Genomic DNA, 57671 nt, shown 5'->3' on the forward strand with positions numbered 1-57671 from the left:
ATATTTGTACTATTCAAACTTAATAATTTTCCTTTCGTAAATAGTACCTTTTTAAAAAAGGTTTCTAGAATTAACATACTCTATAAATGCTAAATTAAAAATGTACAAAAGTGATCGTTTAAGTATGCACATTTTGGAAACTAAACTGCATAATATTCTGGGGTGAATATTATGCATACACCAATCTGAATTTACTAAACTGTTTTTCAAATATCGGACTAAGTACTTGACGAATGGCTTGTTGAACTACTCTATCCACTACTGTTGGTATTCCCAATTTGCGCATCTTTCCATTTTCCTTTGAGATCTCCGAGTAGGCTTCGTTCACATTTTGATTACTTAAAATCTATCCTAAAAGCTCTACACTCGTTTCTCCTTCCCTCTCATGCAGTAGGTGATAACTCACTTTTGGTTAGCATTTGAGATACACTCATACTCTCACCATTAACACATTCGGAGTATATCTCTTACGCATTCGTGGTGTTGAAACACTATAAATTGTTATGCCCTTTATGAAATTATAATATTACTATGGCTTACGCTGACTTCTTGCTACTAACCTTATTCGATTGTACTTCTGTACAAACTCAAGAACTCTTAGGGTAAGACAACTATGTTTCCTCTTCTACTCGCCTGATTTAAAAGTTACGCGCATCTTTTTGTACTTTGACTTGTATAGAAAAAAGAGTGCTGAAAATTCAGCAACTCCTTAGGGCAGTCCATGAGGTAAAAAGTAGTTTTTATTACTTCTATCCACTTACAGAAAATTATTACTTTCTGTATATGACGCTAAATGATTATAGACACTTTTTATATTTGATATCTATTGCAATTAATAGTATATCCTTTATGTTAAAATTTTGCGTTCCCAATATAAGTCTCTTGCTACTCAAATTCAATGGCACATGCACTTGAAGCAAAACTATCTCCAACAGAAAAATGATGCTCTTCGGAATAACTAATCTGAGTTTCATTATCTAAATAACGCTTGGTAAAATGGTCGATGTGAAGGGTTATTTCTCCATACTCAACCACAATATCGTTTCGTCGTGGCTCATCAAAAATTAGTGAGAATTTGACAGATAACCCACATCCACCAGCTACATCGGCGTCAATTCTAGGTGCGTGTTCTTTCTTCCATTCCATTTTTTGTAGCTTTTCTAATGCAGCTTCTGTTATGTTAATAACCATCAAACCCTCTCCTTTTCATTATTCATCGTTATCCATTTGCTCTCGCTGCTTTTACCTGTTCATCGGCATGATAGGAGGAGCGAACAAGTGGTCCGGCTTCACAATGACTAAAGCCTTTGGATAGTGCAATCTCTTTTAGCTCCTTAAACTCCTGTGGACTCCAATATTTTTGTACCTTTAAATGGTGTTTCGTTGGCTGCAAATATTGGCCAATCGTCATAATATCGACATCGTTAGCACGAAGATCATTCATCGTTTCAATAATGTCTCCTTTTGTCTCTCCTAGCCCCAGCATAATGCTTGATTTCGTTGGAATAGTTGAATTGATTTGTTTAGCACGCTTTAAAAATTCAAGAGAACGTTCATAGGTAGCTCGTGCCCGAACTCTCGGTGTTAAGTACCTTACCGTTTCAATATTGTGGTTTAAAATATCCGGCTTTGCATCCATTAATAATTTCAAGTTGTTATATTCTCCATTCATATCGGATGGAAGGACTTCAATGCTACAAAACGGATTGCGCCTTCTCACAGCACGGACTGTTTCTGCAAAAACACTAGCTCCCCCGTCCTTTAAATCATCACGCGCTACAGCAGTAATAACAACATGCTTTAATCCCATTTGCTCCACTGATTCAGCCACACGTTCTGGTTCTTTCAAGTCCAGCTCTGTTGGTAATCCTGTTTTTACAGCACAAAAACGGCAAGCCCTAGTACAGATGCTTCCTAAAATCATAAACGTAGCTGTTTTGCGTATAGCCCAACATTCATGAATGTTGGGGCACTTCGCCTCTTCACAAACCGTATGAAGATTCTTTTCACGCATCATTTTTTTTAAGCCAGTGTATTGTTCATTCGTATTTAATTTGATTTTTAGCCAATCCGGCTTCCGTATATGATCCACAGTCATATTACCACTCCTATAATAACTACCAGCCATGCTTACAATATTTGAACGATAAAACTGTAATCCTTACAACTTTCTTTTTTTGATCGTGTTGTTTCAATAGCAGATTACATTAATTATCCACTATTTCTATTCAGTATTTCACAAGGATTTAACCCACGAAAATAAGATTTTATTTATACAGTGACAGATTCTTTTTCACGTTCTGCTACTTCTTCTTTTGTATAACGTAAAATTGGTTGCCTTGCTGCTTGAACTTCATCCAATCGACCTATAACCGTTGTATGTGGTGCTTCTAGAACAATATTAGGGTTTCCTTCAACTTCTTTCGCAATTTGAATCATCACATCTGCAAAGGCATCCATTGTTTCTTTTGACTCCGTTTCTGTCGGTTCAATCATTAGACACTCTTCCACATTAAGTGGGAAGTAAATTGTTGGCGGGTGGTAACCGAAATCAAGGAGACGTTTAGCAATGTCTAACGTTCTCACGCCAAGTTTTTTCTGTCTCGAGCCGGAAAGGACAAATTCATGTTTACACACTTGTAAATATGGTGCCTCAAAATAAGGCTCTAGCTTTTTACGAAGGTAATTGGCATGGAGTACAGCTCCTTCAGAAACTTGACGAAGCCCTTCGGGACCCATTGTACGAATATACGTGTAGGCACGTACCAAAATGCCAAAATTTCCGTAGTAACCTTTTACACGTCCTATTGATAGTGGTTGATTGGAGTTAAAAACATACTGATCACCATCTTTTTCAATACGCGGTACTGGTAAGTAAGGAATGAGTTTCTTTTTAACACCAACAGGGCCAGCACCAGGTCCTCCACCACCATGAGGGGTAGTAAATGTCTTATGAAGATTTAAATGAACGATATCAAAGCCCATTATACCTGGTGTTGTTTTACCTAAGATCGCATTGGCATTTGCACCATCATAGTAAAGTAATCCTCCTGCTTCATGAACAACTTTAGCAATTTCAACAATCTCTTTTTCGAATAACCCAAGCGTATTTGGATTTGTTAACATCAATGCAGCTGTATCATTGTCAACATGTTTCTTTAATTCATCTAAATCAACTAAACCGTCTTTATTTGAGGGAATTGTAACTGTCTTAAAACCAGCAACGTTAGCACTAGCAGGGTTCGTACCATGTGCTGAATCAGGGACGAGCACCTTCGTTCTCTTTTCCCCTTTATTTTCCAGATAGGCTTTCACCATCATTAATCCGGTCCATTCTCCTTGAGCACCTGCAGAAGGCTGTAATGTTACAGCATCCATTCCTGTGATCACTGCTAATTCTTCTTGTAAATTGTAAAGCAACTGTAACGCACCTTGTACTGTTTCCACAGGCTGATAAGGATGGATTCGACTGAACCCTTCTAACCTTGCAACATCTTCGTTTATTTTCGGATTATATTTCATCGTACAAGAACCAAGTGGGTAAAACCCATTATCAATCCCATGGTTTTTATTTGATAGTGCTGTATAATGACGGACAAGTTGAAGCTCTGATACCTCAGGGAGTTCGGCTGGTGTATCACGGATTAGATGCTTTGGTAGTCTATCTTCTAAATTAATTCGAGCAACATCACTTTCTGGAAGGCTTGCACCGACACGACCAGGTCGACTGATTTCAAAAATCAATTCATTATATTCAACCATAAATAACCGCCTCCAAAACCTTTACAAATTGATCAATCTCTTCTTTTGTTCGCTGCTCTGTAACCGCTATGAGCATCTGGTGTTTAAAGCCATAATCATTTTCTAAATTAAATCCACCAATAATCCCCTGGTCTAGTAGCTTTTGATTCAATTCTTTTAATGAACATGGAAGTTCAACAATAAATTCATTAAAGAATGGTGATTGATTTTTAATCACCAAACCTTTTTCTTGCAAGGATTTTGCCATATAATTGGCCTTTTCAAAATTTAGCTGCGCCATTTGACGAATTCCTTGTTTTCCAAGTGCAGTCATACAGATGGAAGATGCTAGGGCATTTAACGCTTGATTCGAACATATATTTGAGGATGCTTTATCCCGACGAATATGTTGCTCACGTGCCTGAAGTGTTAACACAAACCCACGCTTACCTTGCTCATCTGTTGTTTGTCCTACAATCCGTCCTGGGATTTTCCGCATTAATTTTTTATTGACGGCAAAATAACCACAGTGTGGCCCTCCAAATGACATAGGAATACCCAATGGCTGCATGTCACCGATGACGATGTCTGCTCCAAGCTTTCCAGGTGCTTGTAAAAGAGCTAGTGCGAGCGGATTAGCACTAACGATAAAAAGCGTCCCATTTGATTTAGCAATATCCCTTATTATTGCTAAATCTTCAATTGATCCAAAAAAGTTTGGATATTGAACAATCACAGCTGCTGTATTCTTATCTATTTGTGCTTGTAAATCTTGTAAATCTGTAGTTTCATTGCTAAGATTCACTTCTTGAACAGTGAATTCTGGACCAGCTGCTACAGTTTTTAAAATCGCTCTTGACTCTGGATGGACTGATTTAGATATAAGTACTTTTGACCGTTTTGTAGAAGCAACAGCAAGTGATGCTGCTTCTGTAAGAGAGGTAAACCCGTCATACATAGATGAATTTGCTACATCCATGCCTGTCAATTCACAAACCATTGTTTGGAATTCAAAAATAGCCTGTAATTCACCCTGACTAATTTCTGGCTGATAAGGTGTATAAGCGGTATAAAATTCTGAACGTGAAATCATATGATTAACAACACTTGGAATGTAGTGATCATATGTACCAGCACCTAAAAATGTTGAATAAGCATTTGCATGTTTATTCTTTGAGGCGAGTTGATGCATTTTTTTTATCAGAAGAGGTTCTGGATCTGCCTCTGGAATATTCAAGTCTTCATCTAGCTGAATGTTAGCTGGAATGTCTTGAAACAATTCATCGATAGAATTGACGTTTAAAAATGATAGCATTTCCTCTTGATCTTGTTTCGTATCTGGAAGATATCGATAAGTAGCCGTCACTTTATTCCTCTCCTTCATTAATAAATGATTGGTACTCTTCTTCGTTTAGAAGGGCTTTTAGTTCTTCTGTATTTGATAATTCTACTTCCACTAACCATCCTGCTTCATAAGGATCATTATTTATTGTTTCAGGTTCATCCTCAAGCTCTTCGTTCACCCGAACAACCTTCCCAGATACTGGGGCAAATAATTCAGAAACTGCTTTTACCGACTCGATCGTTCCCATTGTTTCATCTACTGTTACTTCATCACCAAGTTGAGGGCCTTCAATAAATACAATATCTCCAAGCTGTTTTTGTGCATAATCAGAAATGCCAATTCGTACACGGTTTTCACCTAAATCTAATACCCATTCATGTTCCTTGCTATATAGTAAGTTTGCTAGTTTAATTGTCATATTTATCCCTCTTTCTACTTTAATATTTTTCGCTTGATATAAGGGAAGGGAGAATGTCTCTTCCTCATCCCATCTTTGAAATTACATTCCCTTTTTATAGAAGGGCGTTGAGACAACTACAGCATCGACTGCATTATTGCGGATTTGAACTTTTAGTTTTGTTCCTACTTCGGCACAGTTTGCAGATACTAATGCTAAACCTAAACTTTTCTTTAATGTTGGTGAGTAGGTTCCTGACGTAATGAACCCAACATTCTCTTCCCATGGTGTAAATACTTTGTAACCATGTCTTGGAATTCCTTTTCCTGTTATTTCAATTCCGACAATTTTGCTATTAAGCCCGATAGCTTTTTCTTTGGTAAGTGCTGATTTACCAATAAAATCACTTTCCTTGTTTGTTTTGACAGCAAAACCAATTCCTGCTTCAAGTGGGTTGATGTCTTTTGTAAGCTCTTGGCCATATAGAGCAAGACACGCTTCAAAGCGAAGCGTATCACGTGCACCAAGCCCACATGGCTTTAGTAATCCATCTTCTTCTCCTATTTTCAACAATTTCTCCCACAGATCTTTTGCTTTGTCCGATGCTAAATAAAGTTCAAAGCCATCTTCTCCTGTGTACCCTGTACGGGATACGAGAACTTCTGTTATACCATCTAGATTAACGCCCTGTTCAAATCGGAAGAAACCAATGGTTGATAAATCTATTTCTGTTAACTTTTGCAAAATGCTTTCTGACTTTGGACCTTGAATGGCAAGCTGAGCTACATCACCTGAAATATTTGTAATGTTTACCTCTCCAGTAGCATGCTTTTCCATCCAATTTACATCTTTCTCAATGTTTGATGCGTTAATAACAAGTAGAAACTTTTCATTTTTTAACTTATAAACAAGTAAGTCATCGACGGTCCCACCGTCTGGATAACACATCGCAGTATATTGCGCCTGATTGATATGAAGCTTTGTAATATCATTTGTGACTAGAGTGTTTATAAAACTTTCTGCATCCTTCCCTTCAATAAGCACCTCTCCCATGTGAGAAACATCAAAAAGTCCTGCTTTTGTTCGAACAGCCTGATGCTCTTCCAAAATACCTGAAAACTGGACCGGTAATGCCCATCCTCCAAAATCAATCACCTTTGCACCATAATTTTTATATATGTCAAATAGCGGTGTTCTTTTCAATAATGTTGTTTTCATGATTACACCTCCACTTACATTTTCTTACGAAATAATCTGTCTTTTACTTGTTTTCCTGTTTCTGTTGTTGCCAACCCGCCAAGTGCAGTTTCTCTTAAGGTTCGTGGCATTTCTTTTCCTATCCTATACATGGCCTCAATAACCTCATCACAGGGGATCCGGCTTTCTATGCCAGCAAGAGATAAGTCTGCCGCTGAAAAGGCGATCGATGTTCCAATGACATTTCGTTTAATACAAGGTACTTCAACAAGTCCTGCAACAGGATCACATACTAAGCCTAGTAGTGATTTCAAGGCAAGGGCTGTCGCATTTACGGCTTGTTCTGGAGTACCACCTTTCATCTCGACGATTGTTCCGGCAGCCATGGCTGTTGCAGATCCTACTTCTGCTTGACAGCCCCCAGCTGCTCCTGAAATAAAGGAGCGATTTGCAATGACGTAACCTAGCATGCTTGACGTAAACAAACCCATAACTAGCTCTTTATTAGAATAGTGATCATTTTTCTTCAGTGAAAACAATACACCAGGTAAGATTCCAGCTGCTCCAGCAGTCGGAGTAGCAACAATTACTCCCATTCGCGCATTGCTTTCAGATGTTGCTAATGAATAAGTCATTGCATCGCCAATATAGTTTCCTGAAAGTGATTTACCCTGTGTCGTATACTCAAACATTTTCACGGCATCACCGCCGGAAATACCACTTGGTGCAGCTGAGCGATCTTTTATACCGTTGTCAACGGCTTCCTTCATTTTTATTAATCGCTCTTCCATCATTCCAATAATGGTTTCTTCCTTTTTTCCGGAATTTTTCGCTTCCAACATCAACATCAATTCACCAATGTTTTTTTGTTCACTATCACAAGCTACAATCAACTCTTTCATGGACTGAATGTTCATTAAGTTATCCCCACGTATACTTTCCTTCTTAGTTGAAACTCATTGACAAGAGCTGATAAGTCATCATCTGTGCTTAGTCGAATATCGACCATCTCTTCGTCGATCATAAAGATTTTAGATAAACCGCCCCCAAGGGATACACCGCCAACCTTTACAAGGCTATCACCACGCTTCGCTATCACGACCGTTGTATTTGGATGGGAAAAATAGACGCAGTGTTCTTCAAATTCCAACTCGTACTTTACCCCATACTTTTCTGCTAATTCTAATGATTGTTTAATACGCAAATCATCTGTTCTTAGCCCAAGCAAGCCACCAATCAATGCTTTATCCGTTCCATGACCTTGATATGTTTCAGCAAAGGAATCATAAAAAATAATCTTAGCCACTTCTGGACATCCACCTACCAACTCATGAACAAACTTCCCGATTGATACCACTCCTGCAGTATGAGAGCTTGATGGGCCTACCATAATTGGACCAATAATGTCAAAACAACTTTGAAATTCCATAATTTTCTCCTCCCTTAAACATGAATTGGTTGTTGAAATAATGGATACGTACCACAAATGACTTTCGTTGTTTCACTAGCTTTTATAAGGACAGTTTTTTCCCCTTTACTTTTTAAAACTTCAGCAATCAATATACCGATATTAACCATCTCTTCCCTTTGCATTCCACGAGTTGTTAGTGCAGCAGTCCCCATACGGATGCCGCTAGTAACAAACGGGCTCTCTGGATCGTATGGAATCGTGTTTTTATTAGCTGTAACACCTGCTTCTTCCAATAATTTTTCAACTTCTTTACCGGTTAAGCCCCATGGGCGAACATCTAATAGGACAATATGGTTATCTGTACCTTCAGAAACAAGTGTTGCTCCTTCATTTTTTAATGTTTCACTTAGAATCTTTGCATTATTAATTACTTGCCTGGCATAAGTGTTAAAGCTGGGCTGAAGCGCTTCATTAAAGGCAACTGCTTTAGCTGCAATGATGTGCATTAGTGGTCCGCCCTGAATACCTGGGAAAACAGCCTTATTCACAGCTTTTATGATCTCTTCATCATTTGTTAAAATAATCCCGCCGCGCGGTCCTCTCAAGGTTTTGTGTGTCGTGCTTGTTACGACATCTGCATATGGAATTGGTGATGGATGAAGACCCGCAGCAACAAGTCCTGCAATATGAGCCATGTCGACCATGAATTTTGCCCCAACCTGATCAGCAATGCTTTTAAAACGTTTAAAGTCAATCGTTCTTGGATAAGCACTTGCCCCTGCAATAATTAATTTTGGTTTCTCTTTTTTCGCAATAGTTTCGACTTCATCATAATCAATCAAGTGAGTATCTTCTCTTACACCGTAGGACACAATGTCAAACCATTTACCCGATATCTGACAGGACTTCCATGTGTTAAGTGACCACCATGGGAAAGATCCATTCCCATCACTTTATCTCCTGGCGTTAGCAATGCATAAAAAACAGCTAGATTTGCTTGTGCACCCGAGTGCGGCTGAACATTCGCATACTTTGCCCCAAATAATTTTGTTAGACGCTCAATCGCTACTTTCTCGGCTACATCAACAAACTCGCATCCGCCATAATAGCGCTTCTCTGGATAACCTTCTGCATACTTATTTGTCATGATGCTTCTCATTGCTTCTAAGACATCTTCACTAACAAAGTTTTCTGATGCAATTAACTCTAATGTTTGATGCTGACGGCGCTTCTCGTTCTCAATCGCTTCAAAAATGGTAGAATCATTTTTTTGCAAACCCATATTTTTTTCCTCCTTGAAGATAGATCAGTTTTCTTTAAAAGTCAGCTACTAATCTTCTTTTCTAAAAAAACTGTTTAACATAGGATGCTTCACTACCTTTTTTGTACACAAAAAAGGACAGAAAAGGGTAGCGTAGCGTTATCTCCCCTTCTCTGTCCTTTTACCTGAGAGTTTGAACTCTAAAAGATTCTTAGAGTCTTCCCCTTTGGTGGCGTCATACAGTAAACGCGCTCTCCAGAGTTGCGTCCAGTTGTAGTTCCTTCTACCTGAGAGATTTGTCCCAAGGGTATTTTTGGAACTTGCTCCTTCGGTGGCGTGTTTCTTGCACTCTCCCACAACTGTCATCCGCTCTTATTTACTTATTATAAAATCAGAATAATTAGATAATAATTAAAAGTCAATATCTATTTTATATGCGTTCTTCAAAGGTATTTTCTGTTTTAAAGCACAACGATTAATTGAAAATATGGAAATGAAATATCATGTTCTGTTTTAGCAGTTGTGACTAATTGGCTAATGGTATCGCCTACTACACTTAAAAATTTAAACCCATGGCCGGAGAAACCTTCAGCAATCGCTACATTTGAGAACTCAAGAAGTAGGTCGATAACGAAATGCTCGTCAGGTGTTTTTGTATACATACAGACGGCTCCACTTTTTATGGAAAGCATTGAATGTTTCCTTGGCTTACCTTCCCCTTAATCATAATAAATAATTAAATATTAATTTATGGTTTAATATTAATATACGGTTTCTTTTCAATCATGTATAACGTTTAAAAATGATACTAGCTATCACTATTTAAAATATATAGTTACTTACTCAATTCCTATATCCCGCTAATTGCCCCTTAAACTCTCATTGATTCTCTAATATTTTCTACAGCATGCCCACCAAATTCCGAACGGAGAGCAGCTACTACTTTTCCAGTAAAGGTGTCTTCTTCAAGTGAACGATAGCGCATTAGTAAAGATAATGCGATGATAGGTGTCGCCGTTTGGAGGTCGAGAGCAGTTTCAACTGTCCATTTCCCTTCTCCTGAAGAATTCATAATACCTTTAATATTTTCTAATTTGGAATCTTTTGAAAAAGCACGTTCCGTTAGCTCCATAAGCCATGAACGAATAACTGAACCATGATTCCACACTTTTGCTACTTTCTCATAATCATAATTGAATTCACTTTTTTCTAAGACTTCAAACCCTTCTCCAATGGCTGCCATCATTCCATATTCAATCCCATTATGAACCATTTTTAAAAAGTGTCCACTACCTGCTTCCCCGGCATACAAATAACCATCTTTTACTGCTGTATCTCGGAAGATAGCTTTAACATATTCCCAAGAATCCTTATCACCACCAACCATATAACAAGCTCCATTTCGTGCTCCTTCCATCCCTCCGGAAGTCCCAACGTCCATGTAGCTAATTCCGTATTCTCTTAGTTGCTTATATCGTAGAATAGTTTTTTTATAATGGGAATTTCCTGCATCAATCACAATATCACCATTGTCTAGTAATGGGATAAGTTCATTTATGATCGAATCAACAACTGTATGAGGGACCATTAACCATAGAACCCTTGGCTGTGGTAATAAATTCACTAATTCAGTTAAATTCGGCGCACCTCTAACTCCATATTTTTCCATCCCCTTAACAACCTGTTGATCTAAATCAAAGGCTTTTACTTTATAATGATGATCTATTAAATTTTTTGATAAGTGTATTCCCATCTTACCTAATCCAATTAAGCCAATCTCCATCCAGATGCTCCTCTCTATACTATGCACTAATTCATCAATCATTTCCTTGCTATTTGGTGTTTTTAGTTATGAAACTATTAAATCCATTCAAACCCATCTGCCTCTAATAAAGAATCTGCGGCATCTGGTCCCATTGAACCTGAGTCATAATGATGAAGTGGGACAAGGTTCTCTTTAAATGCCTCTAAAACCGGCTGTACCCATTTCCATGTTGATTCTACTTCATTCCAATGAACATAAAATCTCGAATCACCCCTTAAGGCATCAAATAATAGAAGCTCATATGCTTCAGGTTGATTCTCTGATTTAGAAGAAAAATCAATATTTATTGGTTCGGTTGTATTTGTTAACGGGTTTTTCATATTTATTTTTAAGCTAACCTTTTCCTCTGGATTAATTGTAATAACCACATGAAGAGGAACAATCATTTTCTCTTTAAAGATATCTAAACTCTTTAATTCTTCTTTGAACTTAATCACAATTTTTGTTGATTTTTCTTTCATTCTTTTACCAGTTCGAATATAAAAAGGGACCCCAGTCCATGTACAATTATCAATCCATAAACGCGCTGCAATAAAAGTATCATTATGTGAATTACTGCTAACTCCTAGCTCTTCCCTGTAACCAGCGACCTTACTATTAAGAATTTCTCCTGGGCCATATTGAGCACGAATAACATTGTTTTCGATTTCGAATTTTTGAAGAGGTCTTAGCGATTGAATAATAGTTCTCTTTTCATTCATGATTACATCTTCATCAACTTTATTTGGGAGATTCATAGCTGTCATCATTAAAAGTTGCATTAAATGATTTTGAAACATATCACGTATTGCTCCCGCTTGATCATAGTATCCTGCACGTTCCTCTACTCCTACTGTTTCACTAGCAGTAATTTGAACATTTGCAACATATTTGCTATTCCAAAGTTCTCGAAATAAAGAATTTGCAAAGTCATAAGATTCCAAGTTTTGAACCATCGGCTTTCCAAGATAATGATCAATCCGATAAATCTCTTCTTCGTTGAATTCATGAGATAATTTATTATTTAACTCTTGCGCTGTTTGTAAATCATGACCAAAAGGTTTTTCAATAATAAGGCGTCTCCATCCCTTTGTAGAACCTAATCCACTTTTATTAAGGTTTCTTGCAATATCTTGAACATATTCAGGTGAAACAGATAAATAAAATAATCGATTCTCCGGAATTCCGAAATGCTCCTCACGAGTTTTTACAGTATCTAGTAGTATGGTATACCCTTCACATTCAGTTACATCTAGACCTTGATATGAGAAGTAGCTAAGAAATTTAGTTAATTTCATTTCGTCAATATTAGATGCTCTAGAATACTCATTGAGTGAATCTTTCACATGCATTTTGAATGAATCATCAGATAGTTTCTTTCTTCCTACACCAATAATGGAAATACAATGAGGTAAACGATTAACTAAAAAAAGTTGATATAATGCAGGAAAAATCTTTCTTTTAGCTAAATCCCCTGTTGCTCCAAACAATATAAAACTTACAGGCTCCAATCTTAACTTTTTATTAGAGTTACATCCTTTAATGTTATAATCCTGTGAAATCATTACCTCATTCATTTAATCTCCTCCTCTTTGGTAAACATTAACTCCTTCACTCGATAATTAGAGTATAAAATCTGGAATTCAAAATGATAAGTACGCACTTTATTATCATCTAGTATGAAAAAGTATACTTGTTATATTTTTATCGTTCCTGATATGACTAAATCTGTTCCAAAACATCAGCATAATTGCTCGACACACTTATTTAAATTTACTATCTCTTTCTCATTGTTATTTAGTAAGATGAAACTATTTTCCACTAAAATACCTGGTTACATTTTCTACCAACTCTATTGTGCAAAACATCTAATCTAAGATAAAAATGTAATTAAATATTCCATCTCAAAATACAAGGGAGTTGACACTATGCTGATCGTCGATTCATTTTTTTACTTTATTTAGCTATTATGTTGCCTCAATGAATAATCACATTCTAAATAAAGTCTTGACTTAAAGTACAAGTACTCTATTCGCCTCAATGACCCACTAATGCACCGACTTATTCCGTACCCAAAAAGGAAAGTTGTTGAAATATATAAACGAAAAGGAGAGATATGAATGAAAACCAGGCATTTATACTTAAACAGCTTATTTTTTATTTCGATCTTACTAACTTGTATATTTATTATTTGGGGAATCTTTTTCACTGAAAATATGAACAAAATTACATTAGTATTATTTGATAGAACTGTTTCAAATTTAGGATGGATTTATGTTGTTGGAGCATTTTTCTTTGTCATATTTTCCTTTTACTTAATGTTTTCAAAGTATGGTAAAATCCGACTCGGAAAGGAAACAGATAGACCTGAATTTTCAACTGGTTCCTGGCTTGCAATGTTATTTGGCGCAGGTACAGGAATAGGAATTGTTTATTATGGAGTTGCCGAGCCTGTGCTACATTACACCTCCCCACCTGTTGGAGAAGGCTTTAGTTCAGCTGCAGCTGAAGCCGCTATGGAATATTCATTTTTTCATTGGGGGTTACAACCTTGGGGAATATACGCTGTAATAGGGCTAGCCTTTGCGTTCTTTCAATTTAAAAAAGGACTTCCTGCTTCCGTTAGTTCTGCCTTCTATCCCCTTCTAAAAGAGAAAATTCACGGACCAATTGGGAAGATAATTGATATTCTTGCTATTATTGCAACTGTATTTGGAATTGCAACGTCGTTAGGCTTAGGAACTATGCAAATCACAGCTGGTCTAAATCACTTATTCAGTGTTCCGGATACATTATCCGTTCAGCTAACTGTTATTGGAGTCGCAACGATCCTTTATATGATATCAATAAGTACTGGAATAGGTCGTGGGATTAAGATTCTATCAAATACTGCCTTACTTTTATCTATCGCAATCATGGGTATTATTATCGTTGTAGGGCCTACTACCTCTATATTTAATACTTTGATAGATTCAACAGGTGGTTATATTAGTAATTGGCTTAATATGAGTTTAGGATTAGAGCCATTCGGAGACGCATCGTGGTTACATGGTTGGACGCTCTTTTACTGGGCATGGTGGATAGCATGGGCTCCTTTTGTCGGCTTATTTATTGCTAGAATCTCTAAGGGGAGAACGATTCGTGCATTTATTTTTGGGGTATTAATTGTTCCAACTCTCGGAACATTTTTATGGTTTTCTGTCTTTGGAGGATCAGCATTACATATTATTCACAACTTAGGAAACACAGAACTAGCCACAGCGATCACTTCCAATCTTTCATTATCTATTTTTAACTTCTTTGAGTATTTACCATTTCCTTTACTTTTAAGTATATTAGGTTTTTCAGTTATAGCAATATATTATATTACAGTAGCTGATACAGCTACCTATGTTCTGGGGATGCTCTCAGAGAGAGGGAGATTAACACCATCTATTAGCGTTAAAGTGACATGGGGATTTATTCAAGCACTGGTTGCTTCAGTCTTACTAATAGCAGGTGGATTAGAGGTCCTACAACGTTTTTCTATTGTAGTTGCATTCCCATTCGCGATTATCATGTTTCTAATGTGTTGGTCCTTGTTTATAGAATTAAAAAAAGAAGTTAATATGAATACAAATAAGTATACCTTGATAAAAGATCAAACGGAGGAATATGTAAGGCCTATATCGAATTCAGAAACTAAAACAGGAACTAATTCTTAGTAGAGTCATATATGTTTATTAAATCCCTTGATGTTAGTGGAATTGAATCATTTATACTCTCACAATATGGATATGCTTTCTAAACATGGAAGAATTCTTTTAATAACTCTTTTAATAAAACTCTTTCCCTTGGACTCGTCAAGACGTTTCCAAGTTTTTTTTGAATTCCTACTTTTTAATGATATTGCCTTCATCTACCTATTTTTCCAGATCTAAAGAATCATTTTTCTTTTCTCCTCAGGAAGTCAATGCCATTCCCCCTCATTATGTTCTGGTTAGCTAATCATTGACTTAAGGTTGCTGACTTTTTCCTTTACTGATAAGACCTAACAACAAACCAACAAGGAATAGGTGTTGTACTACTCCTTGTTGGTAAAGCTGCGTATTTTATTACATTGGTCTCATCTCTATTTTTTAAAACACAAGTGTCACTATTTTATATAAAGATAGTGGTAATAAGCCTAATGCAATAACAAATAACAATAGGTGTGTAAATTGCAAGGTTCCTTGGTGCAGCCCCTGGATAAAAAGAAAAATCCAGAGAATACTTAAGCATATTTGTAAGGCAATTTCGATAATTATTTAATCCACCACCTTAATGTTTGCTTTATTTTAGGAGATTAGTTGAGATTAATATTGATTTTTTTCAAACTGCACCCAATTCTCTAATATTGAAACAGTCTTATTTTGTTTCTTATCCATCTCAACATTTGAACAACATTATTAAGCTGTCTGGGACTATAATCAAAGAAAAAGAACAGAGAGGGGTGCTATGTTATCCCTTCTCTGTCCTTTTACCTGAGAGATTTGTTTCAAGTATATTGAAACTTGCTCACTCGGTGGCAATGTATAAATCTACAACACTCTCCTATAAAATATTTCTGATCAAAAAGGTAAAGACTACCATTTAAACTAATGCGTAACAGCAACACTCTTTTTTTCAAATTTCATTGAAGAACTATGCCCTGGTTGAATTTTTGCTTTTGGGTCAATATATGCTTTAGCATTATTTACTGCAGTAGGTGCTTCTCCGAAGCCGCTAGCAATAAGATTCACCTTTCCATCATAGGTACATATATCACCTGCTGCATAGATCCCTTCAATGTTTGTTTCCATTCTAGAATTAACAATGATCGAGGTTTTTTCTATTTCAAGGCCCCACTCTTTAATTGGTCCAAGAGAAGAAACAAAACCAAAATTTATAATTAGTTCATCAATAGAAATGGTTTCTGTGCCTATTCCCTTTACTGCTTCTAGGACAACTTCATTAATCTTATCTTCACCAATTAACCGAGTTGGGACATATGGAGTTAAAACTTCAACTTTTGACTTCTTTAGTAATTCAACACTATGTTCATGTGCACGAAATTTATCACGTCGATGAGTCAAATATACTTTCTCAGCAATTGGTTCCAGCATGAGCGCCCAGTCAACTGCTGAATCTCCGCCACCAGCTACCATAACACGTTTCCCAGCAAAATTATTAATATCCCCTACAAAATAATGTAGATTCGTGGTCTCATATTTTTTAGCTTCTTCAAGTTCAAGTTTACGAGGTTGAAATGCTCCATTTCCTGCTGTAATAATAATTGCTTTTGTATAGTGAATATCATCATTTGTCGTTATTTTAAACGTACCGTCCATGTCCTTTTCAACAGATTCTACTTTCTGTTCAAGGGCAATCGTTGGTTCAAATTTTGCCATTTGTTCCTTTAAGTTATTTACCAAATCCTGTGCAAGAATTTTTGGGAATCCTGCTACATCATATATATATTTATCAGGGTATAATGCACTAAGCTGCCCTCCCAGTTGTGGTAGGCTCTCTATTATTTTCACACTACATTGGCGCATTCCTCCATAAAAGGCAGTAAATAAACCGACCGGACCTCCTCCAATAATAGTGATATCAAATACCTCTTTATTTTGAGACATACCATTCTCTCCTTTTAAACTTTAAACATATAGTGTAATAAAAGATAAGGACGTCACCATTACATCGACGCCCTTATATTGCGAAGATTCAGAATTTAACCTGTGACATAATACCCGAAAAGTTATAGCTTTTAATTTGCAATCTGATTTGATGATAATCCAATTGATTCTAAAACATACTCATAAAAGCGAGAAACATGATGCTCAACCGGCACCAAAAACCCTCCATTTTGGTAGGCTTTTGACCCCATATTTTCTTGACACCATTGACACGCTTCGAAGTCTTGTTCATTTACCCGATGAAATAATTCAACAGCATCTGTAGCATCAAAATCTGTTTTAGCCATTTCATCTGGATCAAATAACCAATCACAAATAACAATGGATCTTTCCGCACTGATTGGTATAATGCGATGTATGATAACATGATCAGGTGTTAAATTCATAAATATATGTGGATTTATAGTCATTCCGTAATATAAACGATCATCCTCAGGTAATAACCCTTTTAACATTGGTCGATTTCCTTTTCCACTAATTGAGAATGCCTCAATATTTTCACTAAAACTTGCTCCTGAACCTGTTTCGTTCTGTGTACCAACTCCAGTACGGAATTGAGGGAAAGCTGAAGTTAGTTCTGGATGAATAGCTGAGCAATGATAGCATTCTTGAAAGTTTTCTACTATGATTTTCCAGTTTGCTTTCACATCATACTCTTTTCGATGGGCAACTCTTAAGTTTGGAATTTGGTACCTAGCTAATGTTTCAAGCTCGCCAAAACGCTCAATAATTTGTGGATTTAATTGTTGTTCAAGAGGTAGTGGATTTTCTGATAAATTTAACCAAATCAATCCATGCCATGTTTGAACATTCACTTTCTCTAAACCATAGTTTTCATTATTAACTAGCTCTTCTCGGCATTCACTTGAATTTGGAACCCCAGCTAATCTACCATCAAGTCCATAGCTCCATGAATGGTAAGGGCAACGAATAATACCAGTTTTCCCTGAAGAAGTACTACAAAGTGTAGCACCGCGATGACGACATACGTTCAAGAAACCACGAAGCACATGATCTTTACCTCTAATAATTAATATATTTTCACCTTCAACCTTTATTGTGATATATTGACCAGGTTCAGCTACGTCATATTCATAGCCCACAAAAAGCCAGTGTTTTGCAAAGATATGTTTTCTTTCTAATTCAAAAATCACAGGGGATGTATACAATTCTCCTCTTAATGTAGATTTAATTTTTCCACTGCCATTTACAATATTTTCTTCTATTATCATTTTTTCTTTACTCCCTTCAAATATCTTAAATATGATAAATGATTAAATAAACAATGCAATTAAATAACTACTGACTTTTATGGTTAACCCCTAGATAATTATTGTTGATAAGCAAAACGTTTTGGACTGAATAAATCAATCGGATGATTTGTTTTTCCATCGATCACTAAGTCAGCTAAAATTTCCCCTACGACACTAGCAAACTTAAATCCATGCCCAGAAAAACCTGCAGCAATTGCCACTTGTGGATGTTCTGGGTGTTCAGATATAACAAAATGTTCATCTGGCGTGTTTGTATACATGCAGGTTTTACCTTGTAAAAATCGACCGTTCAACTGCGGAAGAACTTGTGCTATATACTCTCTCATCATTTCCACTTCCTCGTCGTATACGTTGCGATCAATCGTTTCTGGCATACATGGCTTCCCTTTACGGAAAAAAGCAATTTTTGCTCCTTCCGCTCCTATTCCAGTGGAAGGAAAACCATATAATTGAACACCATCTTCTGCTTCCCATATATAAATAGGCTGTTTTCCAACCTTGAATGGTTCAATTCCATTCTTTGGCTCAAAAAACATTTGAATATGACGCTCTACTTGTAAGGATATTCCTAAATCGTTTAATAACTTTGGTGCCCAAGCTCCTGCTGAAATAACTATTTTTCCAGCTTCATATGTCCCACTATTTGTTACTACACGTACACCTTCACCGGAAGGATTCGCTTCCCAAGACTGAACAGACTCAAAAAACTTAAGATCTGCACCGTATTTTTCCGCTTGTAATAAATGAGTATATACACTCTTTTCCGGTCTAACAAATCCAGCCAGTTCTTCATACAAACCAATCGTATTAGAGGCAGGATTAAAAACTGGGAACCGTCTTCTTATGCTCTCTGCATCAAGTATCTCATAGGCCAAATCCCACTGAATGGCGCTCTTGATACTACCGGAGACTGTTAAACTTTCTGGAGAACCAAACATTAGACCGCCTGTTATCGTTAAAATTTCTTCTCCACTTTCTCTTTCAATCTCATCCCACAATTCATATGCTCTTAGTAGTAAGGGAACATAAGCAGGATCCTCAAAATAGGATTGTCTTATGATTCTTGAACCGCCGTGGCTAGAACCTAGGTCATGTGCAGGACCAAATTGTTCAAGGCCAAGTACTTTCTGTCCTCTCTTTGCTAATTGATATGCAGTCGTACTCCCCATAGCACCTAATCCAATGACGATAACATCATAATGCTTTGACATATTCAATCCCCCTGGTTCTTGTACTTTATTATTTAGAACTAACAAGTGATTTGCTTATTACTATAGCTTCATATCGTTTATCGAAATACTCTATACTGAATTCAATATTCTGATGTAAAGCTTCAGGTTTTACTAATGCATAGACGATTCCACTTCCGGTGATGTAACCATAACCAGCACTTGTAATAAATCCAACTACCTTATCTCCATTCAAAATAGGTTCATACCCCATCACAACTACAGAAGGGTCTTTAATCGTTAACTTTACTAATGCAACTTTTGGCCCCTGTTCCTTACGATTCACTAATGCCCCTTTCCCAATGAAGGATGGTTTTGTCAAATCAACCATATGATCTAAGCCAACTTCATAAGGATCATGCTCACTCCAGAAGTCTTTACCACTTCTAACTGAAAGTGAATCAATTCGAAGACTCTCAAGTGCACGAGCACCTCCAGCAATAATATGATATGGGTTTCCTGCATCCATTAATAAATCCCATAATTGTATACCTTGATCAAAGGTTGTGAATAGCTCCCACCCTTCTATTCCATCATAAATATCGTAAACCGCTGTAACTGGGACATTACCAACATATACTTCTTTAACATTTTTCAATTGCCAGTTTGCTAGATTAAAGTTCATGTGATCAAGAGAGTTCATAATCTCATTTGCTTTAAGACCTATTAATCGAAGACCACATATACTAGCTGTATGGTCATTTATACTAATTGTGCTAGAGAATGGAATGTGCTTTTCTATCCAACTAGCTTCAACTGGACCTGAACAAAGAATAAAAAACTTGTTTTCTTTTAAACGGATAATCTTTATTTCATCCTTAATCCCAGCTTTTTCGTTTAACATAATCGTATTTGTAACTTCCCCAATAGGGATATCAACATCACTTGTCGTTAAGTTCTGAAGGAAATCAAGTGCACCAGCACCACTAATTTCTATCCTTTTTTTTGCTGCAGTGACATCAAATAGACCAGCATATTGGCTGACATGAAGTTGTTCTGCTTCAATAATCGGTGACCAGTACCTGGCTTCCCATCCTTTTCTCATTAACATTGCATCCTCATAATTTGTAACGAGCGGAGCATTTCCTTCATACCACTGAGGCTGTTCCCACCCTGATGTTTCACTAAAATAGGCACCAAGTGTTTGTTGTCGTCCATAATAAGGACTGAAACGGATATTACGCGAAGTGTCAGCAGGCTCATAAGGGTGATGAATATCATATACTTTTTCGTAATTTTCAAGAGAACGTTTTTTATAGAATGCTGGGCTTTGAGCATATGTGTCAAAACGATTAATATCACACAGCTCCAAATCAAGTGTTGGTGCACCGTTCACAATCCATTCAGCCATCTGTTTGCCAACTCCTGCTGAATGGGTTACCCATATAGATTCCGCGACCCAAAAACCTCGAATCTTTTTTGATTCTCCTAATAGTGGCATCCCATCAGGTGTAAAGGAAAAGATTCCATTGATCCCTTTTTTCCATCCTGTTTTCTCTAAGCCAGGAATGATTTCAACTGCATCCAGCCACGGTTTTTCAAAATCCTTTGGAGTAAATGGTTTAACCGATGGCATTTCTTTCGTCTCACCATATTTTGAAATTTCACTTACCTCAACTGGTAATACCCGATGCTGATATGAACCAATGCCAATTCCATTAAAAACCTGACGAAAATACATAGACTTATCTTGATCCCTAATGAGTGGAGCTGTAACCTCTTCTACTTCATTTGCTAGTTCTACTAAATCATTTGAGAATACATATTGATGAGCAATTGGCTGAAGCGGAATGGTCACTCCGACCATTTCTCCTATTCGAGGTCCCCAAAATCCTGCACAGCATATGACAAGATCCGCTGCAAAGCTGCCAATACTAGTTTCAACTGTTTTCACTTCATCATTAACAACATGAATACCTGTAACTTCTGTATGTCCAAAAAACTGTGCTCCGCAAGATTTAGCAAAGCTAGCCATCTTATCAACAGCTCGCAGTGGTTTAGCAATCCCATCAGATGGCACATATAAGCCACCATAAATAATAGCATCGTTTATCAAAGCACATTTCTCGACACATTCCTCAGGAGAAAGGATACATGCCTCTATTCCCCAAGATTTTGCTATCCCTGATTTTCTCTTTAACTCTTCAAATCTCTCAGGTGTTTGTGCAACCTCAATACTCCCAACTGAATAGAATGATGAAGCTTCGTCTATACTTAGTTCCTTAAAAGCTTCCACTGTTTGTGATGCTAATTTTGTTAACACCTTAGATGAACTGAGCTGAAATACAAGTCCTGGAGCATGTGACGTTGATCCACCTGTTTCAAATAAAGGACCTTGTTCAATAACTGTAATATTTTTTTGACCCTGTTTGCTTAAATAATAGGCAGTGCTACAGCCAACCACTCCAGCTCCAATAATGACAATCCTTTTTTGATCCATATGCTTTAATCCCTCTCTTCCTTTCCAGTAAGTTAATACAGTCCCTTATCTCTCAAATCTTTCACTAACCACAGAAACAAGAAACAGGTTAAAAGAATACTAAATGGTTTAATGAAAAATTCTCAAAATATTTCACAACCTCCTAACTTCCACTTTTGTGTTTCTGTTGATCTATTTTTACTCCAATTTTCATAACTTACACAATCCAATTGTAAGAATATGTAACATTCTTTTTTTAAAAAAATCTTTTAGGATTATTTTCTTCCTACTAAACGAAATAAACCCTCCATATTTAAAAATTGATTGACTAAGTGACAATTAAAAAAAGTAATAAAAAAAGAGAGTACGATAGTCCGTACCCTCTTTTTTGCTATTGCATTTTATCTTCTAGAAACTTTGTATGCTGTAAATATCTTTGTCGATAGCTTTTTCCCCATTCATACATCGATTCTAGTATCGGCATTAGTGTGTAACCCTGTTCAGTGAGCGAGTATTCCACCTTTGGGGGTACAACTGGATACACTTCACGATGGACAATTAGATCCTCCTCTAATTCTCTTAACTGGTTAACGAGCATTCTTTGAGTTATATCAGGAATTAAAGACCTTAGTTGATTAAATCGGAGAGTTCCCTGTTTTCCCAAATGCCACATAATCAACATCTTCCATTTACCACCGATCACATTTAACGTTAATTCTTTTTCGCAATTAAATATTTTCTCGTCAAACCGGCTCAATTTGGATCCTCCTTTTAATACGCACTTTAACAATAAGTATATTTTTAGACACTATATGATTTAAAAGTGCGTACTTTTTTTTTTTGATAATTCAAATATAATCAAAATTGCAAGAAGATTCAAACAACCAAATATTAAAGGAGGAATAGTAATGGAATTACAACTAGCATTAGATTTAGTAAATATTGAAGAGGCAAAGCAAGTAGTAGGTGAAGTTCAAGACTATATTGATATCGTGGAAATTGGTACTCCAGTAGTCATTAATGAAGGACTACGAGCTGTAAAAGAAGTAAAAGAAGCCTTCCCTTCTCTTACTGTTTTAGCAGATTTAAAAGTAATGGATGCTGGTGGCTACGAAGTTATGAAGGCCTCTGAAGCAGGTGCGGGAATTGTCACGATTCTTGGTGCTACAGATGATGCAACAATTAAAGGTGCGGTTGAAGAAGCGAAAAAACATGGAACAAAAATCTTAGTTGACATGATTAATGTAAAAGATATTGAACAACGAGCCCAAGAAATTGATGTCCTTGGTGTTGACTATATTTGTGTACATACAGGATATGACCTGCAAGCGGCAGGAGAAAATTCCTTTGAGCAATTACGCACAATCAAACGTGTTGTTTCAAATGCAAAGACTGCTGTAGCTGGAGGAATTAAATTAGAAACACTTCCTGAAGTTATTGCAGCTCAACCTGATTTAGTTATTGTTGGCGGCGGAATTACAGGTAAGGATGATAAAAAAGCAGTCGCAGCTGAAATGCAAAAATTAGTAAAAGAAGCCGCTTTAGTTTAATAAAAGGGCTTGCATATGGAAATATCTTATTATCTATCACAGGTACTACAAGAATTAAACAATTCTGTTCATTATATAACTGATGCTGATGCTGAAGATCTTGTTGAAGCAATTATATCTTCGAAAAAAGTATTTGTTACAGGTGCGGGACGTTCAGGTTTTATGGGGAAGTCATTTGCCATGAGAATGATGCATATGGGGATCGATTCATATGTTGTTGGTGAAACAGTTACTGCTAATATCACGGAAAATGATTTACTTATTATTGCTTCAGGCTCAGGTGAAACAAAGAGCTTAGTTTCAATGGCTGAGAAAGCAAAAGGTTATGGGGCCAAAGTGGCTGTTGTAACAATTAATCCTGAATCCACAATTGGAAAGCTAGCTGATATTGTTTTAAAAATTCCCGGTTCTCCTAAAGATCAGGAAACCAGTAAGTATCAAACCATTCAACCCATGGCATCACTTTTTGAACAAACATTGTTACTGTTTTTTGATTCTTTAGTCTTAAGATATATTGAATTGGAAGGGTTAAACACTAATTCTATGTTTAGTAGACATGCTAACTTGGAATAATAGTATGAATTGCAGAAAGGTATTATTAAATACCTTTCTGCTTATGAATTTTTCTTATAATATCCATGTTTCTCTTCTATAACTTTGTTTAACCCTTTCAAGTGCCCAAAACTTCTCTTTTTTTCAATTCCACTTACTGAATGTTTCTAGTACTAAGTTCAGCATCAATATATAAAAAGTTTGAGAGGTGATCTACATACTAAACTAGATAAACTTATGTCGAATTTCTCTTACTATTAATCTAAAAATATAAAGGAGTTGTTCATCTTGTCAGGGGTTATACATAAATCAATGGTATTGCTTAGTTTATTGATGCCTAGTGATAAAAGACTGATTGGAGTAGAACTTAAATAAGTAGAGAGAGAAATTAACCTCCCAGTTCAAACTGTACATCGATAACTAAATTATTTATGTTGAGGTAAGATTTGTTGTTTAAAACAAGGAAACTCGTATAAAAAACTTCTAACTCTTCCACAATATTTTTAAGCATTGTTAAAATAAGAAACAATGTGAAAAAGGTAAGCCATGTTAATATCCTTAATTCGAATTGGATCCATATTATCTTGAGGAACTGTTTTCTTTGTCCACAGAAACTCAGTATAGAGATAATTTTGGGTACTATAAAGTGTAAAAAGGAAGCCTTTATCCCAGTCAAAATCAGCTAAAGTGTTAATACTGATTTCAGTATTATTTACATCTTCTACTATAGAATATATGGAATTTCCTAGCTCAACATTATGGGGAGCTCTATTAAAAATATTATATCCTGTTAGTAATACTAGTAGAAGAAGAAAGCAAAAAATAAGTTTCCTCAAATTAAATCACCCTTCTTCTTTAAAGATACCCTCTAAGAACTTTTATTCTTTTGTAATCTCATTATACTTTAACATATATATCCAATTTTGAGTTTGAAGGTTTTTTATATTTGCCCTGCCCTAGAAAAAATCAGCGATATCATTTATTAAAGAACAAATAAAGAGCGCTCATCCCTGTTTGAGCTGAACCCAAAAAGTTAAACACTTATTTTAAGCAGGCATGTAACTTTTTTAAATATGCATTCTCCATACGTAATCGCTCATTTTCAGCCTCTAACGCCTCTTTTGATCCTTTATCGGCTTATTTTTCTTTGATTTTTTATCCATGTTCGATAGCCCCTTTTTTCTTTGATTTAAGGGCGTCAATTCCACCAGTCTCGAATTGATTTCTCCATTTTCGAACTAAACCTGGAGAAGAGATGTTAGAGATCGCAGCTGTTTTATTAGGAGACGTCCCATTGTTATTCATATAGTTTAGTACGTCTAGTTTAAACTGAGCTGAATAACTTGTATAGGACTTTTCAGATAACACTTCCATGCCATGTTCCTTATATTGCATAACCCAATTTCTTATTACACTGTCTGATGTACCAATAGATGTCGCGATCTCATTATAACTCTCATTGAATCGGCTACACTGAACTAGACAGAAAAATTAAGGTCAAGTAGACTACAGATACTATACTTGAGGAGAATCTACGATGACTAAAAGAGAACGTCGAACATTTACTGCAGAATTTAAACAACAGATCGTGCAGCTTTATAACAGTGGCAAACCAAGAAAAGAGATTATCCGTGAATATGATCTAACTCCTTCTTCTTTAGATAAATGGGTAAGTCAAAGTCAAACCTCCGGTTCTTTTAAAGAAAAAAACAATTTAACTGCCGAACAAAAGGAACTAGCTGAACTTAGAAAACGGAATAAGCAACTAGAGATGGAAAACGACATTTTAAAGCAAGCCGCGTTTATACTAGGACGAAAGTAAATGTGATAAAGAATAATCAACACAAATACTCGATATCAGCAATGTGTGAAGTCCTTCAAATCCCTAGAAGCACCTATTATTATGAAGCAAAAGAGCGTCAGGCAGAGGATGACATCACATCCGATATTAGAGAGCTTTTCCATTCAAGTTATCAAAACTATGGAACTCGTAAAATAAAAGAGGAATTGATGAAGCTCGGCAAGATCGTTTCTAGACGTTGGATCGGGCGAATTATGACCGAGCAGGGTCTGGTATCTACTTATATTCTTTCTCAATTCAAACCACATTCCAGTGGCACGAATGAATCAGAACAAAAAAATGAACTTGATCGTAAATTTATACAAGAAGAAGCATTATCAGTTGTAGTAAGTGATTTAACATATGTCAGAGTCAATAAAAAATGGCAGTACATATGTGTATTTGTTGATCTCTTTAACCGTGAAATTATCGGCTATAGTGTCGGTCGTAATAAAAATGCCCTGTTGGTATACCGTAGTATATAAAAATATATATTAAAGAGGGAGATTTTCTGTGCATTTAGTTATTATGACTACAGGGGAAAATTCAGTTTTTTTGTAGGCTTTTTCCGATAAAGTTGGGAAATGTTTTAACGTGTTTTGCAAAAATAAATGTAATTATTTATTAGCCCGATACTCTTTAATTCTGAATCGCTCAACTTTCTCTTCCTTTTAATTTGGTAAATTATTTCTGGGTTCAATCCTTTATAGTACGACAATGGTATCTTTTTGATTTCTGATACAACCATCCAAGCTGTGAAAATTCAAAAGGGCTAATCAGTCGACTGAACATCCCATATTTTTGACTATTTCTTGTAATATTGATCCCGGTCTTGCATGAAACCTGTAAATAGCTGAATGAAGTCTACAATGAAATAGATCGCCACTATAACAGGATAAATGTTACAACTATAACAAATAATAAGATCCATACTATGAAAGATAGGAGGAATTGAATTGAAGTTGCTTGGTGTAGTAGTCTTCATTTTTTTCTTAACAATTTTAACAAATGTAGCCATTGATCTTTTAGCAGGCTATACACTTTTGAAATCATTAAACACCATTTTAAAAACGTTTACTATTATTGGGGCTGGGGAATATCTCATGTTAATCTTTCTTGTTTGCATTATTATTGGTAATCAAATCTTCTTGCACTTTAAAAAAGAATCAAAGAAAATTAATTAGTTTTCTTCATACGCTTTCGAATCATTGAAACAATTAACATAAGTATTGGTAAATACAAAAACATTGGATAAACTACTCGATTTAGGCCCCTAAACCCCTCATTTAGATATGATGAAAAATTGGTCGCTATTGTCATTGCTGAAAAGATCATAATCCCCCCGAAGGGAAACAAAATTTGCTGATGATTTTTTAGCTTAAACAAATCTACAATACCTATGACAGCTCCATACATAAAAATCGATGCTTTAAAAAAAACGGTGATTAACATGGTAAACACAACAATAACATCAAGCCTTTGAATAAATTCAAGCAGATTTACTTTTCCTATTGTGGCTAAAGTAGGGAACGTGGTTCTCTCCATAACATCCACACCTAAAATCGCAATATTTAAACTTGCGGTCCAACTTAAAGCAAGACCACTTAATAATAAGGCAGACACCCACACTTTTTTTACTGTTCCAGACTTATTTAAATATGGAAGTAGCATTGTAAAAACAACCATTTCCCCAAATGGCCAATGGGTTACTTCTCTAAAAGCAGTAGATAGTATCGGCTTCCACCCATTCTCTAGAAAGGGTCTCAAATTGTGGAACTCAAAATTTCCAGAAACAAGGACAAAAAAGTTTCCAGCAGCTCCTAAAAAAATTAAAATGACAAAAAATACTTCAGCTGTTCTTGCTAAGACTTCAACTCCTTGATAAAGAACATAACATATGACAAGCACGAATGAGAGTTGGATTGCTAATAGCGGTGTTTCAGTCATGGTGGATGCAACAAGCAATTCGCTGAAGTCCCGCACCTGCCGTGTTGTAATGTGTATAAAATATAAGACATACAATAAGCCGATGATCCACCCTACATACTTACCTAATATTTCCCTCGCATATCCGGTAATAGGTAGATTGGGATAATGGCAAAATAATCGATAATAAATAAAAAATGCGACAAATCCTGCAGACATTCCGATTAGGATGGCTAACCAAGCATCTTTTTTTGCTCCTACTGCATAATTCACAACAACGGATGTCCCTAAGTTAAACATAAACATCATAGCGAATAGTTGAATTCCGTTAACTTTGGCTTTCTCCATCACTAGCACCCCCTTTCCGGCCTAAATTAGTCTCATTTTATATATGATTTTATTTTCATTCCAGTTCGTCGGATCGTTGCATTCACTACTACGTTCACTTCAGACTCAGGAAATATTTCTTCTTCCCAGTTATTCTTTATTTTTTTCCAATACGCTTTGTCCTCAATGTTGATATACTCCCCAAATCCAAAAACATCACTTTTATCCTCTTGTACGGTTTTTATTGTCGTTAGAACCTCGTCTTTAATTTCATTTTCTAGCTGCTTTTCTAACTTATTAATAGTCTCATCCTTATCAAGTTCTATAGAACATTGCGTTTCTGATACAGCACCTTCTGCATTTATTTTAATCGTAATAACTGGTTTATCTTTTTTGACCTTAACCTTTATAGTTGATTCTGCACGTCCAATATCAATTGAAAGTGCATCTTTTTTTTCACCGCAATCAAGATTCATCACGGTTTTTTCTATTTCATTATTGACCCACACCACACCCCGGGCCGGATCTCCTTCCAACCATTTTTGCAGCTTACCGTCCTTGATAATGGCAAGTCCTTTTATTTCTAACTTCGTGCTCGGGGAAATATCTTGCATATTCGCTGTTTGATTTCCCTTTTCTACTTTTCCATTAACCTCGATCCCTGTAATGGCTACACTTCCTTCCCCCAATTTTTTAATCGCTTGATCAGCTCGAGTACTTGGATACTCTCCCCACATCTCTTTAGTAGATTGCAAACTCCCTTCGATTTTTGCTGAAGGTATTGGTCTTAATGAAGTAGAGACTTTTAAAGCATCTTCTGCTGTATGACCTTTTACGATTAAAACTGGAAAGAGTACCCGGAATTTCGGATCACGTTCAATCACATCAAATATCTCTACCATTCCCTCTTTGGCCAATTCCTCACCAATTAACATGATTTGAATATGTGGAAAAAAAAGCTCTGCTGGTGCCTCATTTGAAATTTTCCTTAATGCTTCCTTTAATGTACTGCCTGTTTCTGAAAATGTTGTCACTGGTGAAGATTGTACATTACCACCTAGTTGTCCACCTGAGACGATACTAGGATTAATAATTTGCACAGTTGTACGATATCTATTTTCGGGATCGTCACCTCCCTTATCCACTCCAATGCCGGATATAATACTAAAATCCTGTAATTCATTACTATCCCAGCATCCTGATAAGAAGAGAATGAACAAAATACATAGAAGAATCCTATATAACTTCTGAATCAGTAAAATATCCATGATTATTCATTTCCTTCTCCGAATGGTCCGTCATTTTGAGACTCCATCCTATTCGTTTTCTTTTGACTAATCAGCCGTGGACGTTTTTTCATAAATGGCTTTGGAATGCGCAAAATTGCATCTTTTTGATCCGCAACAATCAAGGGAGCAAAGGGAGCTAAATAAGGGATACCAAACGAACGCAAGCTAACTGTATGACTAACCAACAATATGACACCTAATCCAATCCCGTAAAGTCCAAATGTACTGGCCAAAAGCATCATAATAAAACGGAGCAAACGGACTGCATCTGTCATTGAATAATGAGGGATGGTAAAACTTGCAATGGCTGTTGCCGCTACTACAATCACCATTGCACTAGAAACAATTCCAGCAGAAACAGCTGCTTCCCCTAATACTAATGCACCTACGATTGATACCGCCTGGCCAACAGGACGAGGCATCCTGATCCCTGCTTCCCGCAATACCTCAAATGTAAATTCCATTAATAACGCCTCAATAATGACCGGAAAAGGAATTGCCTGACGCTGCGCAGCAAGATTAATAAGTAAAGGTGTTGGAATTAGCTCTGGATGAAAAGAAATAAATGCAATAAATAATGATGGTCCTAAAAGCGTTATTAGGAAAGAAATAATTCGAATGAACCTCAAAAAAACACTAATATTCCATCGTAAATAATAATCTTCAGCCGTTTGAAAAAATTGATTCCATGTAGCTGGAACAATTAAAGGTATAGGTGTTCCATCTACAAAAATAGCGATCCGTCCCTCTAACAAATTACCAGAAACCACATCAGGTCGTTCAGTTGTCATGATGGTGGGCCATGGTGTTAAGATATCATCAGCAATCCATTCTTCAATGGTATTTGACCCTTGAATTTCATCTACGTCGATCTTGTCTAACCGTTCCCTTACTTCATTAATAAGTTTTTCATTTGCAATCCCGTTTATATACATAACACCTATATCAGTTTGTGTGATCTTTCCAAGTTTCCTTGTTTCAAGCCAAACATTTGGGCTTTTTATTCGACGGCGAATCAACGAGGTATTTGTAATTAACGACTCTGTAAAACTTTCTTTAGGTCCTCGCACTGAATTTTCTGTCGTTGGCTCTTGTATTGACCTAATTTCTCCACCTTGTGAAGCACAGGCAAAAGCCTTATTCCATCTATCAATAAGCACGATTGTTTGACCAGTTAATAATAGAGATAAAAGCTTTTTTAAATCTATTGCGACTTCAACATGTGTTACTGTCAAAAGATGATCTTTTACATAAGCACCTATCAGATCTGGGGGCCACTCCCCCTCTTTATTATCAACAACATTAATGTCAGCCATGAGCTTTTCTATAACTAAATTTCCCATCAGATCTTTATCCGTTAATCCATTTAAATAAATTGTTGCAACCTTTTGGATGAGTGGTTTTCCCATTTCAAATTCCCGTATAATTAAATCACCACTATGACCCATTACTTCTCTAACTTTCCCTATATTATCCTCTAAAGAAGGACTGAGATCGTATTCAATCGAGGAAGAATCTGTTTCATCATTAAATACATTTTGTGTTTTCTTCTTGAACATACGGCCCCATGTATTCATTTTCATTACACTCCAAATTTTTAACTGCAGTAATTATTTAATAGAGTTTCCATTTTTATTTCATTCATGCATCTTTTTCCAAGAATTGTTAAAGGTAAACAGTTCAAAAGCAAAAGGATTTGGACACAAAAAATGAAATCAAACAGTTTTTAGAATTAGTAACTAAGAAAAGGCTTCAATCCTTTACCTATCAAGGCATTGAAAGGCATTGAAGCCTCTCACTCTATTGATCTAAGAAGGATTTGCCCTCAAACCCTTTCCTATCAAATGGGATCGGGATAAAAATGGTTATACAACTCAAATTGGACCTGAATCCCGATAATAATACATTGGGATTAGGCCCTAGAATTGTTAGATAAAGGTGATTATGTTGTATAAACAAACCAGCTTATAACGTCCAGTTATTAACTGGTTTGTTGTCATATCCTAGCTATGATATGATTTCTTATGCACGCCCGTAAGCTATTAACTAATCAAAAACAACATACAGTTCTTTCAGTGACCTAAATCCAATTAATTTTCTCCATTGCCAATTATCTGTAGCTAGTCGGAAGTTAGGCAGCTGTTGCAAAAGTCCCTGAATGGCAATTTGTGCTTCAATACGTGCTAATGAAGCACCTAGACAAAAGTGCGGGCCATGGCCAAAGGCAAGATGAGGATTTGGGTTGCGCGTTATATCAAGCAAATGCGCATGATTGAATTTATTCGGATCACGATTAGCAGCACCTAGGAATAGATAGACATGCTCCCCTTTCTTAATCGTTGTTTGCTCAAGTTCAATATCTTCGGATGCTATTCGTGCAGTCATCTGGGTTGGGCTCTCATAACGCAAAAACTCCTCAACTGCCACTTTGATAAGCTCGGGTTCTTCCTTTAATTTTATTAGTTGTTCAGGATGTTGTAATAAGGTGAGGATGGAATTACTAATAAGGTTTACTGTAGTCTCATGGCCGGCAATGACAAGTAAAATACATGTTGAAAGTAATTCCTCTCTTGTTAACTTGCCCCCGTCTGTAACATCCTTACTTAATAGGCTAATGAGATCATCTTTTGGTTTAAGCAATCGCATTTCTATAAGCTTATTAAAATAGGCTGATGCCTTGATCATTGAATCATTTCCTGTTCGTAACCCTTCTCTTGAACGGGTAAAATCAACTGTTTGAATTAAGCTTGAAGCTAGATCTCTAAATTGATTTCGTTCTTCTGCAGGTACTCCGAGTATTTTGGCTATAATGAGGCTTGCTAATGGAAAAGCATACTCTGAAACAAGGTCGACTCTTTTCCTTTTTTTAATGCTATCAAGTAAATCTAGAACCGCTTCTCTTATATAAGGTCGAAAATACTCCACAGCATTAGATGTAAACCCATTGCTAATCAACCTTCTTAACCGCATATGGTCAGGTTGATTCTTAAATAGCACCATATCATTCTGTATGTTTTTCAACTGCTCATATTTCTTTGTAGATTGAGGCAGGGGGATCCGATTTTCAAATCTGGAATCCTTAAGAATCATAAGTACCTCATTATATCCGGTTACATACCAGCCCGGATATTTTAATAAACTCCCTCTGCATATTGGATGCACGGAACGTAGCTTATCGTAAAATGGATAGGGTTTGCTTAAAAATTCTGTAGAAGTAAAGGAAAATGGAATGGCAGTTCCTTCTGCTTGCTTTTGATTTAACATGTTCTCTATCTGTCCCCTCTACCTTTCTTTGTATCTATCAAATTTCACCTCAGTCTTAACCAATTGCTAAGTAATGAGATGTCTATGTTATCCAGTACCATTTTAAGTATGCCTTCCTTTGTGATCTCTTTTAGTTTAGGTGTGATGCCTAGAATAGGCACATTGCATACATCTGCTATCACATTCGGATTTGTTTTTTCTGCAAGATCTGGTTGATCGCTTAGGCCATTAATCACAATTCCAGCAACCTCAATCCCCATGCTTTTTGCATATTGAACTGTAAGAAACGTATGATTGATCGTCCCAAGATTCGGTCGTGCTACTATCACAATTGGCATCTGCAAGGCTTTTATTAAATGACTAACTAAAAAACGATCACCTAGCGGAACTGCAATACCGCCAGCACCTTCTACGATGAAATAATCGTGTTTCCCTTCTATCCCTTCCCAATGATTTACCACCTCTTCAAGCCCAACTGTTTTTCCTTCAAGCCTTCCTGCAACAGAAGGGGCAAGCGGCTGAGCAAATTCAAATGGAGTAATCTCCTTATGAGATAAAGAGGATTTTGACATTTGCAACAGTAAACTTGTATCACTTTGCGGATGTGAACGGGAGATCCCGCTTAATAATGGTTTAAAAACTCCAACATCCATCCCGTTCTCTATAAATGCAGCAGCTAGTCCACATGCTATAACGGTTTTTCCCACTCCTGTATCTGTTCCTGTAACAAAGAAACCCTTCATTTAATTATATTCAACTCTTTTCCTACTAAATTAAATGTCTCCAGCAAATAATTAATTTCATTCGTACCATGCTCTGTAGTGACTGTTAACCGAATACGACTTTCACCAAATGCTACAGTTGGTGGACGGATAGCAGGTGCAAATATTCCTTTTTCCAGCAGCTTTTCTGCAAATATCGCAGTCTTTTGCGTTTCACCAACCATAACTGGAATAATCGGTGTATCAGCTCCTTTTACTGAAAAGCCCATTTCTTTAAGTTCTTTCTTAATTTGTAAAACATGTGATCGCAGCTGTTGGCGCTTTTCTTTGCTTTGCTCAATGATCCCCAAGGCAGTATATGAAGCCGCACAATTGGCAGGGGGTATCGCTGTTTGAAAAATAAACGTTCGGGCGTGATTGACAAGAAAATCAATGAAAGTTTTAGAACCGGCGACAAAACCTCCTTCTGATCCAATTGCTTTGCTTAATGTTCCAATGACCACATCAGGCATTACCCCGAAATACTCGCTTGTCCCCCTGCCGCTTTCGCCTAAAACCCCTGTACCATGTGCATCGTCAACAATCACACAGGCTTGATAGCTTTTTGCAAGTGCCATGATTTTATCCAAAGGTGCAATCGTACCATCCATACTGAATACTCCATCTGTTACAATAAATCGACGTTTGTAAGATGCTGCTTCTTTCAATTTTTCTTCAAGATTATCCAGATCAACATGTTTATAGATAACGGTGTCAGCTTTTGATAGGCGGCAGCCATCAATAATACTGGCATGATTTAATTCGTCGCTTATTAGGACGTCCCCTTTTTCCGGCAGTGATGACAGAACACCGATATTAGCTAAATAACCACTTGAAAATAAAAGAGCTGCTTCCGTTTGCTTGAAGCCTGCAATACGTTTTTCAAGTTTTTCATGCCACTCAGAATTACCCGTTGTAAGTCTTGATCCACTGCTTCCAACGCCCAAGTCATCAAGTGTCCTTTTTGCTGCAGAAATCAATCGTTTATCTTTTGCCAATCCTAAATAATCATTTGAAGAAAAGACACTTTGATTATTTATTGTTCGTAAATGCCGAGACAATCCAGCCTCTTTCATTCTGTCTAACCGCTTATTTAACCATCTATCATCGTTTAGCATGTGGTTACCTCATTTATTGCATTTTTCATGATCGTGACCATTGCTTTTAGCTCACTGTTTGAACTAACAAGCGGTGGCATAAATACGATCACATCACCTATTGGTCTCGTGAGCATGCCAAGCTCTCTCATTTTTAATGAAACGTGATATCCCATGCGTTTTTCGGCAGGAAAAGGTTTTTTTGTTTCCTTAGATTGAACAAGCTCAATTCCACACATAAAACCCAGCTGTCTGATCTCTCCAACATGAGGGTGTGAATCCAGCCCTAGTAGGAGAAAATGGAGATCCTTTGATTTTCCGGATACCTGTTCAACAATTTTTTCTGATTCAAACAAACGTAAATTTTCCAGTGCTGCGGCACAGCCAAGCTGATTTCCCGTATAGGAATGGCCATGAAAAAAGGTTTTGAGCTTTTTATAGTCATCATAAAATGCATTGTAAATTTTCTCTGTTGTAAATGTAACCGCAATTGGCAAATACCCACCTGTGATTCCCTTTCCAGCTGCCATTAAATCCGGTTGTACATGTTCATGTTCACATGCAAACATCTTCCCTGTGCGACCGAAGCCTGTGGCAACTTCATCCACAATCATCAGGACATCATATTTTGTACAAAGCTCCCGAGCACCGGCTAAAAAACCTTTTGGCATGACGATCATCCCGGCGGCTCCCTGTACCATCGATTCAATGGAAAGCGCGGCTATTTCTTGGTGCTTTTCAATCAGCAGCTGTTCAAGTGTATGTAAGCATTCATCTCGGCACTGTGAAGGATTGCCGCTTTCGGAGCGATATACGTAAGGAATAGGGGCCTTAAAACTTTCAAACATTAAAGCACCATATACATCATGGAAAAGTGAGATTGAGCCTACACTTACAGCACCAATCGTATCGCCATGATATCCATTTTGCATCGAGATAAACTTTTTCTTCTCAGGCTTCCCTATGTTTTTCCAATATTGAAAAGCCATTTTCAGCGCAATTTCCATTGCTTCTGCACCGCTATCTGAATAAAAAACTCGGGTCAACTTCTCAGGAGTTAGTTCAATTAGCTTTTCAGCAAGTTCTGTTGCAGGAACATTTGTCATACCTAATAATGTGGAATGGGCAATTTTTTCAAGCTGTTTCTTAATCGCTTCATCTAATTCTTTCTTACGATGACCATGTACATTAAGCCAAACTGAAGAGAAGCCATCATAATATTCCTTGCCATAAATGTCTTTTACTTTTATTCCATTGCCACTCTCGATAATCAATGGGTGTTCATCATAATCCTTCATTTGAGTGAAAGGCAGCCATAGATATTTTTTACTTTTTTCAATCAATTTCTGTGTCATTCTCTTCCTCCCATTCAATAAAAACCGGCTGTTTTTCTAAATAATTTATGTAGGAGTTTACATCTTCTAATTTATTAACAAAGAATATTCGACAGCCCTGTTCATCACCGTATTCTTTTAACTTTGTGATTCGTTGATATCCCATTTTTTTACTTGCAACATATCCTGTTATATATTCAGGATCATCTGACCAGCATAATTCCGCGACAGTAGCATGGTGCTCACTTACCTTTGATGCAAGTACCAGTGCCTCTTTTAATCTGGAATGCTGCGGAAATTGATAATGGGTAGCCCATTTTTTAAAGTTGTTATCAAGCCAATCCATTCTTGAAACACGTACACCTTTAGCATTTCTCTCGTCAATTCGTTTACCTGAATAAATATCGATTATCATTGCCCCTCTGAAGCCTAAACAATTCGTTAGCTGCTCTAATGCTTGGTGGATGATCTTTTTCGGGACACCTGCCTTTTCCAAAAGGAAACAAGCTAGTTCTCTTCCATTTTCGACTGTTTCCACTACATTTGTTTTAACGTTTAACGGCAGTAGGCGTTTTATCTGCTCATTTAATAACTCAAACTGTATTTGCATAAAATCGGGTTTTCCTCTTGAATGAGTTAGCCCCTTATTCAAGAGAACATTCACTGCTTGTTGAAGATCGCTATTAGTTGAAAGCAATTCACCGCCAGATATATGCTTTCCCCCATATCCATGCGCCCCTCCCTTTGATGCTCTCATTCTTACACTATAAACCTTATTATCTTGCATTTTTTATCCTCTTTCCTTCATTTGTTCAACAGAGTGATCCAGTATATAAATCGATATGTTAACTAGATTACTTTTTAAGTTAACAATAAAAATAGTAAAGTTGATTATTCATTCTGTCAATACGATATGTAACATTAGGTAAAAGGACTTATCAAACAACAAGCTGTGTTTTGAATGAAAGCAGGACTTGAATGGAAACCTGGACAAAAAAGAGATTGGGGATATAATTAGCTTTAAAAAATGAACGGTGAATTTTGAGGGACTCAAATTCACCGTTCTCTATTTTTTCGTGTAAAATCTTCTATTCTAACTTTATTCGATATTCATTTTCTTTTAGCAGCTGGCTGTGATTTTCTTGTTGCTGTTCTATGGGCACACGAATTTAGTCTGTTAAGCAAGCTTAAGGACATCTATAAGCTAATTCCTCACCTTATTTTAAGGAATCAGCTTTTATATTTAGTAAACAGATTCTTTGTATACCTCATTATTTTCTTCTTTAGTCCTTTGCTGTCTTTTATAAACTACTTTAGATAAGCTGATACTAATTTCATATAAGAGTAATAAAGGTATAACCACCAGGATATCTGAAAGAAAGTCTGGAGGCGTAATCGAAATTGAAACAAAAATTAACAGAAAGTATGCATATTTCCTAATTTTTTGCAAACGGTATGGATTGATAATTCCTAAACTTGTCAAAAACATAATGACAACGGGAAGTTCAAACAGAAATCCAAAAGGCAAAGTCATGTGAAGCAAAAATTTGAAATATTTCTCCGTTGTAAAGAAAGTAGTAAACATATCATTAGATAGCGACATTAAAAAATTTAGTACAAGAGGAAATAGAATAAAGTAACCAAAACTAATTCCTAATATGAATAGCATAAATAGTCCTGGAATATAAGCGATGGTAACTCTGCGTTCTTTTGTTGTTAACGCTGGACGTACATACAACCAAGCTTGGTGCGCAGCAACTGGTATAGTAGCTGTAATAGCAACAACGCTTGCAATCATTAAATAAACGAATAAGATATCACTCGGTCCTAACAGAGCCAGCTTAAATGGAAAGTCCTTAACTAACACACGATAAATATCTTGGACATATATAAATGCTAGGACTAAAGACAGCAGAAAGGCAACTATAGTGAGAATAATGCGTTTACGTAATTCTTCAAAGTGCTGAACTAAGCGCATGTTTTGATCTTCCAACCTAATCACTCCATGAAAAAGAAGATGTAAGACAGAACCTACATCTCCTATTATTATTTGGTTAGTTATCTTTCTTATTAGATGTTTCTGAATTTGAGTCATCTGTTACAAGATCTCTGGTAGACTTTTTAAATTCCCTTAATGTTGAGCCAAATGCTCTTCCAATTTCCGGTAACTTAGAAGGTCCGAAAATAATAAGGGCAATGATTAAAATTAGTATTAATCCTGGTCCGCCAATATTTTGAAGCATCATTTCCCCTCCTAATTTTTAAATAATTTTTTTTTACGCTTATAGTCATTTTTAGAATAGCTTCAGCAAAAAAATCAATATTCTTACCGAGTTTTTTAAATCCTTGATTCATTTTAATTACAGTTGTAAATCTCAGGCGAATTGTTGCCGTACCACAAATAGAGTCATAGAAGAGCAATAAATTACCAAACGATTGTTGTATTCGAACTAGCTTTATCTACCTCTAACGATGACGCAGAATGAACAATACGTGTATCCACACATGAACCATTGACTACAACTTTTCGATTCGAAGAAATACCATAAATCTTGGTATTAGTCACCCAGTTTCCATTACCACCCATAATTAGGATACGAGTGTTATTTTCTGGTTGAGCAGAATTGATTGTTGAAGCAGTGATATGATTATCATTTCCATTAACATGAACCAGTCCATAAAGACCATCACGCCCAATAGGGTCACTTTTCCAGTTACCTGCACCATCTCTGAGCGCTTGCACTTTCCCAGAAAACAAATTTCCATTTCCTTTAATAATAACTGCACCAGTGTAGTAGCTTTGGATATTATTTCCTGTAAAAGTACAATCATTGGCTCCTATAGCTTCTAAACATACATGTCCATCAGGATAGATGTTGTTGCCTACAATATTTGCCCAGTTAGGATTTTCTAAAAATACACTTTTCCCTAACGGTTGTGCTCCAAAGTAGTTATTGGCTATTAATAATTGCTGAGAAGCACCGACCGAAAGAAGTCCATTACGAACTTCTGAAATCCAACAGCCTCTTACTGTGCATGCGTCAGCTCCATTTAATCGTAAACCTGTATCTACATTGATAGTTGAAACACCAATAATTCGAACTGCATCATTATCATGGTCGATATTAACAGCAATTTGACCTTTATCTGTTCCACGACCTTGAATCAAAAAGCTTTCTAGTTGAATTGAAGATACTCGTAGTGCTCCAACGCGTCTTTCAGAAACGATAGCTGTTTGACAGTTATTACCTAATACAAGTTTACTTCCTCCACCTGGATGAGTTAGACCTGTTTGTTCTTCGGGGTCGATATTCGAACGTGTGCCTGCATTAACGCCTCTGATTGTCACATAAGAGCGATTAATTTTAATTGGAGAATGAATCCACATTTCTCCTGCTGGTAATTCAATGGCTCCTCCAAATGGAGGCATATTATTAATAAGGTTATTAATAATTGGTGCGTTGTCAAAATTGGGGTTATTTAACTGTGCTCCATAATCTACTGGGTAATAGATCGTTTCATTGGCAGCGCTTACCTTTGTTTCCTTAAAAGGAAAACCGCTTAAAAATGTTAATAACCCAACAGATAATCCTACTACAATGTTCCGTCGTTCTTTTGAATATGACTTTTTAGTAGATATATTTGTTTCCAAATTATCTCCCCCCAATGAATTTAATTAATATGAACGATTTTCATAGCAAGACAAATTTTGAAGATTAAATTGTTAACGCTTACAAAATTGTTACTGATCACCCCCCTTAAGACGTTCTATTATGAGTCATTTTCCATAAATATTTGCGTAATTCATTTTGATTAATCATGTTCACCTAAATACCAGAATTTAACCTAATAGTGTATAAGATTTGGATGGAATTTTAGAGTCAATTAGCTTGATATTCCATCTTTAAGTATAATTCGCTTCCATTTTAGTTCATTTCACAAGGTACTTTGATCGATACTGACTTGGTGTAATTCCCACATTTTTTTTGAACACTTGGTAAAAGTATTTTTGATTTTCATATCCTACTTGGAATGCTACGTCTGCCACCTTACAACTAGATGTTCTTAGCAGTTTTTTTGCATGATTGATTCTTGTTGAAGTAATATATTCAAAGATTGTTTTCCCAACAGACTTTGAGAACAAGCTACATAAATAGGAAGGGTTCTTATAAAAATGCTTACCTAAGTCTTCTAAAACAATAGGCTCCCGATAGTTAACATTTAGGTAATCTTTTATATCTAAGATAAGTTTTTCATTATAAGAAACTTTATGAGCATCTACTTTAGATTTAATTGAATATACTAACCTTCTTAACCACTCCCTTAATTCATCTAAAGAATTGAGTGTGTTTAATTGTTCGTAGACCTCATATCGTTCATCCAGAATATGATTAAGTTCAAATTCCTTCTCCACATACTCAAGCAAATGATTCACTAGTTTAGAACATAAATAAAAAGATTTTTTAGGTGGAAGTCTTGTTTGTTTAGCATAATCAATTACTTGATCAATTAATTGATCCATTTCAAAAAAATCATTTGAGTGTTTTAATGAAAAGTATTGTTCGATTTCTGAAATGATATTGGAATCAATTGTTGTATTTAACATCTCTATTTCACTGTAATACGTGATCTGTTGATTGGAATAGATACCAATCTTGGCAGACTCCTCCGCCTCTTTATATGACTGATTGATGTTTACTAGATTGGAATATGAATGGCTTATTCCTACTGACACATTGGCTTTCATTTGCTCTGGTATAACGTGAAATACATCTTCTAAAAAGGATGTCATCCTATAGGAATCAGAGGGAGCCATCAAAATAGCTAAGGATTGATCAATATGATACAGGAAGCATTTTATTTCTTTTTCAGTTAGTGCTTGATTAATGGTGAATCGTAGAGAATTGATTTCCTCATCATAGTGATGTTCATTTAATTCACCATTTCTTTTTTCAAAGATGACACAACAAAACTGTTTAAAATCGTTTGTCACTTCTGGTATAACGCTTTGATTGCCTAACATAATTTCAAGAAATTGCTTCTCTACCAAAGCCTCTTCATATCGCTTTTGTCGCTTATCGTAGAGCTTTTCCTCCTTCAGCTTTTTTATTTTACAAATGGCTTTTTCAATTGAAGCAATAATTTCATCCACTTCAATCGGTTTGACTAAATAGTCAAGTGCTTCAAGCTCTATCGCCCTTTTTGCATAATTAAATTCAGGATAGCCACTAATAATGATAAAGACAGTGTCGAGTTCAAGCTTTTTCACTTCATTGATTAAATTTAAGCCATTCATTTCGGGAATTCTTATGTCCTGCAAAACAATTTCTGGTTTTAAATCAATAATTTTTTGTAAGGCTTCTTTTCCATTTGAGGCGGATCCCACAATATCAATCTCATAATCCTTCCAATTAGTTGCATATGTTAAGCCTTCAACCACAATCTTCTCATCATCAACTATTAGAAGCTTATACATCTGTTTCACCACCTTTTCTAATCCTCGAGACCTACCTTTAGATACACAGTTGTACCCTTTCCACTTTCACTATTGATTTCTAACCCAAATCCCTCACCATACTGAAGCTTCAACCTTTCATTTATATTTTTTAATGCGTAACCCACCTTGTTATAATCAAATGTTTTACTGTCAAATCCCTTGCCAGTATCACTGATTTCAAAGAGTAGATAATAGCTTTCTTGATAGCCTTTAATCAGGATTGTTCCTTTCCCTAATTGTTCTAAGCCGTGATAGACAGCATTTTCTATAATTGGCTGAAGTAGTAGTTTTATCATTTTTCGTTCAAGTATGGAAGGTTCAACGTCAATATGATAAGTAATTTTATGATCGAAGCGAATGTTTTGAATGTCTAAATAACTCTTCACTTGATCTATCTCATTTTGAACAGTTGTAACATGGCCACCATCATTTAATGTTAACTTAAAGATTTTCGACAAACTGATGGCAATCTTAGCAATCGGCTTTGCTCTTATTTTTATCGCCATCCAGTAAATTGTATTTAACGTATTGTATAAAAAATGAGGGTTGATATGGCTTTGTAATGCCATAAGCTCAGCTTCTTTTTCTTTAATTTTTGATTCATATAGTTTAAATGTTAAGTCAATATTTCGATTATAAATTTCAACAAAACGGTCTCCAATCTTCCCTATTTCATCTTCTTTATTAAAATCGACTCCTGAAATGATTTCTCTCTTTTCCATTTTTTCTGTTACCAAGCGCAGCAACCCTAGCTGTTTCGTTATTTTTTTAGATAATGTGAATGCAAAAATAATGGAAATAATTAATCCAATAACTAGTAATGAAATCGTGATGATCCTTATTTTATTTACTTCTTGAACGACACTATTATATGGAATAATACTAACGACCTTCCATCCAGTTTTCTCATTTGTATGGTAGTTTAATAGATTTTTTGTGCCATTTATATACTTAATAATAGTACCTTGGTTTTCGGAACGATCAATAATATTCGCCAATTGTATAGAAGAGATTTGCATTGAATTCCTTGAATATATGATGTGATTACCGTCAAGAATGAGGATATTCCCTTTCGTCTTTACCTCATCAAACATCTTATTAAAAATTTGTGAATCAATGCTAATAAGTAAAACGCCCATTGATTCCTCTGTGCCTAGATTTTTTATCATTCTTCCGTAAATTAACGGTTGTTCATCTGCTGTAACTAGTCTCATTTGTTGACCATTAAACCATTGTCCCTTCCAAGGGCTATTTAATAGTTTATTATAAAAACTAGATTCCTTTATTAGTTGATATGCGTTACCATTTACTAGGCTTTCACCACGATTAACTTTTAATAAACCATGATGTTCATTTCCAATATAAATAGAGTTAATAAATGGTTTATTGACAACTGTGATGTTATTTAATGTATTCCTGGATGCTGTCTCAAGTCTAAAAAGTCTCGGTCCAACTTTGTTCATGGTTAAATATCCGTGAATATCATTTGATAAAAAGATACTATTCGATATATCTTCAATTTCCGTAATAAACGTATCAATATTCCAATCGGCAATCGTTAAAAAGTTTGTAATTGTTGATGAGACTTTGTTTTCAATGGCTTTATTAAATAGAATAAACGTAAAAGGACCAATAACAAGCAATGGAATTAATGTAGAGAATAATGCAAGAAGGATAATTTTTTGTTTAATAGGTGAGTCGGTTAATTTCAGTAATTTTAACATGGTTCTTCATTCTCCATTTAATAAACAGTTAGCAATAGAATAGATAACGTTTTCATTTTTCTCTGGATTTAGATATAGTTTCAAATACCTAACCTAGCTGACTCATATGATTAAATTTTTATAACCTTCTACTCTTATTTTTTCTTGAGAATCCTAATTTTTCAGCACATTTTTATTTGTACCATCGTTCTTTATGCCTTTTACTTTCATTTAATAAATAGCCCTTCATTTTACAAGATTTACTCCTTAACAGCCCCTAAAGTCATACCACTCACAATATAACGTTGGACGAATAAAGAAAAGATCATGACCGGAAAACTAAACGAAACAGCTGCAGCAGTCATTGGACCCAAATCAAGATTATAGGCAGTCAAAAATTCTGAAATACCAACTGTGGCCGTTTTTGCTTGAGTGCTCGTCATTAATAGGGAAAACAAAAAATCATTCCACGCTAACATAAATGTAAAAATCGCAGTTGTTGCTAAACCTGGTAAAGAAACAGGAAGAATGACCCGTATAAATGCACCAAGCCAGCCACATCCATCGATACGGGCTGCTTCATCAAACTCTTTTGGAACAGAATCAAAGAATCCGATCATAAGCCAAATCGCAAAAGGTACATTCACACTTGTATAAACTAAGACTAGGGCCAATTGAGTATCAATGAGACCCATGTCCTTTACTATCATATACATAGGAATCGCAATACTTATCATTGGAACCATTCTGATCACTAAAGTAAACAGTAAAAAATATTTTCCTGTAACAGAAGTAAACCTTGAAATGCCATAAGCTGCCATTGAACCTAATAACACACTAATAATTGTGCTAGCCCCAGCTGTGACTAAACTATTAGTAAAATATTTTCCGACAGGTAAGTAATCAAACATATTTCGGTAGTTTTCAATTGAGAATGTTGAGGGCCACAATGTAGGTGGTGCACTAACTGCTTCAGCTGAAGGTTTAAATGAAGTTAAAAGCAGATACACATACGGGCCAAGAAACAACATCGCTAGTAAACAAGTTAATGCGATTACAAATAGAAGCCATATCTTTTGCTTCCATTTCAGAAGATTTAAAGGCGTACGCTTCGCTAAGTCTGTTTTACTTATAGGTAATTCAGTCATAACTATTCCTCTCTCCTTTCACTAGGCATTCTTTTTTCGAGGTGACCATATTTTCGCTATAAAGAAGGAGCTTAACACTAACAGGATGATAATAAAAATTACCGCCATCGCACTCGAATGTCCAACTTGACCATAACGTGTTAAAGTCTTATACATATACGTACTTAATAACTCTGAAGAAAAACCAGGTCCTCCTTGTGTTAAAACCCATACAATATCAAAGGTTCTTGCAGCATCAATGATTCGAATTAACAATGCAACCGAGGCGACAGGAATTAAACAAGGGATCGTGATATAACGAAACTTGTGCCATTTATTTGCCCCATCAATATCTGCAGATTCATATAAGCTCTTAGAAATGCCTTGTATCCCGGCTAATAGCACAAGCATAATAAAGGGCGTCGTTAACCAAATATCTGCAATAATTGTTGATAAAAGAGAAAAGCGAGAATCAGATAGCCATAGAATTTGATGAGGATCTGAGATGATCCCTATTTTGTAAAGTGTCCAATTAATAATCCCGAACTGATCATTTAGCATAAATTTCCAAATCAAACCTGAAACTAACGGTGCGAGCATTAATGGGGTAAGCAAAATTGTTCTAAGGATTTGACTTCCTTTAAATGCATTACTTAAAAGTAAAGCTAACGTAAGTCCGATTAAAAATTCGATTCCAACAGCAGTCACAATATAGATGACAGTGTTCCATAAAGATGTTAAGAATCGTTTTGACGAAAGAGAGTCTATATAATTAGCCAGACCCACAAATTCTCTCGCGGCAGGATCCATTAAATCGATATGAAAGAAGCTGTCCCTTAGAAGGAGAAGAATCGGGAAAACCAAAAACACAAGCATAAATAATGCAGCTGGCATAAAAAACATCGTTGAAAGTGCACCATTTCTTACTTTCATTGAACCGCCTCCTTTCAAGTAAACTCATAAGCAAATCTTAATCTTAAAATTGAGATCTCTCTATCAATCAATTGTTCAAAAGAGATCTCTTATTTTTACACCTTATTGTGGTGGGATAATCCCTTTAATTACTTCTGCTGCCCAATCAAGTGCTTCTTGAGGTGTTTTTTCACCTGAAAGTGCATATGCTACCGCAGGAATTAAGGCTTCACTTTCGATTTGCTGCCACTCCTTAATTTCAGGTCGGTTTTGTGTTTGTTTTGCGTTTAATGTTGTCATTAAAGACTCTAAATGCTCATAGCCCTCTTTTGCACTATATTCTTCAAAAACAGATTTTCTGGCAGCTACACCAAGCGAATCCATAAATAATGCGTTCTTTTCATAAATGAACTCTAAATACGTTTTAGCAATTTCTTGCTTTTTCGAAGAGCTTGGGATTACTTGATACCAAGGTCCCGGAACTGCACCAATCCCAGCATCTCCAGCAATCATAGGAGCACTCCCCACTTTCCCTGCTACATCTGATTGCTTTGGATCATTCGATGGAACATAGAAGTGTCCCCAAGCTATCATCATGGCTGACTTTCCACTCCAGAACAGCTCAGCGGTTTCTGCAGAGGAGATTTCCATAGCACCGGGTGGAACAGATTTGTCTTTGTTCAACATATCTGTTAATAACTGCAGCGATTCAACATATGGTTCTGTATTCACGATAATCTCTCTATTTTCATCAATAACCAACGAGTTTGTTCCAGCTTGTGCAGCATGATCCAGCCAGCTAGCTACGGTATCGCCATTGTTTGCACCAAATACGGTTGTTCCATATATATCGATTTGTCCATCATGATCTGTATCTCGTGTAAAGAATTTTGCGATTTCCTTGTATTGTTCCCACGTTTTAGGAGGAGCCAGCTCATACCCATATTGTTTTTTAAAATCTGCTTTGTTTTGCTCGTCTTCAAATAAATCTTTACGGTAAATAACATTTTTTGCATTTGTCCAGACGGGTAGTCCATACACATTATCTTGATAACTACCACCTTCTACTAACCCTTGGAATAAATCTCCTTTAACCTCTTCCGTGATCAGATCATCAAGAGGCAGCAAGCCAGAGGCCAAAGCAGGGAACCATAAGATATCAATCGTAGCTACATCAAATGCACCAGCCTGTGAAGCAACTTCAGCCTTTAATTTGTCATATACTCCTGTATATGGAACAGACTCAATCTTTACCTCGTAGCCGGTTTTTTCTTTGAATTCCTCAGCTGTTTCTTTTGCTACGGTAAATGCAGGACTGCCACCTTCTACAAGAACAGTAAGTGATTTGTCCTCAGTCTTTCCTTCCTCTACTGATGTCTCTTCATCTGAGCAACCGTACAATATAATAGAAAGCATGAATACGGATAAGATCCCACTAATAAACCCTTTTCTCTTCATCAAGAACACTTCCTTTTCCCCCTTTATTGAATTATTTATCCCATAACTCATGTTCAGGCCATCTTTTTGGAAGACAATCTTTTACGTTAGGAAGCTGTTGAAGTGGTTTGTGTGGCATTACCTCCATTCAAAGTATGTTTTGTGAATGCGTTTACATTTAATTCCAAAAAGTTATAGTAACATCTTTTTTTCTTATCACCTCACTGATTATCACTACTTATATTCTAAAATTTAACATCAAATATGAAAATTCTAATATCTTTGGAAAAGGTAATAAATATTTAGAACTTTGTTTATAGGTTTTGCAAAATATCATTTACAATTTTGATGTACTTTTTGATTTGAACGTAGGGCTTGAGACTTGCGTTTTGAAAGGATGAAGTGTCTGTTTAACCCTGACAAGCGAAAGCCACTTTTGATTAAAAGATGTCTATCTTCATTTCAAGAGTGGCTTTTGACCTCAGAACTTTTTAAAACGTTTTATAAAAAAACACTTCACATAACACTAGAGGACATACCTGCATATATTTATTTAATAAGTTTAGTTTGCACCATTTTTAACCATCAATTGATTAAACATATTTTGACAGAGATAATAAACAATAGATGCTAGAAAACTACCTAATATAAAAATTAAAATTGGAAAAGCATACAATAGAGCGCCACCAACTCCAATAAGGATTAATAATAGAATCGTTAAAATAGGATTCATGAGTGAAAAGAAAAATGCATTTCTGACGACATTCTTCCAATTCAACTCAAAATGTACCATGATAGGAAAAAGGTAAATAGTTATAGAAGCAAATAAAATAAGGCCAATTATTAGTAAAATATAAAGGATAAATTGATAGATGGAGCTTTCTGGACTGATAATCCTGTAATCTACATATAAGAAAGCTCCAAAGACAACCCAAACGATAGATAATAAAATACTTTGTTTAAAATTATCTTTAAACTGCAAATAGAAACTTTTAAAAATCCCATTCGTTTCTTTCTGTAACTGTCTCTTACGGACAACACCAAACATTGCTGCAGTTGCTGGAAAAATGGTAATTAGGGGGATTGAGGCAATTACCCACAATACATTTAAAAGAAAGTAATCCACGATTGTATTTATTGTGTTTAATAGTCGATTATTCAAGTCATTCATCCTTTATCCCCCTTAATCTTTCATGTTTATTTTCTCCAAATTGATTTTAGCGTATGAATCTCTAATGTCTTTACTTTTACATCTCCACCAACTGTATACAGTTCGAGGTCCTTGCTATTCTGATCTGGAAATATTAAATCTGTCAGGACTAATTCTCCATTGTTTCCAAACACTTCAACAGATGACCAATCTACAAATAAGTGTAACTTCACTTTTTGGTTATGATAAGGAGCTAAGTCTCCTTCATGTTTTCCAACAAAGGATTCATTAAAATCTGATTTTCCAGAATTCGTGCGATCAATAAACAATCGTTGTTGAATAACGTCATATCCAATGACTGTTTCCTCTTGATTTGACTTACAGACTTTAAATCCAAATTCAACAGCTGAACCGATCTCAAATTCTGCAAAAATTTCAAGAGTGTTACCTTGTACATTTGGAACGATATTCTCGCTTGGTACAACCGTTTGATTCGTCATTTGTATTGATTTTTCACGAATTTTTTGTAATTCTTGAACTGGCTCTTGAACTAATCGAACGCCTTCCTCCATTGTTTTTAATGACAGGACTCTTGGAATCGTCATCGCACTTCGCCATTCTTTAGTTGGCGTGACATTTGCATATCGCCAATTGCTCATCCAGCCGACGTAAATTCTTCTTCCATCTTCATTGGGAACATCCGACCAGCTTACTCCAGCGTAATTATCTCTCCCTCTGTCAATCCAAAGAGTCGTTTCTCGTGTGTGGTCATTTGTGAAAGTTTCCCCATCAAACTCCCCAATAAAATATTGTGTTCGTGATCCTTCTTCATAACTTGGATCATCTCCAATACTCAAAAACAATACCCACTTTTTCTGATTAGAGTCTCCATCTACTGGTAATTCAAATAAGTCCGGACACTCCCATACTCCTTCATGTGAGCCCTGACCGTCTCCAAATTCACTTGCAAACTCCCAAACTTTAAGGTTTTTTGATGTATATAGCCTTACTGTCTGACCTGAAGCTAAGATCATGACCCATTTATTTGTTTCTTTATGCCAGAATACTTTTGGATCTCTAAAATCCGTAATGCTTTCATCTGAAATGACAGGATTTCCTTCATACGTCACCCATGTTCGTCCCATGTCATTACTATAAGCAATACTTTGCCTTTGTCTCGGCCGTTCAGAGTCTGGGTAAGTATCAGCATGTGTAAACATGGCCACTAAACCAGGCCGACCATTAAAGAAGCCGCTCGTATCATTCCAATCCACGACTGCACTGCCAGAAAAAATCATCCCATGCTCATCTGGTTTTAATGCGATCGGCAAGTGTTCCCAGTGAACAAGATCTGTACTAATAGCATGACCCCAATGCATCGGTCCCCATGTTGTTCCGTTTGGGTGATATTGATAAAACAGATGATATTCACCTTCAAAATAAACCATCCCATTAGGATCATTCATCCAATTAGCTTCTGGTGAAAAGTGAAATTGTGGTCGATACTTTTCTGTGTAATATTGTTGTTTAATCTCCGTGTTGTTCATAAATTTTGTACTTCCTTTCTCCCTTAACCTAAAAAGTTTATCTATTAATCGTTAACTTTAGTAAGTAACATTTTTTCTACTTGGTCTTTTAATGGCATACTTGGAATCCCACCTTTTGTAATTGTTGCAAGTGCCCCTACTGCATTAGCAAACGTGGTTATTTCGACTAATTCAACTTGGTTTAACATGTTTACATGTTTATTAGACTCAAGTATCTTAAATAAAGCACCACCTACAAAGGCATCTCCTGCACCAGTTGTATCAACAACTTCGACATGAAATCCTGTTGTTTTCCCGCTATGATTCTTCGATCTATAGAAGCAGCCTTCTGGTCCTAAAGTAACAAACACAACAGAACACCCATATTGAGATTGAATGATTTCTGATCCTTTTTCTAAATCATCATATCCCGTCAAAAACACAAGTTCTTCCTCTGAGAGCTTAACAATATCAGCATATTCTAACCCTTTTAGGATCATTTCTTTCGCTCGGTCTAGTGAATCCCATAAAGGAATACGTAAGTTAGGATCATATGAAATCATCACATGATGTTTTTTTGCATATTCTAATGCTTTAAAAGTAGCTGTTGCTGCAGGCTCATGAGTCAACGATAATGATCCAAAATGAAAGATCACTGACTGTTGAATCAATTCTTCGTTGATCTCCTCTGCCGTTAGCATAATATCTGCACCAGGTTCACGATAAAAATGGAAGGAACGATCGCCAGTAGGATCCAAATGAACAAAAGCAAGCGTTGTATTTACTTGATCTGAAAATAATAGATTAGTTGTATCAATTTTATATTGCTCTAAGCCAGTTTTTAGCAAATGACCAAATTGGTCATTCCCAACTTTACCGATAAACGATGTTTGAATATTAAAATTTGAGAGCGCAACTAAAACATTTGCTGGTGCTCCACCAGGGTTTGTTTCAAATAACACATGTCCTTTATCTGAATATCCAGATGGTGTAAAATCGATTAATAATTCTCCTAAAGCTGTTACTCTATTCATATCTATCACCTTATTTCTCGTTTTAAATAGAAAGGCCAGATAAAAACAACATCTGGCCTTCAAAAAAGGATAAGGTAAAACTTCCATCAGTGGGGGTTTTCTTCATCCCCCACTGATGGTTAGTTGAACCAATCGGACCTTTACGGGCAGTTATCCTCTACCTACCCTCTTTGTAAACTCAAAGCTTGTGATAGGATTCTACTGCCCGTTAAGAGTGGGATTCATTATAATTCTTTGTTAAAACGATCTAATCCTGTTTGGTAAACTTCCATTAATTCATTTAATCCCATTGCCTCTAATTGCTCGATATACTCATCCCACTCTTCTTCTATTCCACCTTCAATTAACCATTGAGCTTCCTTCTGTTTCACAAATTCTTTGATTTCAGGCTCAATTGTATTAATTTTTTCAAGTTCTTCGGCACTAAAGAAGATTTGTGGATAGTTTTCCTCAACCATATGTGGTTTGTAGTATTTCTCAAGAATTTCTAAACGTTCTTTTGCTCTTGGCTCCATATCTACAACTGTTCCAAAATGCTCTTTTAAGACAACAAACGGTCCACCTGGTGCAACTTTTTGACGTAATTCGCCCATTGCAACACCTTCAGGTAATTCTTTGTTTACTAACATACCGTTTTCATCTTCTTCATAGATTTCACCTATTGGGCCCCAGTTAATTTGTGCTGACATTTTTGGCTCATATAACTGGTCAGCCCAGCGCATTGTAATTTCTGGATTTTCATTAGCAGATGTAATAACAAATGCATCTCTACCGTATTCAGAATAGTTGGATCGTCCTACAACAACTTCACCGTCTTTTCCTTTTAGTGGAGGTAAAATGGCATAATCATCAACACGGTCTGTACCAACTACTTCTGTATCTTCCCACCAAATGAATGAACCAAGTGTTGGATCTTCTGTTTTACCTTTTGCAAATAATTGGGCTGTATCTTGAGTGACAACCTCTGGGTCAATAAGTCCTTCTTTTACCCATTGATGATAGTATGCAATTGCCTCTTTAAACTCAGGTTGTGTTGCTGCATAAATCACTTTTCCATCACGAACAATTCGATGATCAGCCTCAAATGGAGTATCTGGTAAACCGAATAAACCGATTAAATCTCCTTCATTACCGCACCATCCATTGAACCAGAAGGTTAAACCAATTTCATCTTGCTTTCCATTCCCATTAGGATCTTTTTCTTTGAAAGCTTTTAATACATCATGATATTCTTCCAATGTAGTTGGCATGTCCAGACCAAGCTTGTCTAACCATGTTTGATTAATAAACATGATATTTGGCATTCCTACTAGATCCATCTCCTCTGCGCGAGGTAAAGAGTAAATATGTCCATCCGGCGCAGTCACAATTTGTTTAAGTTCTGGCCTTTCTTCAAATAATTTCTTTAAATTAGGTGCATATTTATCAATCAAATCTTCTAAAGGGATAATCGTACCACTTTGCCCATGCTGCATTAGATCTTGATCTGTAAAGCCTGATGCATAAAACGCATCTGGTAGATCACCACTTGCTAGTAATAAATTTTTCTTTTCTTGATATCCATCACCAGGGATATTGTTCCATTTTATACTCACGTTCGTCGCTTCTTGCAGTCTGTCAAAGATGACCATTTCTGAATAATCAGGTGCTAGAGGTTGTTTTGGTGAAACAAAATTTAATGTCACTTCTTCCTCTACAATTGGCAGACCTGACTCATTAAATGCTACCGCGGATTCCTTTGATTCTTTTCCTGACTCACTACTTGAACAACCTGTTAAGGCAAGCGATGCACTTAACCCAAGAGCTAGGACTATAGACATTTTCTTTTTCTTGTTTCTTTCCATCTTTCTTTTTATTGATCTAATCATTACGTTTTCCCCCTCAATGTTTTAAATCTAATGCTTTAGCGAGTATAAACCGGAATCCCCACCCCCTTTAAAGCAACATGTTAAAATTTATCAACCTTTAATTCCACCAATCATAACGCCCTTAACAAAGTACTTCTGTACAAATGGATATAAGACTAAAAGTGGAATAGAAGCTACAATAATCACACCATATTTAATAAGTTCTGAGACTCTTTGTTTTGCAGCTAGTGAATCGATGTCACTCATCATTTGAGTAGAAGCTTCATTTTGAATTAAGATATTACGTAAAATCAATTGAAGAGGATACAAGTCCTCGTTATTCAAATAAATTAATGCATCAAAGTATGAGTTCCAGTGTCCAACCGCATAAAATAACACCATTACTGCCACAATAGGTTTGGAAAGTGGCAGGACAATCTTCCAAAAGAATTTTGCATCAGAACAGCCGTCTATCTTTGCCGCCTCTAATAACTCATTCGGTATAGATGTTTGGAAAAAGGTTCTTGCAACGATGACATTCCATACTGCAACAGCCTTCGGTAAAATTAATGCCCACATCGTATTCAGTAATCCTAAATTCTTAACAACTAAATAAGTCGGAATTAATCCCCCGGAAAAAAACATCGTAAAGAGGAATAAAAACATAATTAGGTTTCTTCCATATAAATCTCTACGTGATAGAGCGTAAGCAGCCATCAATGTACATGAAACATTTACAAGAGTTCCTACAAACGTATAGATAATCGAATTTTTATAACCTAACCAAATCTTGCTATCACTGAAGATTCTTTGATACCCCTCAAAGGTAATATCTTTTGGCAGTAGCCATACTTTCCCCTCATAGATCATATTTGGGTTACTAATCGACGCAATCACGATAAAGTAAAGAGGATAGACGACTAATAAAACCATAATCGCGACTAGGAAAATATTAATTAAATCAAAAATTTTATCTTCTTTAGATCTTCTAGTTGTTTTATTCATTGCGAGTAAACCCATCATTCTTCACCCTCCTAGTTACCATAGACCTTGACCTGATAATTTCTTTGCAAATTTGTTAACGGCCACCAATAATACTAAATTAATAACGGCATTGAATAACCCTACTGCTGCTGCAAAACTATATTGAGCCTGTTGTAAACCCATTTTATATACGTAGGTCGGAATAATTTCTGCTGAAGGCTGATTTAATGGTGTTTGTAACAGGTAAGCCTTTTCAAAACCAATATTCATAATATTTCCTACCGATAAGATAAGCAAAATGACTGCAGTAGGCATGATAGCTGGGATATCAACATGTAAAATTCGATGCCACTTACTCGCCCCATCCATTACTGCTGCTTCATGAAGTTCAGGGCTAACTCCTGCAAGAGCTGCTAGATAGATGATTGCTGCCCATCCTGTTTCCTGCCAAACTCCTGATCCGATATATAATGGTTTAAACCACTCCGGCTTTGCCATAAACGAAATAGATTCTCCACCAAACATCATGATGAAATTATTAATAAGTCCATTGTTAGAGAAGAAAACATAAATCATACCTGCTAATACGACGACTGAGATAAAATGTGGGGCATATACCACCGTTTGAACGAAACGTTTGTATTTCTCATGTCTGATTTGGTTCATCATTAATGCAAGAATAATTGGTAACGGAAATCCGATGATTAATTGTAAAACACTAAGTCCAAGTGTATTTTTAATTAAACTCCAGAATTGAAATGATTCAAAAAACCTCTCAAAATGCTTAAAACCTACCCATGGACTTCCCATAATACCTTGTGTTGCTATAAAATTTTTGAAGGCTATAATGACTCCATACATTGGGAAGTAGTGAAAGACGATAAAATAAATTAATGCTGGTAATAAAAATAAATAGAGTTGATAATTGTTTAATAGCTTTTTTAATTTTGCTTTTTTTATGTTTTGTGTAGGGTGTTCTACTTTTGTTGACATCCTAACCTCGGTGTGCATATCTATTCCTCACTTTCAAAAATAAATTTCAGCCAGTATACAAGCTAGTTTGATACCATACGACTTCAACATAGCATCGCTATCATCAAAAACTAGGAAAATAAAAAACTAGTCATTAATTAATAACATGGATATATCCCCTTATGTCAACCGCATGACATGTATGATCAAAAAAAATCTTCTTCATCATGTCTTTTTTGAGTCGTCAATTCCTACATAGCATTTTAATCCTTTCAGAGAAAATCACTATTACGCTTACTCAAAATGTCAACCGCATGACATGTTGTTCGAAAAAATTTTATCAACTTACAAAGGTTATCATTTCAAATCTTTTAATTTCACAGTATCCAAAGATTTAAAAACCTTTTAGAAACCCCTTACAATGAGAATTATATGCCATCCGCCTCAACATGTCAACCGCATGACATATAATTCATTAAATATTTCCACTCAATCAGGTTTATTCTTTTATGTCGTTTCACTATCTATTAATTTGACCGGTAAAATGTTCTCTAATTGAATAGATTCTTGTTCACCATTAATCTGTTTAATGATAATTTCTACAGCCTTTTCAGCTATTGCCTTAATAGGTTGTTCAACTGTGCTTAATTCAGGCAGCAGCATTCTTGTTGTTTCGGTACCATCATATCCAATTACTTTTAATTCTTGTGGAATATGAATGTTCCTTTTTCTAGCCTCTCTTAGGACCTTAGAGGCGATCAAATCATCACTTGCAAAGATAGCATCAACTTGAGGATGGTCATCAAATATTTGTTTCACAATATTTATGACAATTTCATCTGTTGATTTAAGAGGAAATTCATATGTAAGAGGATTTAGATTATTAGCTCTCATAACATCCTCATATGCGTTTCTTCTTAAATTAGCAGGGGTCTCTAAATATTGTGGTCCATTAATGTGGATGATTTGTTTACATCCTTTATCAATTAATAATTGAGTCGCTAGTTTTCCCCCTTCATAGTTGTCACTAGATACTACTGGGGTTTTACTTGATAAATAACGATCGATACCAACTACAGGCAACTTTGGTATTTCGTATTCTTCAATCCCTCTATTGTGAGCGCCAGCTATGATTCCATCAACTTGATTCATTTGCAGCATTTTCAAATAGTTTCTTTCCTTATCTTCCCGGTTTTGACTATTACAGAGTAATACCTTATACCCCAATGAAGAACAAATATTTTCTAAATGAAAAATTAGCTGTCCATAAAACGGATTACCAGTACTTGGAAAAATAAGCCCTATTAAATATGTTTTCTTAATAAACAGTGAACGAGCAATTTCATTAGGATAGTAATTTAATTGTTCCATCGAATCATGGACTTTTTTTCTTGTTTTTTCACTAATGTATCCACGATTATTTAATACTCTAGAAACAGTTGTTGGTGAAACACCAGCAAGCTTGGCAACGTCTTCAATTTTTGGTTTCACCATCTCTTCCCCCTCCCAAAATTCGATAAGAGTATTATCCTAATATTTATTAAAGAATGTCAAGATTATCGATCATAATCTTACCATACTTATTTATGAGAAGGTACCAATTTTTTTACATATAGAACTTGTAAATACAAAACACTTTATTAAATAGTACTACTTAGTAATCTCTTATTATCTCCTCTGTTCTTTTGTAACGAAAAAATACCTTTCTGGTAAGATCAGAAAGGTATGGGTTCATTACTATACTATTTTTTGATAAATCCTCTACCGCAAAGTAGAAAAACTGGTTCTATCAGATAAGATAGAATAAGGAATTGATGCTGTACCATTTTTGTTTTGTCTTATATAGAATCAATCTCTTAGTTATTAGATGTCTGTTCTACTGCTTCTTCTTTCCTTGGTTTTTCTTTTCTTCTGAATCATGTGTTTCACTTACTATATCGGGTTCGGTACTTCCTTCTTCCGATGCTATTTCCTTATAAACTGGAACATTAACGTCATCTAGATTTATATGGCCCCATCCACCAGTGTGCTTATCAACCACTTGAATATATAAATCTTTCCCTATATATTCCGATGCATCCCAACGAACACGACGATAAGCTTCACCATTATGGCCGGTAGCTTTCATTAAAATATCATTTGTTTTTGCGTCAACAAGTGCGATGTATAAAAGCTTGTCATCGGCACCTCCTGAGGTTAAAAAGTCAATTTGACCATCTCCCCCTAAAATGAAGTTTTCAGATTTGATCACACCTGTCGCCTGATCTCCCCCATGATCTGGATGAAAGCCCCATAGATGATAACGGCTTGGGTCTATTGATGTTGTCGCCTGTCCGAATGGACCACCCCAGCCCCAATCATTTTTATTCGTAACATGGTCGTCTGTGAAAGCATTTCCTTCTAAAACTGTCCAACCAGTTAAGTCACCAGATTGAAAATCATGGTTTAATAACTCACCATGCGGTATTTCTTCTTTTGGAGCTTCCTCTTCATAATAAGCCGGTTCAAGATTATCACTATAGGCTGAACCCATTTCAAATACTTCCATAGACACAATCTTGGCTTTTCCACTTTCGCTCCATAGCTCAATGCCTAGAGAATCAGCTCTCGTAGGATATGCTCTAGTTGTTATACTCTTTTTCCCATTGGCATAGGCTTCAATCATCGATCTGTCTAAGTAGATATGAAGCTTTAGATTTTCTCCATCGAGAGAAAGGTCACCTTCACTACTTGTTTTTTCAATATCAGGATCTAAACTCATTTTTGTTGCATCTACTCCAAATTTCTCAGTTGCTTCATCGAAATATAGGCTGACTTCTTCAGATGAATCATCCGATTGACGTACCTTTATCCCAACCTTTTCATTTGATTTCCCTTTGATCTCAAGAATGATTTCTAACATATCACCCTTGACATCCGCTAGTAACTTATTCGCTTTTTTTAGGGATTTATTTTTCATTTTAATTACCTTTTCTCCACGTAAGCTTTCTAATTCTTTAATCGGTTCGATACCAAGCTCTCCATTTTTTAATAAAGACAATTCTAAAGGTAAGCCTGCATTATGAGCCCATCCAGCGTCATAGTGCTGCTGTTCTGTTCTACGATCTTGTGCAATACTAAATAATATAGAGCGCCCGCTTTCATCGATCATTCCACTTGGACCAGTAAAATGTATACCATAGTCAAATAGTTTAGGTTCCTCATGATCTGGAATAAATTTGTTATTTTCTTTATCCCATGAACCAACCCAATGGAATACATACTTCACATTATGCTCACTATAGCTCTTAAACCAAGGATTAATGAAAAATGCATATTTTTGTTCTCCATGTTTATCTTCTCCAAGTGGTAATAGCACCGGTAATTCCCACACATCCCCTGTCTTAGGGTATGCTTTTGAATCCCCTACAAAGAATGGTCCTTTGTATTCCCACTTTTTTAAATCCTTGGATGTATATAATAATGCGGTACCGCCAATATTTTCTATTCCAGAACCTACTATTTGATACCATGTATCTCCATCTTTCCATACAAACGGATCACGGAATTGACCAAACATAACCTTTCCTTCCTCCGCTGGTAAATCAGGAGCTTGAACCGTAACAGGATTAGGCAGCATCTTCCAATCCTCTAACATCGGATCCGTCACATCAGTTGGTGTTGCTAGGCCAGTCATTTGATTTGGTGTTTTACTATCATCTCCTGCTGTGAAAAACAAGACAGGTTCTCCATTTTCATCGAAGTTTGCAGAGCCTGACCAAACACCGT

Annotated in this window: 46 protein-coding genes, 2 pseudogenes and 2 riboswitches (1 of these 50 cut by a window edge); of the genes and pseudogenes, 5 read left to right on the forward strand and 43 right to left on the reverse strand. The window is 36.1% G+C overall.

Annotation, left to right across the window (positions count from 1 at the left end; translation table 11 throughout):
* Positions 1 to 885: 885 nt before the first annotated feature.
* The 12 genes and pseudogenes from LC095_RS05935 to zwf form a co-directional block, all read right to left on the reverse strand.
* Complete coding sequence (locus LC095_RS05935) at positions 886 to 1191, reverse strand: iron-sulfur cluster biosynthesis family protein (protein ID WP_226527286.1); 306 nt, start codon at positions 1189 to 1191, stop codon at positions 886 to 888.
* 28 nt (positions 1192 to 1219) lie between these two features.
* Positions 1220 to 2098 carry a lipoyl synthase gene (gene lipA / locus LC095_RS05940; protein ID WP_226527287.1) on the reverse strand — a complete coding sequence of 293 codons (879 nt, stop codon included), beginning with the start codon at positions 2096 to 2098 and terminating at the stop codon, positions 1220 to 1222.
* 173 nt (positions 2099 to 2271) lie between these two features.
* Positions 2272 to 3762, reverse strand: a complete 1491-nt coding sequence (gene gcvPB / locus LC095_RS05945; RefSeq protein WP_226527288.1) for an aminomethyl-transferring glycine dehydrogenase subunit GcvPB — start codon at positions 3760 to 3762, stop codon at positions 2272 to 2274.
* Positions 3755 to 5107 carry an aminomethyl-transferring glycine dehydrogenase subunit GcvPA gene (gene gcvPA / locus LC095_RS05950; RefSeq protein ID WP_226527289.1) on the reverse strand — a complete coding sequence of 451 codons (1353 nt, stop codon included), beginning with the start codon at positions 5105 to 5107 and terminating at the stop codon, positions 3755 to 3757. The genes gcvPB and gcvPA overlap by 8 nt, the downstream gene beginning before the upstream one ends.
* 1 nt (position 5108) lies before the next feature.
* Positions 5109 to 5504, reverse strand: a complete 396-nt coding sequence (gcvH, locus tag LC095_RS05955; RefSeq protein WP_226527290.1) for a glycine cleavage system protein GcvH — start codon at positions 5502 to 5504, stop codon at positions 5109 to 5111.
* Between the two features lie 81 nt (positions 5505 to 5585).
* Positions 5586 to 6701 carry a glycine cleavage system aminomethyltransferase GcvT gene (gcvT, locus tag LC095_RS05960; protein ID WP_226527291.1) on the reverse strand — a complete coding sequence of 372 codons (1116 nt, stop codon included), beginning with the start codon at positions 6699 to 6701 and terminating at the stop codon, positions 5586 to 5588.
* 14 nt (positions 6702 to 6715) lie between these two features.
* On the reverse strand, positions 6716 to 7597 hold the full coding sequence (gene sdaAA, locus LC095_RS05965; RefSeq protein WP_226527292.1) for an L-serine ammonia-lyase, iron-sulfur-dependent, subunit alpha: 882 nt from the start codon (positions 7595 to 7597) through the stop codon (positions 6716 to 6718).
* Entirely contained in the window at positions 7597 to 8109 is a 513-nt protein-coding gene (locus tag LC095_RS05970) for a serine dehydratase beta chain (protein ID WP_226527293.1), read from the reverse strand. The genes sdaAA and LC095_RS05970 overlap by 1 nt, the downstream gene beginning before the upstream one ends.
* A gap of 14 nt (positions 8110 to 8123) precedes the next feature.
* Positions 8124 to 9373: pseudogene (gene glyA / locus LC095_RS05975) on the reverse strand (serine hydroxymethyltransferase).
* 243 nt (positions 9374 to 9616) lie between these two features.
* Positions 9617 to 9718, reverse strand: a riboswitch (glycine riboswitch).
* Between the two features lie 95 nt (positions 9719 to 9813).
* Positions 9814 to 10014 (reverse strand): hypothetical protein, encoded by a 201-nt coding sequence (locus tag LC095_RS05980; RefSeq protein WP_226527294.1) that lies wholly within the window; start codon positions 10012 to 10014, stop codon positions 9814 to 9816.
* 209 nt (positions 10015 to 10223) lie between these two features.
* On the reverse strand, positions 10224 to 11135 hold the full coding sequence (gnd, locus tag LC095_RS05985; RefSeq protein ID WP_226527295.1) for a phosphogluconate dehydrogenase (NAD(+)-dependent, decarboxylating): 912 nt from the start codon (positions 11133 to 11135) through the stop codon (positions 10224 to 10226).
* 77 nt (positions 11136 to 11212) lie between these two features.
* Positions 11213 to 12733 (reverse strand): glucose-6-phosphate dehydrogenase, encoded by a 1521-nt coding sequence (zwf, locus tag LC095_RS05990; RefSeq protein WP_413467458.1) that lies wholly within the window; start codon positions 12731 to 12733, stop codon positions 11213 to 11215.
* A gap of 543 nt (positions 12734 to 13276) precedes the next feature.
* Here zwf and LC095_RS05995 point away from each other — a divergent pair.
* Positions 13277 to 14860 carry a BCCT family transporter gene (locus tag LC095_RS05995; protein ID WP_226527296.1) on the forward strand — a complete coding sequence of 528 codons (1584 nt, stop codon included), beginning with the start codon at positions 13277 to 13279 and terminating at the stop codon, positions 14858 to 14860.
* 776 nt (positions 14861 to 15636) lie between these two features.
* Positions 15637 to 15741: riboswitch (glycine riboswitch) on the reverse strand.
* Between the two features lie 31 nt (positions 15742 to 15772).
* Here the strand turns inward: LC095_RS05995 and LC095_RS06000 are convergent.
* From LC095_RS06000 to LC095_RS06020, 5 genes are all read right to left on the reverse strand, one after another.
* Positions 15773 to 16792, reverse strand: coding sequence for an NAD(P)/FAD-dependent oxidoreductase (locus tag LC095_RS06000; protein WP_226527297.1), 1020 nt, complete (start codon positions 16790 to 16792; stop codon positions 15773 to 15775).
* A 131-nt stretch (positions 16793 to 16923) separates the two neighbouring features.
* Positions 16924 to 18084, reverse strand: a complete 1161-nt coding sequence (locus tag LC095_RS06005; protein WP_226527298.1) for an aromatic ring-hydroxylating oxygenase subunit alpha — start codon at positions 18082 to 18084, stop codon at positions 16924 to 16926.
* Positions 18085 to 18182: 98 nt separating this feature from the next.
* The gene (solA, locus tag LC095_RS06010; protein ID WP_226527299.1) at positions 18183 to 19337 is read right to left on the reverse strand and encodes an N-methyl-L-tryptophan oxidase; all 1155 of its coding nucleotides are present in this window, start codon (positions 19335 to 19337) and stop codon (positions 18183 to 18185) included.
* 28 nt (positions 19338 to 19365) lie between these two features.
* A complete protein-coding gene (locus LC095_RS06015) occupies positions 19366 to 21795 on the reverse strand; it encodes a GcvT family protein (RefSeq protein ID WP_226527300.1) in 2430 nt (809 codons plus the stop codon).
* A 370-nt stretch (positions 21796 to 22165) separates the two neighbouring features.
* Positions 22166 to 22531 carry a winged helix-turn-helix transcriptional regulator gene (locus LC095_RS06020; RefSeq protein ID WP_226527301.1) on the reverse strand — a complete coding sequence of 122 codons (366 nt, stop codon included), beginning with the start codon at positions 22529 to 22531 and terminating at the stop codon, positions 22166 to 22168.
* Positions 22532 to 22682: 151 nt separating this feature from the next.
* On the opposite strand from LC095_RS06020, the gene hxlA reads away from it, so the two are divergent.
* Both hxlA and hxlB read left to right on the forward strand, forming a co-directional pair.
* Positions 22683 to 23324, forward strand: coding sequence for a 3-hexulose-6-phosphate synthase (gene hxlA, locus LC095_RS06025; RefSeq protein ID WP_226527302.1), 642 nt, complete (start codon positions 22683 to 22685; stop codon positions 23322 to 23324).
* A gap of 15 nt (positions 23325 to 23339) precedes the next feature.
* Positions 23340 to 23897 carry a 6-phospho-3-hexuloisomerase gene (hxlB, locus tag LC095_RS06030; protein WP_226527303.1) on the forward strand — a complete coding sequence of 186 codons (558 nt, stop codon included), beginning with the start codon at positions 23340 to 23342 and terminating at the stop codon, positions 23895 to 23897.
* A gap of 482 nt (positions 23898 to 24379) precedes the next feature.
* Here hxlB and LC095_RS06035 read toward each other — a convergent pair whose 3' ends face one another.
* Positions 24380 to 24712, reverse strand: a complete 333-nt coding sequence (locus LC095_RS06035) for a hypothetical protein (protein ID WP_226527304.1) — start codon at positions 24710 to 24712, stop codon at positions 24380 to 24382.
* A 319-nt stretch (positions 24713 to 25031) separates the two neighbouring features.
* The gene (locus LC095_RS06040; RefSeq protein WP_226527305.1) at positions 25032 to 25271 is read right to left on the reverse strand and encodes a helix-turn-helix domain-containing protein; all 240 of its coding nucleotides are present in this window, start codon (positions 25269 to 25271) and stop codon (positions 25032 to 25034) included.
* Positions 25272 to 25413: 142 nt separating this feature from the next.
* On the opposite strand from LC095_RS06040, the pseudogene LC095_RS06045 reads away from it, so the two are divergent.
* Both LC095_RS06045 and LC095_RS06050 read left to right on the forward strand, forming a co-directional pair.
* Positions 25414 to 26195: pseudogene (locus tag LC095_RS06045) on the forward strand (IS3 family transposase); the annotation flags it as partial.
* A gap of 477 nt (positions 26196 to 26672) precedes the next feature.
* The gene (locus tag LC095_RS06050) at positions 26673 to 26900 is read left to right on the forward strand and encodes a hypothetical protein (RefSeq protein WP_226527306.1); all 228 of its coding nucleotides are present in this window, start codon (positions 26673 to 26675) and stop codon (positions 26898 to 26900) included.
* Here the strand turns inward: LC095_RS06050 and LC095_RS06055 are convergent.
* From LC095_RS06055 to LC095_RS06170, 24 genes are all read right to left on the reverse strand, one after another.
* Positions 26893 to 27990, reverse strand: coding sequence for a GerAB/ArcD/ProY family transporter (locus tag LC095_RS06055; RefSeq protein WP_226527307.1), 1098 nt, complete (start codon positions 27988 to 27990; stop codon positions 26893 to 26895). The genes LC095_RS06050 and LC095_RS06055 overlap by 8 nt on opposite strands.
* A 32-nt stretch (positions 27991 to 28022) precedes the next feature.
* Complete coding sequence (locus LC095_RS06060) at positions 28023 to 29237, reverse strand: Ger(x)C family spore germination protein (protein WP_226527308.1); 1215 nt, start codon at positions 29235 to 29237, stop codon at positions 28023 to 28025.
* A 2-nt stretch (positions 29238 to 29239) separates the two neighbouring features.
* A complete protein-coding gene (locus tag LC095_RS06065) occupies positions 29240 to 30835 on the reverse strand; it encodes a spore germination protein (RefSeq protein WP_226527309.1) in 1596 nt (531 codons plus the stop codon).
* 469 nt (positions 30836 to 31304) lie between these two features.
* Positions 31305 to 32522, reverse strand: a complete 1218-nt coding sequence (locus LC095_RS06070; RefSeq protein ID WP_226527310.1) for a cytochrome P450 — start codon at positions 32520 to 32522, stop codon at positions 31305 to 31307.
* A gap of 44 nt (positions 32523 to 32566) precedes the next feature.
* On the reverse strand, positions 32567 to 33265 hold the full coding sequence (gene bioD, locus LC095_RS06075) for a dethiobiotin synthase (RefSeq protein ID WP_226527311.1): 699 nt from the start codon (positions 33263 to 33265) through the stop codon (positions 32567 to 32569).
* Positions 33262 to 34401 (reverse strand): 8-amino-7-oxononanoate synthase, encoded by a 1140-nt coding sequence (bioF, locus tag LC095_RS06080; protein ID WP_226527312.1) that lies wholly within the window; start codon positions 34399 to 34401, stop codon positions 33262 to 33264. Before bioF ends, bioD begins: the two co-directional genes overlap by 4 nt.
* Positions 34395 to 35735, reverse strand: coding sequence for an adenosylmethionine--8-amino-7-oxononanoate transaminase (bioA, locus tag LC095_RS06085; protein WP_226527313.1), 1341 nt, complete (start codon positions 35733 to 35735; stop codon positions 34395 to 34397). Before bioA ends, bioF begins: the two co-directional genes overlap by 7 nt.
* Positions 35716 to 36501, reverse strand: a complete 786-nt coding sequence (gene bioW / locus LC095_RS06090) for a 6-carboxyhexanoate--CoA ligase (RefSeq protein WP_226527314.1) — start codon at positions 36499 to 36501, stop codon at positions 35716 to 35718. Before bioW ends, bioA begins: the two co-directional genes overlap by 20 nt.
* 456 nt (positions 36502 to 36957) lie before the next feature.
* Positions 36958 to 37692 carry a twin-arginine translocase subunit TatC gene (gene tatC, locus LC095_RS06095; RefSeq protein ID WP_413467461.1) on the reverse strand — a complete coding sequence of 245 codons (735 nt, stop codon included), beginning with the start codon at positions 37690 to 37692 and terminating at the stop codon, positions 36958 to 36960.
* 76 nt (positions 37693 to 37768) lie between these two features.
* Positions 37769 to 37957, reverse strand: a complete 189-nt coding sequence (tatA, locus tag LC095_RS06100; protein ID WP_226527316.1) for a twin-arginine translocase TatA/TatE family subunit — start codon at positions 37955 to 37957, stop codon at positions 37769 to 37771.
* A gap of 182 nt (positions 37958 to 38139) precedes the next feature.
* Complete coding sequence (locus tag LC095_RS06105; protein ID WP_226527317.1) at positions 38140 to 39366, reverse strand: NosD domain-containing protein; 1227 nt, start codon at positions 39364 to 39366, stop codon at positions 38140 to 38142.
* A gap of 279 nt (positions 39367 to 39645) precedes the next feature.
* Positions 39646 to 41190, reverse strand: a complete 1545-nt coding sequence (locus LC095_RS06110; protein WP_226527318.1) for a response regulator — start codon at positions 41188 to 41190, stop codon at positions 39646 to 39648.
* A 17-nt stretch (positions 41191 to 41207) separates the two neighbouring features.
* Entirely contained in the window at positions 41208 to 42935 is a 1728-nt protein-coding gene (locus LC095_RS06115) for a sensor histidine kinase (protein WP_226527319.1), read from the reverse strand.
* Positions 42936 to 43174: 239 nt separating this feature from the next.
* Positions 43175 to 44062: a carbohydrate ABC transporter permease gene (locus tag LC095_RS06120; protein ID WP_226527320.1), complete on the reverse strand. Its 888-nt coding sequence runs from the start codon at positions 44060 to 44062 to the stop codon at positions 43175 to 43177.
* Between the two features lie 21 nt (positions 44063 to 44083).
* Entirely contained in the window at positions 44084 to 44974 is an 891-nt protein-coding gene (locus LC095_RS06125) for a carbohydrate ABC transporter permease (RefSeq protein ID WP_226527321.1), read from the reverse strand.
* Positions 44975 to 45076: 102 nt separating this feature from the next.
* Positions 45077 to 46411, reverse strand: a complete 1335-nt coding sequence (locus LC095_RS06130; RefSeq protein WP_226527356.1) for an ABC transporter substrate-binding protein — start codon at positions 46409 to 46411, stop codon at positions 45077 to 45079.
* A gap of 541 nt (positions 46412 to 46952) precedes the next feature.
* Complete coding sequence (locus LC095_RS06135; protein ID WP_226527322.1) at positions 46953 to 47561, reverse strand: YesL family protein; 609 nt, start codon at positions 47559 to 47561, stop codon at positions 46953 to 46955.
* 26 nt (positions 47562 to 47587) lie between these two features.
* Positions 47588 to 49087 carry a glycoside hydrolase family 32 protein gene (locus tag LC095_RS06140; protein ID WP_226527323.1) on the reverse strand — a complete coding sequence of 500 codons (1500 nt, stop codon included), beginning with the start codon at positions 49085 to 49087 and terminating at the stop codon, positions 47588 to 47590.
* A 44-nt stretch (positions 49088 to 49131) separates the two neighbouring features.
* Entirely contained in the window at positions 49132 to 50100 is a 969-nt protein-coding gene (locus LC095_RS06145) for a PfkB family carbohydrate kinase (RefSeq protein ID WP_226527324.1), read from the reverse strand.
* Between the two features lie 224 nt (positions 50101 to 50324).
* Positions 50325 to 51920 (reverse strand): ABC transporter substrate-binding protein, encoded by a 1596-nt coding sequence (locus tag LC095_RS06150; protein WP_413467462.1) that lies wholly within the window; start codon positions 51918 to 51920, stop codon positions 50325 to 50327.
* A 138-nt stretch (positions 51921 to 52058) separates the two neighbouring features.
* Positions 52059 to 52970: a carbohydrate ABC transporter permease gene (locus tag LC095_RS06155; protein ID WP_413467459.1), complete on the reverse strand. Its 912-nt coding sequence runs from the start codon at positions 52968 to 52970 to the stop codon at positions 52059 to 52061.
* A gap of 15 nt (positions 52971 to 52985) precedes the next feature.
* Complete coding sequence (locus LC095_RS06160; protein WP_226527326.1) at positions 52986 to 53924, reverse strand: ABC transporter permease; 939 nt, start codon at positions 53922 to 53924, stop codon at positions 52986 to 52988.
* A gap of 486 nt (positions 53925 to 54410) precedes the next feature.
* Positions 54411 to 55394 (reverse strand): LacI family DNA-binding transcriptional regulator, encoded by a 984-nt coding sequence (locus LC095_RS06165; RefSeq protein ID WP_226527358.1) that lies wholly within the window; start codon positions 55392 to 55394, stop codon positions 54411 to 54413.
* A 385-nt stretch (positions 55395 to 55779) separates the two neighbouring features.
* Positions 55780 to 57671, reverse strand: the end of a protein-coding gene (locus LC095_RS06170; RefSeq protein ID WP_226527327.1) for a GH32 C-terminal domain-containing protein. It continues 3592 nt past the right edge of the window; only the last 1892 of its 5484 coding nucleotides appear in the window; the start codon falls outside the window, past its right edge; the stop codon is at positions 55780 to 55782.

This window comes from Metabacillus niabensis, assembly GCF_020524345.1.
Lineage (GTDB): Bacteria > Bacillota > Bacilli > Bacillales > Bacillaceae > Metabacillus > Metabacillus niabensis_B.

What these genes read in the sequence shown, in the direction of transcription:
- LC095_RS05935 (WP_226527286.1), bottom strand. Translation starts at nt 1,191, where the DNA reads ATGGTTATTAACATAACAGAAGCTGCATTAGAAAAGCTACAAAAAATG.
- lipA (WP_226527287.1), bottom strand. Translation starts at nt 2,098, where the DNA reads ATGACTGTGGATCATATACGGAAGCCGGATTGGCTAAAAATCAAATTA.
- gcvPB (WP_226527288.1), bottom strand. Translation starts at nt 3,762, where the DNA reads ATGGTTGAATATAATGAATTGATTTTTGAAATCAGTCGACCTGGTCGT.
- gcvH (WP_226527290.1), bottom strand. Translation starts at nt 5,504, where the DNA reads ATGACAATTAAACTAGCAAACTTACTATATAGCAAGGAACATGAATGG.
- gcvT (WP_226527291.1), bottom strand. Translation starts at nt 6,701, where the DNA reads ATGAAAACAACATTATTGAAAAGAACACCGCTATTTGACATATATAAA.
- sdaAA (WP_226527292.1), bottom strand. Translation starts at nt 7,597, where the DNA reads ATGAACATTCAGTCCATGAAAGAGTTGATTGTAGCTTGTGATAGTGAA.
- LC095_RS05970 (WP_226527293.1), bottom strand. Translation starts at nt 8,109, where the DNA reads ATGGAATTTCAAAGTTGTTTTGACATTATTGGTCCAATTATGGTAGGC.
- LC095_RS05980 (WP_226527294.1), bottom strand. Translation starts at nt 10,014, where the DNA reads ATGTATACAAAAACACCTGACGAGCATTTCGTTATCGACCTACTTCTT.
- gnd (WP_226527295.1), bottom strand. Translation starts at nt 11,135, where the DNA reads ATGGAGATTGGCTTAATTGGATTAGGTAAGATGGGAATACACTTATCA.
- zwf (WP_413467458.1), bottom strand. Translation starts at nt 12,733, where the DNA reads ATGAATGAGGTAATGATTTCACAGGATTATAACATTAAAGGATGTAAC.
- LC095_RS05995 (WP_226527296.1), top strand. Translation starts at nt 13,277, where the DNA reads ATGAAAACCAGGCATTTATACTTAAACAGCTTATTTTTTATTTCGATC.
- LC095_RS06000 (WP_226527297.1), bottom strand. Translation starts at nt 16,792, where the DNA reads ATGTCTCAAAATAAAGAGGTATTTGATATCACTATTATTGGAGGAGGT.
- LC095_RS06005 (WP_226527298.1), bottom strand. Translation starts at nt 18,084, where the DNA reads ATGATAATAGAAGAAAATATTGTAAATGGCAGTGGAAAAATTAAATCT.
- solA (WP_226527299.1), bottom strand. Translation starts at nt 19,337, where the DNA reads ATGTCAAAGCATTATGATGTTATCGTCATTGGATTAGGTGCTATGGGG.
- LC095_RS06015 (WP_226527300.1), bottom strand. Translation starts at nt 21,795, where the DNA reads ATGGATCAAAAAAGGATTGTCATTATTGGAGCTGGAGTGGTTGGCTGT.
- hxlA (WP_226527302.1), top strand. Translation starts at nt 22,683, where the DNA reads ATGGAATTACAACTAGCATTAGATTTAGTAAATATTGAAGAGGCAAAG.
- hxlB (WP_226527303.1), top strand. Translation starts at nt 23,340, where the DNA reads ATGGAAATATCTTATTATCTATCACAGGTACTACAAGAATTAAACAAT.
- LC095_RS06040 (WP_226527305.1), bottom strand. Translation starts at nt 25,271, where the DNA reads ATGCAATATAAGGAACATGGCATGGAAGTGTTATCTGAAAAGTCCTAT.
- LC095_RS06055 (WP_226527307.1), bottom strand. Translation starts at nt 27,990, where the DNA reads ATGGAGAAAGCCAAAGTTAACGGAATTCAACTATTCGCTATGATGTTT.
- LC095_RS06060 (WP_226527308.1), bottom strand. Translation starts at nt 29,237, where the DNA reads ATGGATATTTTACTGATTCAGAAGTTATATAGGATTCTTCTATGTATT.
- LC095_RS06065 (WP_226527309.1), bottom strand. Translation starts at nt 30,835, where the DNA reads ATGAATACATGGGGCCGTATGTTCAAGAAGAAAACACAAAATGTATTT.
- LC095_RS06070 (WP_226527310.1), bottom strand. Translation starts at nt 32,522, where the DNA reads ATGTTAAATCAAAAGCAAGCAGAAGGAACTGCCATTCCATTTTCCTTT.
- bioD (WP_226527311.1), bottom strand. Translation starts at nt 33,265, where the DNA reads ATGAAGGGTTTCTTTGTTACAGGAACAGATACAGGAGTGGGAAAAACC.
- bioF (WP_226527312.1), bottom strand. Translation starts at nt 34,401, where the DNA reads ATGCTAAACGATGATAGATGGTTAAATAAGCGGTTAGACAGAATGAAA.
- bioA (WP_226527313.1), bottom strand. Translation starts at nt 35,735, where the DNA reads ATGACACAGAAATTGATTGAAAAAAGTAAAAAATATCTATGGCTGCCT.
- bioW (WP_226527314.1), bottom strand. Translation starts at nt 36,501, where the DNA reads ATGCAAGATAATAAGGTTTATAGTGTAAGAATGAGAGCATCAAAGGGA.
- tatC (WP_413467461.1), bottom strand. Translation starts at nt 37,692, where the DNA reads ATGCGCTTAGTTCAGCACTTTGAAGAATTACGTAAACGCATTATTCTC.
- tatA (WP_226527316.1), bottom strand. Translation starts at nt 37,957, where the DNA reads ATGCTTCAAAATATTGGCGGACCAGGATTAATACTAATTTTAATCATT.
- LC095_RS06110 (WP_226527318.1), bottom strand. Translation starts at nt 41,190, where the DNA reads ATGTATAAGCTTCTAATAGTTGATGATGAGAAGATTGTGGTTGAAGGC.
- LC095_RS06115 (WP_226527319.1), bottom strand. Translation starts at nt 42,935, where the DNA reads ATGTTAAAATTACTGAAATTAACCGACTCACCTATTAAACAAAAAATT.
- LC095_RS06120 (WP_226527320.1), bottom strand. Translation starts at nt 44,062, where the DNA reads ATGACTGAATTACCTATAAGTAAAACAGACTTAGCGAAGCGTACGCCT.
- LC095_RS06125 (WP_226527321.1), bottom strand. Translation starts at nt 44,974, where the DNA reads ATGAAAGTAAGAAATGGTGCACTTTCAACGATGTTTTTTATGCCAGCT.
- LC095_RS06130 (WP_226527356.1), bottom strand. Translation starts at nt 46,411, where the DNA reads ATGAAGAGAAAAGGGTTTATTAGTGGGATCTTATCCGTATTCATGCTT.
- LC095_RS06135 (WP_226527322.1), bottom strand. Translation starts at nt 47,561, where the DNA reads ATGAATGACTTGAATAATCGACTATTAAACACAATAAATACAATCGTG.
- LC095_RS06140 (WP_226527323.1), bottom strand. Translation starts at nt 49,087, where the DNA reads ATGAACAACACGGAGATTAAACAACAATATTACACAGAAAAGTATCGA.
- LC095_RS06145 (WP_226527324.1), bottom strand. Translation starts at nt 50,100, where the DNA reads ATGAATAGAGTAACAGCTTTAGGAGAATTATTAATCGATTTTACACCA.
- LC095_RS06150 (WP_413467462.1), bottom strand. Translation starts at nt 51,920, where the DNA reads ATGTCTATAGTCCTAGCTCTTGGGTTAAGTGCATCGCTTGCCTTAACA.
- LC095_RS06155 (WP_413467459.1), bottom strand. Translation starts at nt 52,970, where the DNA reads ATGATGGGTTTACTCGCAATGAATAAAACAACTAGAAGATCTAAAGAA.
- LC095_RS06160 (WP_226527326.1), bottom strand. Translation starts at nt 53,924, where the DNA reads ATGTCAACAAAAGTAGAACACCCTACACAAAACATAAAAAAAGCAAAA.